This window comes from Rhodococcus sp. NPDC057135, from assembly GCF_042670865.1.
Classification (GTDB): domain Bacteria; phylum Actinomycetota; class Actinomycetes; order Mycobacteriales; family Mycobacteriaceae; genus Rhodococcus_F.
In genome coordinates this window covers 1-57407 of record NZ_JBHUUU010000007.1, presented here as the reverse complement: position 1 = coordinate 57407, position 57407 = coordinate 1, and the positions used below count along the sequence as shown (strand labels likewise).

The following is a 57407-nucleotide window of genomic DNA, read 5'->3' as shown; positions in this document are numbered from 1 at the left end:
GTGCTTGGAGCCCATGACGTCGTACGCTCCGCCGTACGCCTTGCGGGTGATGACCGTGATCTTGCCGACCGTTGCTTCGCCGTACGCGTAGAGGAGCTTCGCGCCGCGGCGGATGATGCCGTTGTATTCCTGCTCGGTTCCGGGGAGGAAGCCGGGAACGTCGACGAGGGTGATGATCGGGACGTTGAACGCGTCGCAGGTGCGCACGAAGCGAGCGGCCTTCTCGGACGCATCGATGTCCAGGCAGCCGGCGAACTGGGTGGGCTGGTTGGCGACAATGCCGACCGAGCGTCCGTCGACGCGACCGAAACCGACGATGATGTTCATCGCGCGCTCGGCCTGGACCTCGAGGAACTCGTCGTCGTCGAGAATGCGACGGATGACCTCGTGCATGTCGTACGGCTGGTTGGCCGAATCCGGGATGAGGGTGTCGAGTTCGATGTCCTCGGCGGTCAGGCTGTCTTCGATCGAACCGACGATGGGGTCGGTGATCTCGCCGCGGGGAGCTGCTGCCTGGTTGTTGGACGGCAGGTAGCTGAGCAGGTCCTTGACGTAGTCGAGTGCGTCCTGCTCGCCGGAAGCGACGTAGTGGGCGACACCGGACTTGACCATGTGGGTGCGAGCACCGCCGAGGTCTTCCATCGTGACGTCTTCACCGGTGACCGTCTTGATGACGTCGGGGCCGGTGACGAACATCTGGGAGGTCTCGTCGACCATGACGACGAAGTCGGTCAGCGCGGGGGAGTAGACGTGGCCGCCGGCGGCGGGTCCCATGATCAGTGAGATCTGGGGGATGACACCCGAGGCCTGGACGTTGCGGTGGAAGATCTCGCCGTAGAGGCCGAGCGAGACGACGCCTTCCTGGATGCGCGCGCCTGCACCTTCGTTGATGCCGACGAGGGGGCGACCGGTGCGGATCGCGAGGTCCATGACCTTGACGATCTTCTCACCGTAGATTTCGCCGAGCGATCCGCCGAAGACGGTGGCGTCCTGTGAGAAGACACAGACGTCGCGGCCGTCGATGGTGCCGTAACCGGTGACGACGCCGTCGCCGACCGGGCGGTTGTCAGCGAGGCCGAAGTTCACACTTCGGTGCCGTGCCAGTGCGTCGAGTTCGACGAAGGAGCCCTCGTCGAGGAGGGCGGTGATGCGCTCGCGGGCGGTCAGCTTGCCTTTGGCGTGCACCTTGTCGATGGCGGCTTCGCCGCTCGGTGCCTGCGCCTGGGCTTGGCGATTCCGCAGGTCCGCGAGCTTTCCCGCGGTCGTGTGGATATCGGGTGCGGCCGCCGCCTCCGGCGCGTTCGGCTCTTGGACAGTGGTCATGGACGTGAGCTTAACGAGAGTGTGTGGGGGGCTTCGAAGGCAGGTCCGATTGTCGCGGTTTCGCGGGCTCAAGCTACTGACCAGTACATTCTCGCCGTCGTCATAGGCTGGGGCTATGTGGACCGACTTGAACCGACCGCCCCTCGACGGCAATGCCCTACGCCGCGCACTCGTGCGCAGCGACAACGACGACGCGCGCGTTTTCTGGAACCGCCTCGACGTGGTCGCGGAGACCGGTTCGACGAACGCGGATCTCCTTGCGCGAGCGGCAGATCCGGATGCCGACCGCCATGTTCTGATCGCCGAATATCAAGCGAGTGCGCGCGGCCGGCATTCGCGCACTTGGGTGAGTCCGCCGCAAGCGCAGATCTCGATGTCGGTTCTGTTGTCGATGCCCGGAATGAATCTCGCAGACATGGGCTGGCTCCCGCTGCTGTCGGGAATCGCGGTCGTCGACGCACTGCGCAACGTGGCCGAAGTGCCCGCAGAACTCAAGTGGCCGAACGACGTTCTCATCGGTGACAAGAAGGTGGCTGGAATTCTGGCCGAGGTGGCAAGGACGGCGCCCGATCCCGCGGTAGTGGTGGGCATCGGACTGAACGTGAGCTTGGGTGTCGAGGAGCTGCCCGTCCCGACCGCCACATCGCTCCTGATCGAAGAAGCATCGACCGTCGACCGTGACACCCTCGTTCGAGCAATCGCCCGCGAGTTGGCGACTCAATTCCGTGCTTGGGAATCATCGAAATGGGATACATCTGTGTTGGCTGCCGAGTACCGGCAGCGCTGCGGGACGCTGGGTAAACGAGTCCGCGCGGTTTTGCCGGGTGACAAGGAGGTGTTCGGTATCGCGACCGACGTCGACACTTCCGGCCGCGTCGTCATCGAAATCGAGGGAGCAGAAGGAGAGACCTTTGCGGTCGCCGCGGGTGACATCACACACCTTCGGGCCGCCCCGGTAACCGAATCGTGAGCCTTGCCGGATTTTCTGGCACCAAAGTGCTAATTTTTGGCCCGGACCTGTTTCGAACCAACCGTCCGTCCTTCATTTCACTCGACTGCGGGATCTACTTAGCTGCCTAGGGGCGTCATGACCACACCGATCGTTGTTCCGACCGAAGCCGAGACGGCCGAGAGCGCCCGCCGCGTACTCACCGGCGTGACGGTGCTGCTCGGTGTCCTCACCTTGGGCCTGGGTATCGCGGTACTCGCGTGGCCGGATGCCACCCTGTTCGTGGTGGCGGTTGTCATCGCGATTCAGCTGTTCGGATTCGGACTCGTCCAGATCATCCGTTCGTTCGCAGACGTGACGGCTACGGGTGGAACCCGGACGTTGGTCGCGATCTCCGGAGCGTTGGCAGTGCTCCTCGGATTCCTCGTTCTCCGAAGCCCTTTGCAGACCGTGGTCCTGATCGCATTGGTGATCGGCGCGTGGTGGGTGTTCCGAGGCGTGCTCGACCTGGTCGATGCAGCATCCGGCCACACGGTCGATCGCGGGCTCTCGATAGTGCTCGGAGTCATCAGCATCGTTGCCGGCGCGATCGTCCTGTTGCAGCCGGAACTTTCACTCGACGTCTTCCGCATCGTGGTCGGTGTGTGGATGGTGCTCTACGGCATCATCATCGTCGTGACCCCGCTGGTGCTGCGAAAGATCGCGCAGCCCTGAGCATCAGCCCGAAAGTCGGTGTGCCTGAAAGTCGGTGTGCCTGAAAGTCGGTGCGGGATGGCAGACTTCCCGTCATGGGATATCCCGAAGACGCCCTCGCTCAGGACGAGGAACTGATACTGCATCGCCATCCTCATTGGAAGATGTTGGTGCTTCCGGCGCTGACGTTCGTGCTAGCCACGGCCGTCGCCGGGTTCTTGTTGGGCCTCGCTCAGACGAGATTGGACGGCACGGCTCGGGCCGTGTCGTCCATCGCCGTCGGAATCGTCTGGCTCGCCGTCGTGGCGTGGAGATCGATTGCGCCGTTCACGGTCTGGAAGTTCACGCATTTCATCGTCACCGATCGACGTGTACTCATCCGCCACGGAGTGCTCACGCACACCGGTATCGACATTCCCATGGGGCGGATCAGCAATGTTCAGTTCCGCCACGGCCTGATCGATCGAATGCTCAAGACCGGAACTCTGGTCATCGCTTCTGCCAGTGACGATCCGCTCGAGTTCGACGACATTCCGGATGTCGAGCACGTTCACGCCCTGCTGTATCACCAGGTTTTCGATTCCACGCGGCAGCCACCACCGCCTCCGCCACAGCGGCCGTCAGGTGAAAACGACGACCCGAACGATCGAAATGGCTGGTAATCAACGTGCAAAGGCGTGTTGTCCGTAGTCTGTTCGTGTGACTGCCGTATTGCTAGCCGAAGACGACGAGGCCATTGCTGCACCCCTCTCCCGCGCATTGGGGCGTGAAGGGTATTCGGTGACGGTCGAACCGACCGGACCCGCTGCGTTGCAGCAGGCGCTCGAAGGTGATTTCGATCTGTTGATTCTCGATCTCGGCCTTCCGGGCATGGACGGCCTCGAGGTCTGTCGACAGATTCGTGCGCATCGCACCTCGCTCGCCGTTCTGATGCTGACCGCCAGAACCGACGAAGTCGATTTCGTGGTCGGCCTGGACGCCGGCGCCGACGACTACGTCAGTAAGCCGTTTCGTCTCGCCGAGTTGATGGCACGTGTTCGAGCACTCTTGCGTCGCCACGGTGGCCGCGAGGACACGATCGTCGAGGTCGGTGGCATCAGGCTCGAGCCGGCGGCGCGTCGCGTACTCGTCAACGGCTCCGAAATCGCCTTGGCCAACAAGGAATACGAACTTCTGCGAGTCCTCCTCGAGCATGCCGGGGAAGTAGTCTCGCGCGATACGATCCTTCGCGAGGTGTGGGGTGACGTCGAGCTACGTGGATCGAAGACGCTCGACATGCACATGTCGTGGTTGCGCCGAAAGATCGGTGACGAAGGCCCGGCCGTGGAACGCAGAATCGCCACCGTCCGCGGTGTCGGTTTCCGAATCAACACCGATTAGCTTCTCGAGAATCAGGAACTGCCGGCATGCGGCGTCGCATATTGCAGTCGATTCTCGCTGTCGTGATCATGACGGCGTTGCTGCTGGGGGTTCCGCTGATCTACACGGCGTGGCTCTGGGTGGAGGACGTCACGCGGAGTGATCTCCGGGTGCGACTCGACCGGATGGCCGCCGAGGTCATTGCGCAAGAGGGGACGAACGGACTCGTCGAAGGTGCGTTGAACACCGATTCGCTCAAGGTCCTCACTCCCAACGACGGGCGCCTGGTCGTCGTGTATCCGACTGCCGTCGACGGCGCCGCGCGTGTCGACGTCGGCGAGGCGACGGTCAAGAACGCACTCGTCGAATCGCTCGCGATGGGCACCTCCGGCTCGTTGCGCCTCGAGGTGCCGTCGGAGAACCTGCGCACCCAGCAGAAGCAGGCGGTGATGGCGGTCGGCGTACTGGTGCTTCTGTCCATCACGGCAGGCACCGTGGTCGCCGTGGTCACTGCGCGGCGGCTTGCCGATCCGCTGCAGGACGTGGCCGACCGGGCGGCGCGCCTCGCCGAAGGTGACTTCCGGCCAGATCCTCGTCGGCACGACATCCCCGAACTCGACCGCGTTTCCGACGTCCTCGACGCGGCAACCGTGGAGATCTCCGTGCGGCTGCAACGAGAGCGCGCGCTGGTCGCGGACGTCTCGCATCAACTGCGCAGTCGACTGACCGCGGTGCGGTTGCGTCTGGACGAGTTGTCGGTTCACGAAGATCCTGACGTCGTGAACGAGGCAGAGGAAGCCATGGCTCAAGTCGACAGGCTCACCGACGGAATCGACGATCTGATTCGCTCGTCGCGTACCAGTGGGTCATCGGCGAGTTTGGTGTCGGTAGTCGGCGAGCTGGAACAGGTGACCCGCGACTGGCAGGCTCAGTTCGACGGAGAGGGGCGCAGGCTCCGCCTACGAGGCGATCGCACGGTGATGGCCGCGACCACCGGATCGCGTCTGCGTGAAGCTGTTTCCGTTCTGGTCGACAACTCGTTCGAACACGGTGAAGGCACATGCACGGTGTCTGTCCGATTGATCGACGGTGCCGGGCGCAGTTCGTCTCGTCGTGAATCGATGGTGTGCGTCGAGGTCACCGACGAAGGCGCCGGCGTGGAGAACGATCTTGCGCCCCATATCTTCGACAGAGGATTCTCGGGCGCCGGGTCCACCGGCGTCGGGTTGGCGCTCGCACGCGCTCTGATCGAAGCCGACGGGGGTCGATTGGAACTGCAGCGGCGTAAGCCTGCCTTGTTCGCGGTCTTCCTGCCGGTGGCCAACACTGCTCCGCCCGCGGACGTCGTTCCGCACCGCGAACCGCGTTGACCGAAAACTCAGGAGTGCCCGAGCTCCTCTTCGGCGTCAGGAATAATCGGGTCAGGCGCGGTGGGTTCCGATAGCGCTGTGGTTTCGGACAATCCTGTGGTGTCTGACAGTTCGAGCGGTTCGGGATTCTCGTCGGGAAACACGAACTTGCGGAAGGCCCAGAATCGGAACGCCATCTGCAGCAAGTTTCCGATGACGTACGCACTGATGAAGTCGGCAATGTTCTCCGTCGCCAAGCTCACTTCGGGTACGCGCAGGTTGAAGACGTAGCTGGAGATGTACAGCGGGATGAAGCTGATGACGACACCGATGGCGCTGATGATGAAGAACAGCGCAGCTTCGTGCGCTGGTTCACGGCCACCACGGTTCTTGAACGACCACTCGCGGTTGAGAATGTACGACGCGATCACCGCGACGACGCCGGCGATGATCTTGGCCGTGATCGGCTTGGATTCGAGGATCGAGAGCTTGAGTGTGTAGAAGATGCCGGAGTCGATCAGGAAGGTCGTGCCGCCGACGATCGCGAATTTGATCAGCTCGCTGTGACGCAGAGCGATGTCACGAAACGGTTGGGGTATGCGGGCAATGACCCCGTCGACAAATGGCACAACAGATGAGTTTACGAAACGAAACCGCGTTACCACCAATTTGCCGCGGAATCATCAGCAGAATCACAGATTGGGAACGCTGAATGAACGGGCGAACGCGGCACATGACAACATAGAGAGCCGTGACCGGCAACAACGATCCCGCGCAGATCCCCGCCCGCCCGACCACCCCTCGACCGGCAAAAGCATCCATGCCCGTCGTCACCATGATCGGTGGCGGACAGTTGGCCAGGATGACGCACCAGGCGGCGGTGGCCCTGGGCCAGACGCTCCGAGTGCTCTCCGGGACCGCGGACGAACCGGCAGCTCAGGTCAGCCCCGACGTCGTACTGGGCAGCCACACCGACCTCGATGCTCTCCGCCGTGCAGCGGTCGGTTCCAATGCACTCACCTTCGACCACGAGCACGTGCCGACCGAGCACCTCGAGGTTCTTGTTGCCGAAGGCGTGAACGTTCAGCCGCCGCCGCAGGCTCTGATCTTCGCTCAGGACAAACTGCTCATGCGTCGCAAACTTGCCGAACTGGGCGCACCCGTACCCGCGTACGCCGAAGTGACGTGGGCGGAAGACGTCGTGCGTTTCGGCTCCGAACACGGTTGGCCGCTCGTCATCAAGGCGACACGCGGAGGCTACGACGGCCGCGGCGTCTGGATCACCGACGATCAGGACGAAGCGGAAGCCATCGTCACCGAGCAGCTGAACAAGGGTGTTCCGCTGATCGTCGAGGAAATGGTCTCGATGCGTCGGGAGCTGTCCGCCATGGTGGCGCGGTCGCCGTTCGGACAGGGCGCTACGTGGCCGGTCGTGGAAACGGTTCAGCGCAACGGCCAGTGTGCCGTCGTGATCGCACCTGCCCCCGAGCTTTCGAGTGCCGTTGCCGAGGAAGCCGAACAGTTGGCGCTGCGCATCGCGTCGGAGCTCGGTGTGGTCGGCTCCATGGCCGTTGAACTATTCGAGACGACTGACGGCACTCTCGTGGTCAACGAGTTGGCGATGCGCCCGCACAACTCCGGTCACTGGACGATGGACGGCGCCCGCACCTCTCAGTTCGAACAGCACCTGCGCGCGGTTCTCGACTACCCGCTCGGCGATACGTCGCCGATCGCGCCGGTCACCGTGATGGCCAACGTTCTCGGTGCGCCGGAAGCTCCCGAGATGACGATGGACGAGCGCGTCCATCACCTGTTCGCGCGGATGCCTGACGCAAAGATCCACCTGTACGGCAAGGGTGAGCGCAAGGATCGCAAGATCGGACACGTCAACATCGTGGGCGGCGCCGGATCCATCGACGATCCGAATTACGTTGCCGCAGTTCGGGAACGCGCCGAGCGCGCAGCACATTGGCTTTCGTACGCAGTTTGGACCGACGGATGGGATGTACACGGTGAGTGAGAGCGCGCAGGTCGGCCTGATCATGGGCAGCGATTCGGATTGGCCGACCATGGAAGCTGCAGCCGAAGCTCTTGCGGAGTTCGGTATCCGCTTCGAGGTCGGTGTCGTCTCGGCGCACCGCACGCCTCAGCGGATGCTCGACTACGCCAAGGAAGCTTCCGGCCGCGGAATCAAGGTCATCATCGCCGGTGCCGGCGGCGCCGCGCATCTTCCGGGCATGGTTGCCTCGGCTACGCCGTTGCCCGTCATCGGTGTTCCGGTGCCGCTCAAGTACCTCGACGGTATGGATTCTCTGCTCTCGATCGTCCAGATGCCGGCCGGCGTCCCGGTGGCGACAGTGTCGATCGGTGGCGCTCGCAACGCCGGTCTGCTGGCTGCTCGGATTCTCGGTGCTTCGGATCCCGCACTGCAGCAGCGGATGGTGGCGTTCCAGGAGAGCCTCGAGTCCATGGTGCTCGACAAGGACAAGGCGCTCCGCGAAAAACTGCTGGGCTGATCTTCTCGTGTGTGCACGACGCGGGCTGCCGCTGATCCGAGCGAGTCGGGGCAGCGCGCAGTCCGCGTTCGTCACCCGCGTCGCCCTGCTGTACGCCGGGATTCTCGGCGCGGACATCAGCTTCGACGACGAGTCCGGAATCTTTGTCGCCTCCGGACTGCGCCGCGGGTTCGCCAGAGGCGGAACAACTCTCGGTGGTGTATATCTCACCCAGCGGAACACGACTCGATCCGTCCTTCGGCACGAGGCCGTTCACGCAGACCAATGGGCCAGGTACGGAATCGCATTCGGGTTGTTGTACCTCCGTGAGGAACTGCGTCACAGGGGGCCGCGGAACCGATTCGAAATCGAGGCCGGAATCGAAGACGGCGGTTACCGCACCTGAGTTGAAGTTGCCGAAGCTGAGTAAAAGCTACTGTTGGCGGCATGGCTCGTTTTCCGACTAGTGAGCGCTTCGTCCGTTGGAGCGCGGATCATGCTCGCGGTGTGGACATCTGCATTGCGACGGTTGCCGCACTGTTCAGCGTTGTCGTTGCGGTCGAGGCGAGTCCGCTTGCGGTGTTCATCTCGCTGGGCATGACCGTTCCGCTGGCATGGCGACGCTCACGGCCGGAACTCTCCGGCATGGTCATCGCGGCGTTCGCGGTTCTGCACGTGATCGTCATCGGCAATACGCTGCTCGCGTCCGCCGTCGTAGTTCCCATCTCTCTGTACGCACTTGCTGCTTACGGCGCACGGTGGAGTTCTCTCACAGGCCTGGTGCTTGCGTTGCTCGGCTCGATTGCCGGGACCGTTCGATACTTCGGCTACGACGGAATCCCCGTGTCCTCGCAGGTCATGCAGTCCGTTGCCGTCATGATCTTCATGCTCGCGGTCTGGGCGTTCGGTGATCTGCGCCGAGTGCGCACCAAGCAACTGGAAGGTCTGACCGAGCGTGCTCGGCTTCTCGAACTCGAGCGTGCGCAGGAAGCGGAGATCGCGACGATCAGCGAACGGTCGAGGATTGCGCGCGAGATGCACGACATCGTCGCCCACTCGTTGACGGTCGTCATCGCCCAAGCCGACGGCGGACGCTACAGTGCGGCCAAAGATCCTCAGGCTGCAATTCAGGCACTCGAAACCATCGCCTCCACCGGGCGCCAGGCGTTGACCGACATGCGATCGCTTCTGTCAGTCCTGCGTGAGGACACACCACGCGATTTCTCGGTGATCCCGGGTGCCGGCGACATCGACAGTCTCTTCCACGAGTTGCGCAGCAGCGGACTCGATATCACCGTCAGTGTCAGCGGGGAACCGCGTGAACTCTCCGCCGGCGCGGGGTTGACGGCGTACCGCATCGTTCAGGAATCGCTGACGAACGTTCTCAAGCACGCCGGGCCGGGAGCTCAGGCGAGCGTCGAGATGACGTGGAGTGACACCGAACTCGTTCTCGGCATCACAGACGACGGACGAGGTGGCAGCGCCGCGTTGGTCGAATCGTCACCAGGCGGACAGGGACTGATCGGGATGGCCGAGCGCGCCAAACTGCACGGAGGCAAGGTCACCGCCGGACCGAAATCAGGCGGCGGATACAGCGTCCGGGCCGTCCTGCCGTACGAACGAACGTCTGGGTAATCTTGAAACGTCTGCGTAGGTCTTAAGGTGGGTGGCATGGACGAACACGTGGCTCCGATCGCAGTGGCACTGGTCGACGATCAACAGCTGGTCCGCGCAGGTTTCCGAATGGTCATCGACTCGCAGCCGGATCTGTCGGTGGTGGTCGAGGCTTCGGACGGTCAGCAGGCGTTGACCGAGTTGGCCGCCCGTCATGTCGACGTTGTCCTGATGGATGTCCAGATGCCCAAGATGGACGGCATCGAGGCGACACGTCGGCTGCTGACCGACCCGAATGCGCCGAAGGTCGTGGTGCTCACCACCTTCGACAACGACGAGTACGTGATGTCGGCCATCAGGGCGGGCGCCAGCGGATTCCTGCTCAAGGACGTCCCACCGGAGCAGTTGCTCGACGCCATCCGCACTGTGCACCGCGGGGACGCTGTGATCGAAGCCCGGGCCACTCGGCGACTGCTACAGCACGTCGGACCGCTCCTGGAAGGCTCGGCGCCCGAAGCGCAGTTGCCCGAAGAGTTGACACCGCGCGAGGTCGAGGTGCTCGAGGCCATGGCGTACGGGCTGTCCAATTCGGAGATCGCCGCGAAATTTCACGTCTCCGAGACGACAGTGAAAACCCATGTCGGACGGGTTCTTTCGAAGACCCATTCACGCGATCGTGTGCAGGCAGTCGTCTTCGCTTTCCAGGTCGGACTTGTCCGGCGCGCGGATCTCCTCGGTACCGAGGGCTGACGAGCAGCTCTGTTCAGTCCTACCCCGGGATGACACCGGGCTTTCCAAGATCGCCCCGCGCTCCGACGCGGAGACCACTTGCGCTGCAATAACGTCGATTCCGTCATAGCGAGAAGCTTTACGGAGGGCAAAAGAATGCATGCGCACACCACGACGGAACCAGCCGAAGTGCCGGCGATCACTGCCCGCGGTGTCACCAAGGTGTACGGCACCGGTGAGACCACGGTGCACGCGCTCGGCGGAGTCGACGTGGACTTCGGGCGCGAGCGGTTCACCGCGATCATGGGCCCGTCCGGGTCCGGAAAGTCGACGCTCATGCACTGCCTTGCCGGACTCGACACGGTCTCGGGTGGGCAGGTTTTCCTGGGTGACACCGAGGTCACGAAACTCGGCGACACCGAACTCACCGAACTGCGGCGTGAGCGAATCGGGTTCGTCTTCCAGGCGTTCAACCTGCTACCGGTGCTCACTGCTCGGGAGAACATGCTGCTGCCGATGAAGTTGGCGGGCAGTGAACCCTCGCCCGAGTGGATGGACGAGGTGATCGGCAAGCTGGGCCTGTCGCAGCGTCTCGATCACCTGCCGCACGAGTTGTCGGGCGGTCAGCAGCAACGCGTAGCCGTCGCCCGCGCACTACTGCCGCAGCCCGACGTGATCTTTGCCGACGAGCCCACCGGCAACCTGGATTCCCGTTCCGGGACAGAGGTTCTGGGGCTCTTGCGGACCAGTGTCCGGGAGACCGGTCAGACCGTCGTCATGGTGACGCACGATCCGGTGGCGGCGTCGTACGCGGACCGCGTCGTGTTGATCGCAGACGGGCGCATTGCCGGCGAGATCGACGCTCCTACGGTCGACTCGGTGATCGGTGCCATGCGAGCCCTCGGTGCCGACGACCTGGCTGATGTTCCCGCAGCTTCGGGCGCACTGCGATGAAGGGTCTGGCTTTTGCCCAGGCACGGGCGCATGCCGGGCGCTACGTGGCGTCGATACTTGCCGTGGTGATCGCGGTCGGATACATCGTCGCGACTTTGACATTGAGCTCGACGGTGGACGCGAGTGTGAGTAAATCACTTGCGTCGCAATACGAAACCACGGACGTTGTCGCCTCCGGACCAGGCGTGACGGAAGCCCTGCTGAGCGCAGTGCCGGGTGTCTCGGCGGTGGCCGAGGACGTGTCGACGTACGTTCGTGTCGATTCCGAGGCGAAGGGTGCGTCCTACGGGGATGCGCTCTCGATCGCCGACAATCCCGAATTGCGTTGGGAGAAGGTGTCGGAGGGATCGATTCCTGCCGGTCTCGGTCAGGTGTTGGTGAGCGCGGACTCCGGGATACCGATCGGTGCCCGAATCACAGTCACGGCACGGGATTCGACGGTCGGTGCCGCTGCACCCACCGCGCAGGTTGTCGGACTGGTCGATCTCTCCGGTTCGGCCCAGCGCCTGGGCGGGATGAAAGTGTTCACCACTGCCGAGCAAGTGAGCGCGTGGGCCGGAGACAGTGCCGAACGTGAATTCCGCGTAGCCGGTGACGGTTCGCGCTCGCAGCAACAGCTGGTGGATTCGGTTGAGAGCGCGTTGCCTGCGGACTCCACCGTGCTGACCGGAGAAGAAGCCACCGACAATGCGGCAGCGGAGTACATGGGCGGCACCAAGATCCTCAGCACGGTGCTGCTCGCCTTCGGCGCTATCGCCGTAGTTGTTGCCGCGCTGGTGATCGCCAATACGTTTGCCGTGCTCCTCGCGGCGCGAACTCAGGAACTCGCGTTACTCCGATGCGTCGGCGCCACGGCCAAGCAGGTTCGCCGGAGCATTCGCAGCGAAGCCGCGGCGGTCGGTGTGATCGCCTCGGTGATCGGCGTCGGGCTGGGTATCGGACTCGCCTGGGCGATCGGTCGCGTGGCCACGGCCGCGGATGTGCCGGTTCCACTTTCGTCACTCAGCGTCACCCCGGTGACCGTGCTGGTCGGCCTTGCAGTCGGCATCGTGATGACGATGCTCGCTGCATCTGCGCCCGGTCGCGCGGCAACGAGGCTGTCCCCGTTGGCAGCACTGCAGCCGATGGAGTCCAAGCCCGAGAGCGTTCAGGTATCGGTGGTGCGCCGCGTTCTCGGCATAGTGATCCTGCTCGCGGGCATCGCGATGACCGTCCTGGGAGTGACGAATCAGCAGGTTCTGGCGGCGACCGCCGGTGGACTGTTCTCGTTCCTCGGGATTGCAGCCCTGTCCGGTCGAATCGTGCCTGCCCTGATCAATGCGGCCGGCGGAGTGTTGGCGAGGGTGATCGGTCCCGTTGGCAGCCTGGCAGCGGGCAACGCCGGCCGGAATCCACGCCGGACCTCGGCAACAGCCACGGCACTGCTGATCGGCGTCGCCTTGACGAGCACGCTCGTCGTAGGAATCGCGACTGTCAAGGAAGCTGCACCCGCGGCGATGGACAGCCAATTCCCCGTCGACGTGATGGTGAGCAGTTCCGGTTCGGCGCCCCTTCCGGCCGGTTTGGGGACCGACATCGCCGCAGTCAACGGGGTCGGCGCAGTGAGCGGTCTGGAAAAAGCCGAGCTGACGATCGACGGGCGCGGCTCGTTGGCCGGATTCGGTGTCGACGCTGCCCAGGTGAAAGATGTTCTGCGTACCGAGATCTCGGTACCTGCTGCCGGTCAACTGGTGCTCTCTCCGGACGATCTGAGCGGATACAACCTCTCGGCGGGCGATACGGCAACGGTGCGCGGGGATCGCGGCGCCGTGAACGTCAGCGTGATCGAAGGGGTGAAAGGTCAACCAGCACTGCTGGATCGAGGAGATCTCGGTGCAGCGGCCTCCGCGCCGACCACCGATTCGTACTGGGTCAGGTTGGGCACGGACACTGACGAACAGGCTTTGGCCACCACCGACCGCATCACCGAACTCGCACGCCAGGAAGCTCCGGGCAGCGGTGTTCAGGGAATGACCGAAATGCGTTCGGCCCTCGATTCGATCCTCGACACCATGCTCATGGTGGTTGCCGGGCTGCTGTCGGTAGCGGTGTTGATCGCCTTGATCGGCGTCGGAAACACCATGGCGCTGTCCGTTCTCGAACGGCGCCGCGAATCCGGACTGCTTCGTGCACTCGGACTGACCAGGAAGGGAATTCGAGCCATGTTGATCTGGGAAGCACTGCTGGTGGCAGGAGTTGCATCGGTGATCGGAGTGCTGTTCGGGATGGTGTTCGGTGTAGCCGGTACCGCTTCGGTGTTCGGGATCGAGGACGTCGCCCTCAGCGCAGTCCCGTGGGTGCAGTTGGTGGCCATCGTGTTGATCGGCGGAATCTGCGGGGTGATCGCGTCACTGCTCCCCGCTCGGCGGGCGGGATTGGCCTCGCCGGTGACAGCTCTCGCGAGCTGACGCTCAGAACTGCTTCGTGACCTTTTCGGTGCCCACTCGGCGCGCGGTAGCTTCCGCGTCCGGGTGGGCCACCTGCACGAGTGAGGCGCCTGCAGCGAGAACTGCCAGAAGTCCGTCGATCAACTCGTCGGCCGTCTCCCACGTGCGGCTCGAGAGGACACGATCTGTCGATGCCAGTGCGGAGTTCTTCGCCGATTCCCGTGCCGCGTCGATCGTGTCCGCGACAGACCGGCCTTCCAGTGCCGAACCGGCTCCGGCGCTACGGAATTGGTCGCCGTGTACTCGAATGGAGGTCGCGTAGTCGGCAACACCGAGCGGAAGATCGCTCAGGCCCTTGCCGAACGCGTCGAGTGAGAGCGCGGCGACTTCGGGTACGTCCGCAACGTCTTCCAGGCGGTCGGCAGTGACAAAAGCGAGTTCGGCGTCAGCGTCGGGGGAGAGGACCACCTCGCCGCCTGCCCACCACACACCCAACAGCACAGCGACGCTCTGCCAGTGGGCGGGAAGCAGTACGGCAACCTTGCCGCCGGGCTCGAGAGCGAACTCGTCCCGAACCATGTTCGCTGTCTTTGCCGCCCAGTTGGCCAGCGTGCTCGCAGACAATTCGATGCGCTCGCCGGTGGCGTCGTCGTAGTAGGTCACGCGAGGCCCGGCCGGGTCGGCAGTCAAGATCGGTCCGAGGAGGGCGTCGGTCAGGTTGTCTACAGGCGAAGGCACCTGATCAGCTTACGCAGCGGGTCAGTTAACGCAGCGCGGGCCGTTGGAGGCTGCGTCGATCGGCGGACCAGGAGGGGCGGGGGTGGGGCTGGTCTCGGTCGTGCTCGCCGATTCAGTGGTGGTTGTCGCCCCGTCGGACGGGGAAACCGCGTCCGCGGACTGCGGTCCGCTGTAGTCCTCGGCGATGACAACACGAACCTTGCCGGAGGACAGCGACGAATCGGCCTTGACCGTCAGGCCGCCGAGTGCCTCGGCGACTGCGAGTGCAGCGTCGTCGTCCGCGGACTTTGCGAACACCGTGGATTCGGTGACGTCCGCTCCGGTGTTGTTACCGACCTGACCCTGCTTGTATCCGAGGGCGCTCAAGGCCTCGGAGACCCCACTGGCCAATCCTGCGATGTCACTGGCGTTTGCGACGTCGACCGTGATCGAGGACGCATTCACGGTGGTCGGTGCCTCGGAGGTCTCGTCCGAGTCCTCGCTGTCGGCGCCGACCAATCCGGCGATGTACTTCTTGACGGCCTTGGGATCGACCTTGACGATGGACTCGCCGTAGTCCGTCATGCCGTTGATGTCGAGGACGGGAATCGTCTCGAACTGCACCTTGCCGCCGGCCAGATTCTGCAACTGCTTGGCGAATTCGATGATGTCCCAGTCGTCGTCGATCACGACGGAGCGCTGAACGGCCGAGGTCAACTGACTGAGCTTGCCGGGGTCACTGAGTGTTTTTGCGCTGAGTACCTTGCTGACGAGGGACGCCATGAACACCTGCTGGCGCACGATCCGGTCGAGGTCGCCGCGGGGGAGGTCGTGTCGTTGACGGACGAAGCTCAGCGCGTCGGCGCCGTCGAGGGTCTGTTTCCCGGCTGCGAAATTGGCGCCGGACATCGGTTCGTCGACCGGCGCGTTGAGGCAGACGTCGACTCCGCCCACTGCGTTGGTCAGCAGGACGAATCCGAGTAGACCGACTTCGGCGTAGTGATCGACGGTGATTCCGGTCAGATTCGCCACGGCTCCGATGAGCGCGGTCCGGCCGGCTTCCGTCGACTTCTTGTCGGCGTCGCTGTCGGACGACCCGTTGTTGACCAACTTCAGTCGCTCGGTTTCCTTGGTGGCACCGAACGCGGCGTTGATCTTCGACATACCGATACCGGGGACGTTGACGTACGCATCGCGGGGAATCGAGATCGCGGTAGCGGAACTTCCGTCGTTGGGAACGCGGATCAAGATGATGGTGTCGGTGTTGGACGCAACTTCCTCACCAGCGCGCAACGAGTCGAGCTCGCTTTGTGAGAGCGGGTTGCCGTGAGCGTCGGTGCGACTGTCGGTTCCCACCATCAGGATGTCGATGGCTCCGTCCTTGCCGCCACCGAGGCCGAGGCCGCTGGCAGTGGCAAGGCTGCTCCTCAACGAGTCCACACCCCGCCATGCGAACCCGGTGACCAGCAGTACGAGCACGGAGAGTACCGCGACCGCTATGCGAGCCGGGCTCGTCTTGGTCCGAATCGGCGCAGGTCGTGGACGCGCGCGGCGCTGCGGTTGCTGGTGGGACACTCCTTCAGGTTACTGGTCCGATGCTCGGCCGCGGGTACCTCGACGCGGCGTGCCAGACTGAACCGTGTGACGAATATCCTGCTCACCGGCGCCCGAGGGCAGCTCGGGACCCGTGTCGAAACCCTCGCTACCTCGGCGGGTCTTCCCGTCACGGCCGTCGGATCCGACGAGCTGGACATCACCGACATCCATGCCGTCGACGAATTCGTCTCGCCCGGCTCGGTGCTGATCAACTGCGCCGCGTACACGGCCGTCGACGCCGGCGAGACCGACCAGGAGGCGGCGAAGGCCGTCAACGAGATCGGACCGCGGAATCTCGCGCAAGCCTGTGCGCGGGTGGGTTCGCGCTTGATCCACGTCTCGACCGACTACGTGTTTCCCGGCGACGCGAGCACACCGTACGACGTCGACGCAGCGACCGGTCCGGCGACGGTATACGGACGAACGAAACTGGCCGGCGAGGTAGCTGTCCGGAAGTCCGGGGCAGACGTGGCGGTTGTCCGTACCGCGTGGGTGTATTCCGGTGTCGGCTCGGATTTTGTCGCCACGATGCGAAGGCTCGAAGCCGAACGTGAATTCGTGAACGTCGTGGACGATCAGGTCGGGTCACCTACTTACAGCCTCGACCTGGCGGGCGGGATCGTCGAACTCGCGCTGCGGGACTTCACGGGTTCGTCGACATTCCACGTGACCAATGGTGGGCAGGCAAGTTGGTACGAGTTGGCACGCGCTGTGTTCGAGGAGATCGGCGCAGACCCGGCTCGGGTGCGGCCGTGCAGCAGCGCGGACTTCGTGCGCCCTGCTCCCCGCCCGGCGTATTCGGTCTTGTCCGAGCGCGCGTGGGTTACCGCGGGAATGACGCCGCTGCGTCCGTGGCGAGAGGCTCTGCACGCCGCTCTGGCGTGAGCATTGTTCGGGGCAGTGCCCGCGGACGGCTAGGCTGACCGGCGTGAGTCCCAAGCTGGCCGTGGTAACGGTGACCTACTCGCCAGGCGAGCATCTCGAGAATTTCTTGAGCACGCTCGCCGTGGCGACGACAGAAAAACCCCAGGTCATCATGGCCGACAACGGGTCGACCGATGGCGCCCCCGAGGCCGCTGATGCCAAGTACGAGCATGTTCGTCTGCTTCGAACCGGTGGAAACATCGGCTACGGCGGAGCGATAAATCGGGCTGTGGCGGAGATCGATTCGTCTATCGAATTTGTCGTGATTTCCAATCCAGACGTCCAATGGGCACCCGGTTCACTCGACGAATTGGTCGCCGCGGCAAATCGGTGGCCAAGGGCCGGTGCACTGGGGCCGAAGGTCCTCGAACCGGACGGCAGCGTCTATCCGTCGGCGCGAACCGTGCCCGACATCACCTCGGGCGTCGGGCACGCATTGCTCGGCACGGTGTGGCCGAAAAACCCGTGGACTGCTCGGTACCGTCAAGAGAACGAGGCCGTCACCGAGCGCGCAGTGGGCTGGCTTTCCGGCTCGTGCCTGCTGGTACGGCGCGACGCCTTCGATGCCATCTCCGGTTTCGACTCGCGATACTTCATGTACATGGAGGACGTCGATTTCGGTGACCGCCTCGGAAAAGCCGGGTGGCTCAACGTCTTCGTACCCTCTGCCACTGTCACCCACGCCAAAGGCCATGCGGCAGGCCGTCATCCGGAACTGATGTTGCCGGCCCATCATCGCAGCGCTTACCAGTTCCAGGCCGATCGCCATCCGCACTGGTGGCAGGCTCCGCTGCGACTTGCCTTGCGCGGTGGCTTGGCCGTGCGGTCCAAGATCGCCGTAGCTTCTGCTGTCCGCGAGCGCGCTCGCACCGACAACTCGACCGACAACCCATCAGTTTCGAACCACGGGGGAAAATGATGTCCGATCCGAATCCGACCGACGCCGTAATCCTGGTAGGTGGCAAGGGCACTCGGCTGCGTCCGTTGACGTTGTCTGCGCCCAAGCCGATGCTTCCGACCGCCGGCCTGCCGTTCCTGACACACCTGCTCGCCCGTATCGAGGCGGCCGGTATCAAGCACGTGGTGCTCGGAACGTCTTTCAAGGCAGAGGTATTCGAGGACTACTTCGGCGACGGCTCCAAGATGGGCCTCGAGATCGACTACGTCTTCGAGACCGAACCGCTGGGCACCGGCGGCGGAATTCGCAACGTGCTCCCGAAGTTGCGCGGCGACAACGTCATGGTGTTCAACGGTGACGTGCTCGGTGGCACAGACCTGAACGCCATTCTCGAGACCCACGAGAAGACGGACGCCGACGTCACCCTGCATCTGGTTCGCGTGGGCGACCCACGTGCATTCGGTTGTGTTCCGACCGACGAGGACGGACGAGTCTCGGCATTTCTGGAGAAGACCCAGGATCCGCCGACGGATCAGATCAACGCCGGCTGCTACGTCTTCAAGCGCGAGATCATCGAGCAGATCCCCGAGGGACGACCGGTGTCGGTCGAGCGCGAGGTGTTCCCGAATCTGCTTGCCGAGGGCAAGCGGGTGTTCGGCCACGTCGACTCGTCGTACTGGCGTGACATGGGAACCCCCGAGGACTTCGTCCGCGGTTCCGCCGACCTGGTGCGAGGTATCGCGCCCTCACCCGCTCTCGAAGGTCCGCGCGGCGAGTCGTTGGTGCACCCCGGAGCCGGAATCGCACCCGGCGCCGTCCTGATCGGCGGCACGGTTGTCGGTCGAGGCGCAGAAGTCGGCGCAGGTGCGCGCCTCGACGGTGCGATTCTCTTCGACGGCGCCGTAGTGGAAGCCGGTGCGGTGGTCGAGCGATCGATCCTCGGATTCGGCGTCCGTATCGGACCCCGAGCGCTGGTCCGCGACGCCGTCATCGGTGACGGAGCGGACATCGGTGCGCGGTGCGAATTGTTGCGCGGCGCGCGCGTGTGGCCGGGCGTGACGCTGCCGGACGGTGGCGTGCGCTTCAGCACAGATGTGTGATCGTTAGCTGACCTACTGGAATACTGGCGGGTATGACTTCTCTTCCGAGCCGTTACGTTGCCCTCGGTGACTCGTTCACCGAGGGCGTCGGCGACGCCGACGAACGATTCCCCAACGGTCTGCGCGGGTGGGCAGACCGAGTGGCCGAACAGTTGGCGGTGAACAATCCCGAGTTCCGCTACGCCAACCTGGCGATTCGTGGTCGCCTACTCGGACCGATCATCGACGAGCAGGCGGAACCCGCTCTGGCGTTGAAGCCCGATCTGGTGACCATCTACGCCGGCGGAAACGACATGATGCGTCCCAAGCTCGACATCGACGCGGTTGTCGCCCGCTACGATTCGGCAATCGGCCAGCTCACGGCTTCCGGCGCGCGGGTTCTCATCTTCACCGCGTACGACACCGGATGGTCCGCCTTCTTCGGCAAGCTTCGCGGACGCCTGGCGATCTACAACGAGCTTGTTCGCGAGGTGGCGGACCGCCACGGCGCGACCCTCGTCGACTTCTGGCGATTCTCCGAATATCAGGACCTGCGGATGTGGGACTGGGATCGATTGCACATGTCGCCTGCCGGGCACGAGAACATGGCGACGCGGGTGCTCGACGTACTGGGCGTCGAACACGGATTGATCCCACCCGATCTGGGCCCGGCGCCGGTTCTCACCAAAGCCGAAACTCGTCGCGAGGATCGTCAATGGGCGCGAGAATTCTTGGTGCCGTGGGTAGCTCGGCGAGTGAAGGGAACGTCTTCGGGCGACGGCGTCAGCGCCAAGCAGCCCGAGCTTTCTCCGATTCAGTTCTGATTCTTGCGCTGATGTGCGAGCGCGACCAGGTGATCGATTGTCTCGCGTTCGGCAGTCGGCGGCAGCGCGTCCACCGGCCACCATCGGAGGTCGGTGGACTCCGCGCTCCGGACGATATGCGAATTGTCCGGTGCCACAACAAGAAACCGTAGATCGAGATGACGAGTCGGAACCCCGAGCGAGCACGTGATCGGATGTGTGTGGGCGGAGAGCAGGTCCGGGTCTATCCGAACGTCGTGGATACCCGACTCTTCGCGAGCTTCACGCAAGGCCGCATCGACCACCGTCTCGTCGTCGGGCTCACAATGACCGCCGAGCTGAATCCACCTGCCCACCTTGGGATGCAGGGTCAACAGGACGTGGCAACCACTCTCGTCGAGAACCAGAGACGACGCGGTGATGTGTCCCGGTGCATGGCGACGAAGGCATCCGTCCGGAGCCGAATCGAGGAACGCGAGCATCGTGTGCCGCAGTGACTCGTCCGCTTCGGAGGATGTCGCCCAGTCCTCCAGAACGCCCTTGGCCGAGGCGTGCAGCGATTCGGCTGACATGGACTTACAACTCCACCAACGCGTCCCCGGGGGCGGAGACGGTGCGCGGAGTCAGGGGCTCGAGTGGGTGCCCGATTGCGACCGCGCCGAGTGGCTGCCAGTCCGCCGGGAGATCGAGCTGTTCACGTACGAGGTCGGCGGCGAATATGGTCGAGCCGATCCAGCAGCTTCCCACGCCGCGTGTGGCCAGCGAGACCAGCAGGCCCTGCACTGCCGCGCCGGCGGCAACCGTGAACATCGTGGACTCCGCTGCGGTACGTCGGGCATCCGGGTAACTGTGTGCGCCGTCGGGCACGCAGAAGGGAATGACGACCTCGGGGGCATCGAACAGGATGTTTCCGCGTGCAACTCGGGCCTCGACGGATTCGTCACTGCGACCGTCGGCGCGAAGATCGGCGGCCCACTGCTCCCGCATCTTCTCGAGGAGAGCCGAGCGGACGGACTCGGTACGCAGCCACACGAATCGAACCGGTCTCGTGTGGTGTGGTGCGGGAGCGGTCAGTGCCTCGGCGATCGAGCTGCGAATGATCTCCGCGTCGACGGGGTCAGCTGCGAACTGCCGAACCGACCGGCGCAGCAGCAGGGCCTGGCCGCGGCCCATCACCGTGGCCTCCTCGGTGCCCAGCCAGAACAGATCGTCCGGGCCGCGGCGGATCAGATCCTGGCCGCTCGAACCGTCGTCCTCGAACCGAAGCCCGCGAACAACGGCGACGGGAACGCCGCCCAGCTTGCCCTTGACCAGATCGCCGGCGGCGGCGATCTCGTCCGCGATCGCGATCTCGGTGACGATCAGATCGTTGCCCTGACTGTCCTGTGCTCCGAGGTAGCCGTGCAGGACCGGAATGCCGGACGAACCGATTGCGGCGTCGGTCTGCCCGTTGCGCCACGCACGACCCATCGTGTCGGTGACGACGACGGCGACGGACTTGCCCGTGCTCTCGAGGATCCGGGCGCGCAGACCCGCAGCGCTTGCATCAGGATCCACGGGGAGCAGAGCCAGCTCGGCACCGTCGACGTTGGAGCCGTCGATGCCCGATGCGGCCTGCACGATCCCGAGTTTGTTCTCGGTGATCAAAGTGCGGCCCTTGCGCGCCACGACGCGGACGGCTTCCTGATCCACCAGGAGGCGCCGCGCTGCGTCGCGCTCTTCCGGATCGGTCGGCGAGGAAACGATGCGACCCTCGACTTTGGAGAACACCTTGCTCGTGACGACAACGACGTCGCCGTTCTCGATCCACGGCGTTGCGTCGACGACAGCGGCGGCCAAGTCGTCTCCGGGCCGGAACTCGGGAAGGCCGAGCACGGGAATGATTTCGATTGCGGCGCCGGGGGAGTGATCGCCGGGGGAGTGATTTCTGTCGCGGCTTGCTTCGGTTCGGGGTTCGGTCACAGTTCGACTCCGGCGATCTCGAAAGCCGTTCGAACCATTTTTGCGGTCTCTTCGGGGGAGGTCATCAAAAGTGGGATGCTTCGCACGTCCACCCCGTCGATGTCGGCCGTGTCACCTTCGTCGACGAGCCAGCCGTCGAGAATGCCGTTGATCGAACGAGCTCCGTAGTGGCGACCGATCGCCTCGGAAGTCGTGTCGACTCCGATTACGTCGAGGCACTCGTCAGCCATGCCGCGCAACGGTTTTCCGCCGATGACGGGGGAGAGTCCGACAACCTTCGCTGCAGTGGTTCGCAGGGCTCCGCGAATTCCGGGCACCGCGAGGATCGCGCCGACGCTCACGACGGGATTGGACGGTGCGATCAGCACGATGTCGGCACCGTCGATCGCCTCGACCACCCCTGGCGCGGGCTTGGCCTGCTCGGCGCCGACGTGAGCGAAGCTGTGAGTTTCCACCTGTGCTCGATGGCGTACCCACCACTCCTGGAAATGAATCGCCTTCTGCTCACCGTCTTCCGGATCGGTGATCACAACGTGTGTTTCGCTGCGGTCGTCGCTCACGGGAAGCAGTGCGACACCTGGATTCCAGCGATTGCACAACGCTTCGGTGATCGCGGACAACGGATATCCCGTGCGGAGCATCTGGCTGCGAATCAAATGTGTTGCGATATCGCGATCTCCGAGGCCGAACCAATCCGGCTTCGCTCCGTATGCCGCGAGTTCTTCTTTCGCATTCCAGGTTTCGCCGGCGTGCCCCCACCCGCGTTCGGTGTCGATACCGCCGCCGAGTGTGTACATACAAGTGTCCAGATCGGGGCAGATACGCAGACCGTGCATCCAGACGTCGTCCCCGACGTTGACGACGGCCGTGATGCGATGTGGGCCTTCGTATTTCTCGAGGGACTCACCACCGACGATTCCGAGCGCATTTTGCACACCTTGAAGGAAACGGGCCCCGCCGACGCCGCCAACCAATACAGTCACGTTCACGACAACAGAGCCTAGGCGGTCGGCGCGTCGTCGTGTCTGGCGGGCAGAAGGTCCCGTCAATTGGGGGCCGGAATACTAATGGATTCATCTCGTTTAGCTTGACCGCGACACGCTGGACGTGTGTAATCTCAAATGTGTCATTCCAACCGCTACTTGTGAGTTCACTTGCAGCGGGGCCGGTTTCGAACACAGTTTCGAACGGTCGGCGGGGTGGGGTTGAAGATGGAGTGAAAATTCTGCGCTATTACAGGTGAGGAGGCGGAACGATGCCCAATGAAAATGTCGAGATCAGTTCTCTCGCAATGACAGTAAGCGACGAACCGCAGACCGATTCCCGAGCAGGCGCAGCAGAAGGTGCCTGCAGCAGTGAGTTCGACGGTGTGAGTACTCGGCCAGTGCTGAGTCTCGTCACCGGCTTCGAAGAATTGTTCGACACCATCGAGGATCAGTGGCAGGAGCGTGCTCTCTGCGCGCAGACCGATCCCGAAGCGTTCTTTCCTGAAAAGGGCGGATCGACGAGGGAAGCAAAACGGATCTGCCTCGGTTGTGAAGTTCGTGACGAGTGCCTCGAGTACGCGCTCGCGAACGACGAACGGTTCGGAATCTGGGGAGGGTTGTCCGAGCGCGAGCGTCGGCGGCTCAAGCGGGGGATCATCTGATCTGCTGCTGAATCGGTTCTGTCAGCGTCGGGGCTGACGGGCGGTCTTCGAAAGTCTGACCTGCAACGGGGAATTGCAGGTCAAGCAACGACTGTTTTGTTCTTCGTGTGGATTTACATCTTCGTGTGACATCAGTTTTTTTCGTCTGACAGTGCGTCAGTCCTCGTCGGGCAGTATCAGTCCTTGTCGGGCAGTATCAGTCCTCGTCGGGCAGTGTGGGGTCGATGACCTGTGGGTCGACGCCCAGATACGTGCCGACTTGATGGACCAACACGTCGTGCACCAGATCCGTGAGTTCTTCCGGATCCTTCGCACGCTGCTCCAGTGGGCGGCGAAACAGCACAATTCTTGCGCGAGTGGTATTTCCGTGACGGTCGATTCCGGCCGGAATCAGTCGTGACAGTGGAACCGGGCCGTCTGCGATGACCTCCGGTGGCCACGTCACGGAGTCCGGATCGTGCGCGTGAATCTTCGGGACTTCGTCGACTGCGATGTCGAGTTTCGTCAACCGGTCGTGCCAAGCGAGGTCGACTGGCGAGAAGGCGTCGAGCACCAGGAGATCGAACTTCTCGGCCCGGGTACGCCGTGCGGGCACCTCCGGGGGAAGTAGCGGTCCGCGCAGGCCACGGCCGTGTCGCTCGATGGAACGAGTGGTGACCGAGCGTCGGCGGCGAGCGTGTGGCATGCCGTGAAGATTACGACAGAAGAAACTGCTCGGTGTGTCCGAGTAGGTTCCGGACGTGGGGAGGGCTAGGCTCCGTACCTGTGAGATCTCTGCGTCGCTGCTGCCGCCCCGGGTGCAAGAACCCCGCCGTCGCGACGCTTACGTATGTCTACTCGGACTCCACTGCGGTTGTCGGGCCGCTGGCAACCGTCGCCGAGCCCCATTCGTGGGATTTGTGTGACACGCACGGTTCGCGAATCACTGCCCCGAAGGGCTGGGAACTCGTCCGCCACGAAGGCGGATTCGCGTCGAGCACTCCCGACGAAGACGATCTGACCGCTTTGGCCGAAGCTGTACGTGAAGCCGGTCTCGGAGATCGCAGCAAGTCCAACGTCGACGCAGATGAGGACATACGTCCCACAGCTCCGAGTACTGCCCGTACAGGGCGTCGTGGACACCTCCGCGTTCTGCCCGACCCGTCCAACTGACGCGAGATTCGTCGCCGCAGACGCTAGGCTCGACCGAGTACTTCCACACCCGAGTACTGCGAATCTCCGGACGCTACGCGCCCGGACGTTCCCGTCTGTGAGGGTGCATGCACAAGGAGATTTTCAGTGGGGCGAACAGCCGAGTCGGTTGCTGCAATCATCAAGGCGTACGACGTGCGCGGCGTGGTCGGTGAGCAGATCGACGAAGATTTTGTCCGCGACGTCGGTGCATCGTTCGCCCGTCTGGTCCGCGACGAGGCCGGCGCCGCCACGACGGTTGTGATCGGCTACGACATGCGTGCATCGTCGCCCACACTGTCTTCGGCTTTCGGTGACGGCGTGCTCGCTCAAGGGCTCGACGTCGTCTACATCGGATTGGCGTCGACGGACGAGCTCTACTTTGCATCCGGTTTGCTGAACTGCCCGGGCGCGATGTTCACAGCGAGCCACAATCCGGCCAAGTACAACGGCATCAAGATGTGCCGGGCCGGCGCCAAGCCGGTCGGTCAGGACACCGGTCTCGCAATCATCTCCGCCGAGGTCGTTTCGGGTGTGCCCGCGTACGACGGGCCGGCGGGCACCGCCAGCACCAAGGACGTCCTCGAGGACTACGCGAGCTACCTGCGCGGATTGGTCGACCTGGCTGCGTTGCGTCCGCTGAAGGTCGCAGTCGACGCAGGCAACGGCATGGGTGGACACACCTCTCCGGCCGTATTCGGGCCGATGCCTCTCGAGGTTCTCCCGCTGTACTTCGAGCTCGACGGCACATTCCCCAACCACGAAGCCAATCCGCTCGATCCGGCCAACCTCGTCGACCTGCAGGCCTACGTGCGTGAAACCGGTGCAGACATCGGTTTGGCGTTCGACGGTGACGCAGACCGTTGCTTCGTGGTCGACGAGAAGGGTGACCCGGTCTCGCCGTCCGCGGTGACGGCACTCGTCGCCAAGCGTGAACTCGCGAAGGAACCGGGCGCGTCGATCATCCACAACTTGATCACGTCACGGGCAGTGCCCGAACTGGTCGAAGAACTCGGCGGCGTCGCAATTCGTACCCGAGTCGGCCACTCGTTCATCAAGCAGGAGATGGCCGAGACCGGTGCCGTCTTCGGCGGCGAGCACTCCGCTCACTACTATTTCCGCGACTTCTGGGGCGCCGACTCCGGCATGCTCGCGGCGTTGCACGTACTCGCTGCGCTGGGCGAGCAGGACCGCCCGCTGTCGGAGTTGATGGCGGAGTACACGCGCTACGCGGCCTCGGGCGAGATCAACTCCACGGTGGCGGACGCAGCCGATCGCACGGCCGCCGTACTGGCAGCATTCGCGGACCGCACCGAGTCGGTGGATCGCCTCGACGGAGTCACGGTCAGCCTCGAGGGAAATGCCTGGTTCAACCTGCGCGCGTCCAACACCGAACCATTGCTGCGACTCAACGTCGAAGCACCCACGTCCGCCGATGTCGACGCATTGGTGAACGAAATTCTGGCGATCGTCCGGGCTTGAATCCGAGTCTGATCGGTTTGTCGGTGAGCCGAAGCCCTGGGATAGTTGGGGGACTGTTTCGGGAACGACGGCGTCGGGAACGAAGGCTTTGCCACCACGAACCGCGTAGAGCTGGAATGCTGGATGGTGCGGGAACTGCTAACGGAGAAGGGGGTGCGGTGAGATGACAGCGCCGATGCCGCTTCTCGACCTCGACGACAGCGAGGGTTTGTCGGCTGCCGATTCGGAGGGGCTACTGCGGTCTGTAGCGATGGGGGGCGCACAGATTCGAGCCACCGCGTCGGCCGTCGGCGAGGGTGTGATCTCTCGGCTGGCCGGTCTGCGTCCGCGCAGCGTCGTGCTGATCGCCGGCGCCGGTGGCGCTCGACACGGAGCCAGGATCGCGCTCGCCCTCGTCGGAGATTCGATCGGGTGTCCGCTCATCGTGCTCGACCGGACGCCGTCGTGGGCCGGACCGTTGGACGTGATCGTCGTCGCCGGTGACGATGCCGGTGATCCACGCCTGGTCGAATCGGTCGACAGTGCCGTTCGCCGTGGCGCCGAAGTTGTTGTCGCCGTTCCGGACGAGGGGCCCATGCGAGCTGTGGCGGCCGGGCGCACCATGCCGTTGCCGCCGCGGCTCTACGCCTCGCCGAGGCACACGATGACGCGGTTCCTCGCCGTTTTCCTCGCGGTTGCCGCCGAAATCGAGGGCAAGGGATCGATCGAGGACCGTTCGGCGGTGCTCGGTCGAATCGCCGACGCGGTTGACACGGAAGCGTTGCGGGACGGGCCGGCCAACGAGGTATTCCACAACCCGGCCAAGTCGTTGGCCACCAGAATGAGCGGTCGACGCGTCGTTCTGTGTGGAAGTGGTTCCGTGACAACAGCACTCGCAGAGTTTTCGAGTGTTTCGCTGATGAGCTCGGGCCTGAACGCCGCTGCCGCCGAGATGTCGGAGGTGATCCGTTCGGCACGAGCGTTGTTCGCGCCCGACGCAGCTTCGCGTGATTCGGTTTTCCACGACCCGTTCTTTCACGATCCGCAACTGGACGGCGCACTGCCGACCGCGCCGGCGCGGGCGTTCGTTTTCGCGACCGAATCCACGCGCGGGGAGGCGAAACGGCGGATGGACGCACTGGCCGACGCGGATCTGGTCGTGGCGGCAGACGAAGACCAGACCAACGTGGTGATATCGGAGATGGAGCAGGTGTTCGTGTTGGCGTCTCGAGTAGACATGGCTGCGGCGTACGTGCAGTTGACGGGTGGTGCGAAGTAAGTGCGTGAACTCGAAGGTGCACTTCGTTCCTATGCCTGGGGTTCGCGAACGGCAATTGCCGAACTGCGCGGCCTCGCGACCCCGTCGAATCATCCCGAAGCGGAGTTGTGGTTGGGCGCGCATCCGGGTGACCCGGCGCGCGTGATCACCGAATCCGGAAGCGAGTCGTTGCTCGAGGTCCTGCACCGCGAACCCGAGCGTGAACTCGGGCGTGAGAACCTCGAGGCTTTCGGTGAGCGACTCCCGTTCCTGCTCAAGTTGCTTGCGGCGGAAGAACCGCTGTCGCTTCAGGCTCATCCCAGTGCGGTTCAAGCCGACGAGGGCTTTCGTCGTGAGAACGCTCTCGGCGTTCCCATGGAATCGCCGATTCGCAACTACAAGGACGGCAGTCACAAGCCCGAACTCGTTGTCGCGCTGAGCAGATTCGAAGCTCTTGCCGGATTCCGTGAGCCGACGCGCACCGTCAAACTGCTGCGCGCTCTGGCCGTCGACGAGTTGGAGCCGTACATCGGTCTGCTCGAAGGCCAACCCGATTCCGACGGGCTCCGGGCGTTGTTCACGACGTGGATCACGCTACCGTCCACGGTGCTCGGGACATTGCTCCCTGCCGTACTTGCCGGGTGCATCACCTACGTCGCGCATCACGACGCCGAATTCGTGACCGAGATCCGCACCGCGTTGGAATTGAGCGAGGCATACCCCGGCGACGCAGGCGTACTGGCTGCCCTGCTGCTCAACCGCGTCACACTCGAGCCCGGACAGGGACTGTTCCTCGCTGCCGGCAATCTCCATGCGTATCTCCATGGACTCGCGGTGGAGATCATGGCCAACTCCGACAACGTGCTACGCGGCGGACTGACGCCCAAACACGTCGACGTGCCCGAACTGCTGAGGGTTCTGGACTTCGTCGGGGCGGACATCGAAGTGCTCGATCCAGCTCCGGCACCAGGTTCGGGTCAGGCAGGATCAGGACGGTACGAGTACGTCACGCCGGCGCCCGAATTTCGTCTGACGCGTCTGGAGTTCGACTCGAATTCCACCGACCTCGTGGTCGATTCTTCCGGCCCGCGGATTCTGATCTGCACCGACGGCGCGGTCACTGCGACGTGCGGCGCCGACACTCTCGATCTCGATCGGGGCCGAGCGGCGTGGATCGCGGCCGACGAGCCCGCGATACACCTGAGCGCACGGACTCCGACTGCGCAGGTATTCAGTGCAGTAGTCGGGAACTAGGAGAGCGTGTGTCGGCTCACGGTGGCAAGAAGGCAATTCTGGCGGCTCTCGCAGCCAACGCCGGAATTGCCGTAGCGAAGTTCGCCGGATTCTTGATCACCGGATCGTCGTCGATGCTCGCCGAATCGGTGCACTCGGTGGCCGACACGTCCAATCAAGGGTTGCTGCTCCTGGGACAGAAGAAGGCAGAACGTGAGGCAGATCAACTGCACCCGTTCGGCTACGGGCGCAACCGGTACTTCTATTCGTTTGTCGTGGCACTGGTGCTCTTCACCCTCGGCTCGCTGTTCGCGATCTACGAAGGTATTCACAAGATTCAGCATCCGGAAGAACTCAATTCGGCCTTCGTGGCAATTGCGATTCTTGTCATCGCGATTTGTCTGGAGGGCTACAGCTTCCGGACCGCAGCGAAGGAATCACGACCGCTCAAGGGAAACGCGTCGTGGTGGAACTTCATCCGAACCTCTCGTAGCCCGGAACTTCCGGTTGTGCTGCTCGAGGACACCGGCGCATTGATCGGTCTGGTCCTTGCACTCGGCGGCGTCGGCCTCACGATGGTGACTGGAAATCCGGTCTTCGACGGCATCGGAACTCTGTGCATCGGTGTCCTGCTCGGCATCATCGCGATCATTCTGATCATCGAAATGCAGTCGCTGCTGATCGGTGAGGGCGCAACGGCGGTGGAGACCGAACTGATCCTGAACGCCCTGGTCGACGGAACTCGTATCGAACGCGTCATTCATTGCAAGACGCAGTACCTCGGTCCCGAGGAGATTCTTGTTGCTGCCAAGGTTGCGGTGCCGATCGGATCGACGATCTCGGATGTGGCGACGGCGATCGACGAGGCCGAGTCTCGCGTGCGCGCTGCCGTACCTGCGGCGCGGGTGATCTACCTCGAGCCGGACCTGGATCGTCTCAGGACAGATCGACCTGGGACAGATCTACAGGCTCCCGACAAACCCTGAACAAAGCCGCGCCCGCGGGCTTAGGCTGATGCCATCTCTCTACTTGCCCATAGTGGGACCTGCTGGTCCCCAGCAAGGAGGCGGCAATGGCTGTCAAGGACGAGCAGGCCGGATCTGGACGGTCGAAGCTGTTTCGAACGAAATCGATCGAGCAGTCCATCAAGGACACGGATGAACCGGAAACCAAACTCCGGAAAGAACTGAACTCGTGGGATCTCACCGTGTTCGGTGTCGCGGTGGTCATCGGCGCGGGCATCTTCACACTCACGGCTCGGACGGCGGGAAATGTCGCCGGGCCGTCGGTCTCCCTGGCGTTTGTCATTGCCGCCATCGCCTGCGGACTTGCAGCGCTGTGCTACGCCGAGTTCGCATCGACGGTGCCGGTCGCCGGGAGCGCCTACACATTCTCGTACGCGACGTTCGGCGAATTCGTCGCCTGGATCATCGGCTGGGATCTCATCCTCGAATTCGCCTTGGCGTCTTCGGTGGTCGCAAAAGGCTGGTCGCTGTACCTCGGCGAAGTGATGGGCTCGCGGAGTCCGATCGTCGAGTTGGGGCCGATCTCCTTCGACTGGGGAGCGGTGCTGGTGATCGTGGTCATCACGGTGCTGCTCGCGACCGGAACCAAACTCTCGTCGAGGGTTTCGCTGGTGATCACGGCGATCAAGGTCGCGGTGGTGTTGCTGGTGATCATCGTCGGTCTCTTCTACATCGACACCGACAACTACTCGCCGTACATTCCTCCGTCTGAACCGGGATCGACGGGGGAGGGCATCCACCAGTCCTTGTTCTCGTACGTGACGGGGGCCGGTGGCAGCACGTTCGGGTGGTACGGATTGCTCGCGGCAGCCAGTCTGGTGTTCTTCGCGTTCATCGGCTTCGACGTCGTCGCCACGACGGCGGAGGAGGCGAAGGAACCGCAGAAGGCGTTGCCACGCGGCATCCTGGGCTCTCTCCTGATCGTCACGGTTCTGTACGTGGCGGTGACACTCGTGCTGACGGGGATGGTGAAATACACCGAACTCGAGGGCGATACTTCCAACCTGGCAACGGCATTCGCCTTCCATGACATCACGTGGGCGAAAAACGTCATCTCGTTCGGTGCGTTGGCCGGCCTGACGACAGTGGTGATGGTGCTGATGCTCGGTCAGACCAGGGTGCTCTTCGCGATGGCACGCGACGGTCTGATGCCGCGACGCCTGGCGCCGACCGGCAAGCACGGAACACCGGTGCGGATCACCGTGTTGGTCGGTGTTGTGGTCGCGGTGCTCGCCGGAGTGTTTCCGATCGGCACTCTCGAGGAAATGGTCAACATCGGCACGCTGTTCGCGTTTGTTCTCGTGTCGTTGGGGGTTCTCGTGCTTCGTCGGACGCGGCCGGACCTACCCCGCGGTTTCAGGGTGCCGCTGGTCCCGCTGGTCCCGATCCTGGCCGTACTCGCGTGTCTGTGGTTGATGTTCAACCTGTCGGTGGAGACCTGGATGAGGTTCGTGGTCTGGATGGCCCTCGGTGTGGTCATCTACTTCGCCTACAGCAGACAGCATTCGTTGATCGGAAAGCGTGAACGCGGCGAAATAGAGTAATTGTACAAAGTTTGCCATTTGTCTATCACATGTACAAATCAAGTAGTACTGTCTATCTCATAGTGAACTGACTCACAGTTGCCGAGTCGGTCCGAATCGAGGAGGTAGACCGTGTCGACGCACGTGAACTCGCACTCCGGGCAGACGCTCCCGCCGGAGCAGTGGCGGGACAAGAAGAGGTATCTCTGGCTGCTCGGCCTGGTGCCGCCGACGGCGGTTTTCATCGCCGTCGGATTGGTCGCGTTGTTCAACAGCCTCGGCTGGAATGCGGTCTCGCCGGTGTGGTGGTGGATCGGGCCACTGCTCGTCTACATCCTGCTCCCGATCCTCGACATCTTCTTCGGCCCCGACGGCGAGAATCCGCCCGACGAGGTGATGGAGCGTCTCGAGAACGACAGGTACTACCGGTACTGCACGTACATCTACATACCGTTCCAGTTGGCCAGCCTGGTCCTGGCCTGCTATCTCTGGTCGGCGACGGACCTGTCCTGGCTCGGAATCGACGGGGGACTGGGGCTGATCTCCAAGATCGGTCTGGCGATCAGTATCGGTTGTGTCGCGGGAATCGGGATCAACACCGCACACGAACTCGGTCACAAGAAGGACGATCTCGAGCGCTGGTTGTCGAAGATCACTCTGGCGCAGTCGTTTTACGGCCACTTCTACATCGAGCACAATCGCGGACACCATGTACGTGTCGCCACTCCCGAGGATCCGGCGTCGTCTCGCTTCGGTGAGAGCTTCTGGACCTTCCTCCCGCGCAGTGTGTGGGGATCTCTGCGCTCGTCGTGGTCACTGGAAAAAGCCAGACTGGATCGACTGGGTAAGAAGCCGTGGACAATTCGCAACGACGTCCTGCATTCGTGGTTGATGTCCGTTGTGCTCTTCGGTGTCCTCGTCGCCGTCTTCGGGCTCTCGGTGCTGCCGTTCCTGGTGCTGCAGGCCGTGTTCGGGTTCTGCTTGCTCGAAACGGTCAACTACCTCGAGCATTACGGACTGAAGCGTCGCCGTTTGGACAGTGGGCGGTACGAGCGCGCTGCACCGGAGCACAGTTGGAACAGCGATCACATCTGCACCAACATTTTCCTGTATCACCTCCAACGTCACAGTGACCATCACGCGAACCCGACGCGTCGATATCAGACGCTACGAAGCATGGACGGTGCACCGAACCTGCCCAGCGGGTACGCGAGCATGATCATGCTCGCGTACGTTCCGCCGTTGTGGCGAAAAGTCATGGACCCCAAAGTGCTTGCCCATTACGACGGTGACATCACCCGAGTCAACGTTCAGCCGTCCAAGCGCGATCGTATCCTTGCCCGATACGGGGCAGCGTGATGAGCAGCTACAAATGCCCGGTGTGTGAATACGTCTACAACGAGTCCAAGGGTGCACCACGAGAAGGGTTTCCGGCGGGAACGCCGTGGGATGCCGTTCCGGACGACTGGTGCTGCCCGGACTGCGGCGTGAGGGAAAAGCTGGACTTCGATCCGATTCCGGAAACGGCGGGGAGTGAATCATGAACGACTACAAGCTGTATCAGTGTGCGCAATGCGGATTCGAGTACGACGAGGCGGTCGGCTGGCCGGAGGACGGTATCGAACCGGGGACTCGCTGGGACGACATTCCCGAAGACTGGAGTTGCCCCGACTGTGGGGCGGCGAAGAGCGACTTCTTCATGGTGGAGGTCGAGCGGCAGTGATTTGCGTCGGCGTCGAACGGACCTAGGTGCGGCGGTAATGTCGTCACCATGACTTCGACGCCCACCCGCCTGCCGCAGAAAGAAGCGTCGCGACTGCTGCTGCGTACCTCGGTGCTCGATTCGATGCGAGAATTGTTGACCGAACGCGACTGGTCCGAGGTAACCCTGACGGTTCTGGCCAAGCACGCAGGTGTGAGCCGTCAGACGCTCTACAACGAGTTCGGTTCGAGGCAAGGGCTCGCCGAGGCGTACGCGCTCAGGCTCGCGGACGGCTTCGTCGACGCGGTGGACGAGGCCATGGTGGCGCACGAGGGGCGTGCAGTCGAGGCATTGATGGCAGGCTTCGGGTCGTTTTTCGCCTCCAGTGCCACCGACCCGCTGGTGATCTCGTTGCTCACCGGTGAGGCCAAGCCGGACCTGCTTCGCCTGATCACCACCGACAGTGCGGTCATCATCGAGCGGGCGTCGTCGCGGCTTGCGGAGAGTTTTCAGCGAGGGTGGATTCAAGCGTCACCTGCTGATGCCGGGATTCTGGCGAGGGCGATTGCGCGCCTCGGGCTGAGCTACATTTCGATGCCGCCCGAGTCCGGAGCTTCGGTCGCGGAGGATCTGGGTACTTTGCTCGGACCGTTCATCGATGTGGCGCGCGAGGGCCGCGCAGTAGAGGGGCGGGCGGGAGAGGGCGTCTAACCGATAGCCTTGTGCACCGATAGGCTTGTGCAGAGTATGCACGTCAACCAGGAGAGGCAGATGACGACCTCAGTTTCAACAACGCCCGTGGCCGAGAGCCGTAACGGCATCGACTTCAAAGTTGCAGATCTTTCGCTCGCGGAGTTCGGTCGCAAGGAAATCCGTCTGGCAGAGCACGAGATGCCCGGCCTCATGGCGCTTCGTCGCGAATACGCAGAGGTGTTGCCGCTCAAGGGCGCTCGCGTTTCCGGCTCGCTGCACATGACCATTCAGACCGCAGTTCTGATCGAGACGCTGACCGCGCTCGGTGCCGAGGTGCGCTGGGCTTCGTGCAACATCTTCTCCACACAGGATCACGCTGCCGCCGCTATCGTCGTCGGTCCGCACGGCACCCCGGAAGAGCCCAAGGGCGTTCCGGTTTTCGCTTGGAAGGGTGAAACCCTCGAGGAGTACTGGTGGGCAGCGGAGCAGATGCTGACCTGGCCGGGTGAGCCTGCCAACATGATTCTCGACGACGGTGGCGACGCCACCATGCTGGTGCTCAAGGGCGCACAGTTCGAGAAGGCCGGCGTCGTGCCGCCGACGGACGACGACCAGGATTCCGACGAGTACAAGGTCTTCCTTGCACTTCTGCGTCAGTCCCTCGAGTCCGACAAGGGCAAGTGGACCGCGATCGCCGAGTCCGTCCAGGGCGTCACCGAGGAGACCACCACGGGCGTTCTGCGTCTGTACCAGGTTGCCGCTGCCGGTGAACTCACGTTCCCCGCGATCAACGTCAACGACTCGGTCACCAAGAGCAAGTTCGACAACAAGTACGGCACGCGCCACTCGCTGCTCGACGGCATCAACCGCGGCACCGACGTTCTGATCGGTGGCAAGGCTGCGCTGGTCTGCGGTTACGGAGACGTCGGCAAGGGTTGCGCCGAGGCACTTCGTGGCCAGGGCGCTCGCGTCGCCGTCACCGAGGTCGACCCCATCAACGCCCTCCAGGCGCTGATGGACGGCTTCGAGGTCAAGACGGTCGAGCAGGCCATCGGCTGGGCCGACATCGTGATCACGTCCACCGGTAACAAGGACATCATCACGTTCGAGCACATGAAGGCCATGAAGCACCAGGCCATCCTGGGCAACATCGGACACTTCGACAACGAGATCGACATGGCCGGCCTCGAGAAGTCCGGCGACGTCACGCGGATCAACATCAAGCCGCAGGTCGACGAGTTCACGTTCGCCGACGGCCACTCGATCATCGTGCTGTCCGAAGGCCGCCTGCTCAACCTCGGCAACGCGACGGGCCACCCGTCGTTCGTGATGAGCAACAGCTTCTCCAACCAGGTCATCGCGCAGATCGAACTGTGGACGAAGCCGGACGAGTACGACAACGAGGTCTACCGCCTCCCCAAGCACCTCGACGAGAAGGTCGCCAAGATCCACGTCGAGGCACTCGGTGGCACGCTGACCAAGCTCACCAAGGATCAGGCAGAGTACATCGGCGTCGACGTCGAAGGCCCGTACAAGCCGGAGCACTACCGCTACTGACCCGGTGATTCATCGCTGAGGATGTAGTGCCCGCCGTCCCCCGGTCTGCGCAAGCAGGCCGGGGGATAGGCTTGTCCGCCGTGGGAACACTGGTGGCATTGGAAGGCCTCGACGGAGCTGGAAAGCGGACGTTGATCGGCAAAGTGGAGGGCGAACTCCGCCGCGGCGGCACGTCGATCGCGACGCTGGATTTTCCGCGGTACGGAAAGTCGATCCACGCGGATCTCGCTGCTGAGGCGCTCAAAGGTTCACACGGAGACCTGGCCGAGTCCGTGAACGCGATGGCAGTTCTGTTCGCCTTGGACCGCGCCGGTGCTGCGGGTCAGATCTCGGAACTGTTGTCCACCAACGACATTGTTCTCCTCGATCGCTACGTGGCGTCCAACGCTGCCTACAACGCGGCGCGGGTGCATCAGGGCGTGGACGGCGAGATGGTCGCCTGGGTCCGTGAATTGGAGCTGGGCCGACTCGCTCTCCCTTCTCCCGATCTACAGTTGTACCTCGACGTACCGGTAGCCCTCGCCGAGCAGCGCGCCCGCTCCCGTGAGGCCGAGGACGCGTCGCGTCAGCTCGACGCGTACGAGCGTGACGGCGGCCTGCAGGCCCGAACCGGTGAGCTGTACGCCCAGTTGGCAGCGACGGACTGGGTCTCACCCTGGTGGATCGTGGGGCCGGAGACGGACCCGGCCGACCTGGCGCGCAGGCTCGCGGATTTCGCGTGATCGGTCACCCTTGCAGCCGGGATTCGAACTTTCCGGCACAGTAGAGGGAAAGACGCGGCACGCCGCACGGCCTCGTAACGGTCTGATTCATCGCTCCGAGATGCAACGATAGGGATATGAAACCAAGGATTCTGGTTGTCGACGACGACACGGCACTCGCCGAGATGCTCACGATCGTGCTGCGTGGTGAGGGTTTCGATCCCTACGTGGTAGGCGACGGAACCCTGGCGCTCGCGGCAGTGCGTGAGACTCGCCCCGATCTCGTTCTGCTCGATCTCATGCTTCCCGGAATGAACGGGATCGACGTATGCCGGGTTCTGCGTGCAGATTCCGGTGTGCCCATCGTGATGTTGACGGCCAAGACCGATACCGTCGACGTCGTGCTCGGCCTCGAATCCGGTGCGGACGACTACATCATGAAGCCGTTCAAGCCGAAAGAATTGGTGGCGCGGGTGCGCGCTCGTCTGCGCCGCACCGAAGAGGAGCCCGCGGAGCTGCTGAGCATCGCCGACATCGTGATCGACGTTCCGGCTCACAAGGTCAGCCGCGGCAGCGAGCAGATCTCGCTCACACCACTCGAATTCGACCTGCTGGTCGCATTGGCGCGCAAGCCGCGCCAGGTGTTCACCCGTGAAGTCCTTCTCGAGCAGGTGTGGGGATACCGCCACGCCGCCGACACCCGTCTGGTGAACGTGCACGTTCAGCGTTTGCGCGCCAAGGTCGAAACTGATCCCGAGAATCCCGAAGTGGTTCTGACGGTCAGGGGGGTCGGCTACAAGGCCGGACCGCCGTGAGCGGAGTTTCCAGGTGGCGTCGTCGTCTCAACCGACGGCTGACGCCATTTCTGCGGTGGTGTCACTCGATGAGCAACACCCTCGCGCACACGTGGCGACGCTCGCTCCAGTTGCGAGTGGTCGTCTCGACTTTGACGTTGTCTCTGATCGTCATCGTCATTCTCGGTGTCGTGCTCACCAGCCAGATCACCGATCGGCTGTTGGAAACGAAGATCACCGCAGCCACCGAGGAAATGGACCGTGCCCGCGGCATCGTCGAAGACCAACTCGCGGGTGTCGACGATTCGACGGCGCTCAACGTCCAGTTGGAAAGCGCTGCGTCCGGACTGACGAGCCGTCGAAACCAGACCTCGGGCCAAGCCTCCGGGTCGGCCGGCACCTTCGACCCGGTGCTGATCGTGCCCGGTGACGGGCCGCGACAGCCGACAAGTTCGGGTCCGGTCGAGCAGATCCCGGACAACCTTCGCGAGTTCGTCAAGCGAGGCCAGATCAGCTACCAATTCGCGACGGTGTCCAACCCGAACGGTTACTCCGGTCCCGCGCTGATCATCGGCAGCCCCACCGCGTCGTCGATCTCGGGTCTCGAGCTGTACCTGATCTTCCCGCTCGCCAGCGAAGACCGGAGTCTGTCGCTCGTTCGAAGCACCCTGCTGATCGGTGGAGCAGTCCTGCTTGTGCTCCTCGCGGCGATTTCGCTGTTGGTCGCCAGGCAGGTCGTGCTTCCCATTCGATCGGCCTCACGAATCGCGGTGCGTTTCGCCGACGGCCGACTCAAGGAGCGAATGCCGGTCCGCGGCGAAGACGACATGGCGCGCCTGGCCATGTCCTTCAACGAGATGGCCGAGAGTCTGTCCAAACAGATCACGCAGCTCGAGGAGTTCGGAAGTCTCCAGAAACGCTTCACGTCCGATGTCAGCCATGAACTCCGCACACCGCTGACCACGGTCCGAATGGCTGCTGACTTGATTTACGACGGCAGCGAGAACCTCGACCCGATGCTGCGCCGGTCGTCGGAACTGCTTGTCGCCGAACTGGACAGGTTCGAAGGGCTCCTGGCGGACCTCCTCGAGATCTCCCGACACGATGCCGGTGTCGCGGAACTGGCGTCCGAACAACTCGACGTTCGGATGTGTGCGCGAGCGGCGGTCTCCACCGTTCGCCATCTCGCCCGCGAATCCGGCACCGAACTGATCGTGGACATGCCCGACGAGCCGGTCATGGCAGATGTGGATCCGCGCCGCGTCGAACGCATCCTGCGAAATCTCCTGGCCAACGCCATCGATCACGGTGAGGGGAAGCCGATTCTGCTTCGCCTACGCGCCGACGAGAATGCCCTCGCCTTCATCGTCCGCGACAGCGGCGTGGGGTTGCGGCCGGGCGAGGAGAAGTTGGTCTTCAACCGGTTCTGGCGCTCGGACCCGTCTCGCGTCCGGCGTAGTGGTGGCACGGGACTCGGCCTCGCGATCAGCGTCGAAGACGCGAATCTGCACGACGGCAAGCTCGAGGCCTGGGGCGAACCGGGAGTTGGCGCCTGCTTCCGGCTGACGCTCTCGCGTACCCGCGGCAAGAAGGTCGTGTCGAGTCCGCTGCCGCTCAAGCCGACGACCACCAAATTCGTGCGCACGCCGAGCGAAGCCGACATCGTCGCCGATACCGTTGGCGAGGTCACGTCGTCACTGCCGACTCCGCGCGAACCGGACTCACGGAACGAGTCCAACGGTGGTGATCGATCATGATCGGAACCCGCCGTCGTCTGGGACTTCTTGCAACAACGCTCAGCGTGCTGTTGCTGACCGGTGCGTGCGCCAGTTTGCCGGAGTCCTCGTCGCCGCAGGCAATCGGGACTCTGGCAACTGCCGTGCCCGGAACGTCGGTCGAATCACCGGCCTCGGGGCGAGAGCCGGACCTACTGGTACGCGACTTCGTCAAGGCGAGTACCGACCCGTCCAACAGGCACGCCGCAGCACGTCAGTACCTCACCAAGGACGCGTCGGCGCGCTGGGACGATGCTGCCAGTGCAGTCATCGTCGACAAGATCGACACCCTGTCAGCGTCGCGAACCAGTTCCGAAGCGGTGTACACGATTCGTGTGAACAAGGTCGGTCGTCTCGACCCGGGCGGCCTGTACGTCCCCGAAGAGGGCAGCTTCGAAGCGAAGATGACGCTGACGTTGACCGACGGCGAATGGCGGATCAGTGATCTTCCTCCCGGTGTGATCATGGAGCGCCCTCAGTTCCTCGGCGCCTATCAGCGGAAATCATTGTTCTTCCTCGACCCGACGAGTCAGACGGTTGTCCCCGATCTCCGCTGGATCTCCGGTGGGCAGGACCAGGTGGCGGCTCAGTTGATCGGTCTGATGATCGACGGACCGAAGGCAGCGCTTGCGCCGGCCGTACGAAACGAACTCGGCAATGGTGTGTCGGTGATCGGTCCGATCACCAAGGCCGACGGCAAGCCGGGACAGGTCGGTGTCGGTCTCGGTGGCGTGCGCATCAACTTCCGCCTGGACAACCCGATGGATGCTGCGACGCGCGGTTTGTTTGCAGCGCAGGTTATTTGGACGCTCGCCAATGCAGATGTCGCGGGACCGTACGTTCTGCAGATCGACGGCGAACCGCTGGACGCCGCTCATTCGGACGGCTGGACCACCGCTGACGTTGCTTCCACCAATCCGCTGGCCACCACGAGTGCGACCGTCGGCCTGCACGCCTTGCGCAACGGCTCACTGGTGAGCGTCACCGAGCAGGAGGCAGCTCCGGTGCCCGGCTTCGCGGGCAATGCGGGCAACCTCACGGCGGCAGCGCTCTCCCGCGACGGCAAGCTTGTTGCCGCCGTCTCGGACACCGCTCGTCCCGATCCAGGCACAAGGTTTGCACTCTCGCTCGGCACATACGGCGAAGGTGCCGTTCCGGTACTCGAAGGCAGCGCCATCACCCGACCTTCGTGGGAGCTGGACAACAACGCGGTCTGGGCGGCGGTGAACGGCAATACCGTCGTTCGGGTCGTCCGTGAACCAGGGACGGGCCGCGTGTCGGTCACCAATGTCGACGTCGGGGCCCTCACGTCGGTCGGTTCCACGATCTCGGAACTGCGTCTCTCTCGCGACGGCGTGCGAGCCGCGATGATCATCGACGGCAAGGTCTACCTGGCCGTGGTCGTACGCACAGCCAGCGGGGTCTACGCCCTGACGAGTCCGCGCGCGGTGGCCTCGGGCTTGGGCAGTACCGCTCTCTCGCTCGACTGGAGCAACAGCGACACCATCGTGATCGCGCGTAGTGGCGCCGAAATACCGGTCGTCCAGGTCGCGATCGACGGTTCCCGAATGGACGCGCTGCCGAGTGGAAACCTGACCGCCCCCGTCACCTCCGTGGATGCGTCGCCGACCACCGAGTACGTCGCCGACGCGCGTGCGGTGTTCCAACTGAACAACAACGACCCTGCAGGCGATCGTCGTTGGCGTGAAGTGACTGTGCTGACCGGACAGAAAGCAATTCCGGTTCTACCTGGCTGACTTGTCGGTGCTCTCATTCATGTCGGTGGACTCATTCATGATTCGGCCATGGGGGACAAGAAATTCGGTGCCGGCCTGCTCGATCTGTTGTTGCCACGCGAGTGTGGTGGGTGCGCCCGCACAGGGACTCTGTGGTGTCGTGAGTGCGCGGAACTGCTGAGCGACCATCCGGTTCAACTGAGTCCGCGCGTCGATCCGGGCGTGCCGGTGTGGGCACTCGGCCGCTACGACGGCCCCAGGCGTCGCAGTGTGATCGAGATGAAGGAACGCGGTCGCCGGGACCTCACGATGCCTCTGGGGATCGCTGTGGCCGGCGCATTGGCCATGCTGGAACGGTGGGGCGAGCTCGGTGGCGGGAATCGTGCACCGATCGTCCTGGTTCCGGCTCCCACGCGCGCCCGGGCGGCGCGATCTCGAGGGGGTGATCCGGTTCGCCGGATAGCCGAGAGTGTGCGCGAGAAACAGAGAGTCGAAGAGCGGGAAGCCGGTTCTGCTCTGGGTCGTCCGATACAAGTCTGTCCGATTCTCCGGATGACGCGGGGCGTACGTGACTCGGTCGGACTGTCCGCGGCCGACCGGGTGACCAATGTGAACGGTCATGTGTCTCTCGACACCACTGCGATCTCTTCCCGCATGGGGGACAGCGACATCGTCCTGCTCGACGACGTCCTGACGACGGGAGCGACTGCGGCAGAGTCGGTTCGGGCCCTCTCGCTCCGTGGGATTCGGACAACTATCGTGCTCGTAGTTGCAGGGGCTTAGATGAATTTCGTTGGAACAGTGGCACTCGCGCGCGTTACGTACTAGCGTCGGCGGCACACCCGAAAATACTGGTAGGAGGTGGTACTTCGATACTGGTGCCGGGCGGATCCCCTCTCGGTACTTGCAGAATTTGCCGCCGCCCACCGTGGGGCGGGGCCGTAATTGGGAGGTACGAGTGACGACCCCTTCGCAAGCCTCGTTTTTCATCGAGGACGCCACCATCGAGCGTTCCGAGAATGCCGCAGCTCCGAGATCCGACGTCGTAGTCAAGGGACGAAATGTCGAGATCCCCGATCACTTCCGAATCTACGTTTCGGAAAAGCTGGCGCGACTCGAACACTTCGACCCCTCCATATTCCACTTCGACGTGGAACTCCAACATGAACGCAACCGACGACAGGCCAAGAGTTGCCAGCGCGTCGAGATCACCGCTCGAGGTAAAGGCCCGGTGGCCCGAGCCGAAGCGTCCGCAGACAGCTTCTACGCCGCCTTCGAATCGGTGATCGACAAGCTCGAGAGTCGCCTCCGTCGAACCAAGGACCGCAAGAAGGTCCATTACGGTGACAAGCGACCGGTGTCCGTCGCGGAGGCAACCGCCTCTCTCGTCGACGCAGACTCACTCGGAGTCACACCGGACATTTCGCTGAACGGTCAAGAACCGGACGAGTACGACGGCCCGGGACGCGTGGTCCGCACGAAGGATCACCCAGCCGAGCCGATGACCATCGACGACGCTCTCTACGAGATGGAACTGGTCGGACACGACTTCTTTCTCTTCCATGACAAGGAGTCGGACAAGCCGTCCGTCGTCTACCGTCGTCACGCTTTCGACTACGGATTGATCCGCCTGACATGACCCAATCGGTGGTGGGTTTGCTCGCTCGCCGCCGGTAGCGCCTACCATGGAATCCGGCCGGAGTTTTCGGACCCCGGCCGGATTTTCAGTGTGTGACCCCCTGTCGCCGAAGATTGAGGACGAAGAAGACTGTGCCGTCGCTGTCGCTATCGAAGCTGCTCCGTGTTGGTGAAGGTCGCATGGTCAAGCGGCTCAAGCACATCGCCGAGCATGTCGAATCTCTGTCGCCCGATGTCGAAGGCCTGACAGACGAGCAACTCAAAGCCAAGACCGCCGAGTTCCGTGAGCGCTACGCCGCCGGGGAAACTCTCGACGAGTTGCTGCCCGAGGCATTCTCCGTGGCCCGTGAGACATCATGGCGCGTGATCAATCAGAAGCACTTCCACGTGCAGATCATGGGTGGGGCGGCCCTGCACTTCGGCAACGTCGCCGAGATGAAAACCGGTGAGGGCAAGACCCTGACGTCGGTTCTTCCGGCTTACCTCAACGCGATCGCCGGCGACGGCGTTCACGTCGTCACGACCAACGACTACCTCGCCAAGCGCGACTCCGAGTGGATGGGCCGCGTTCACCGCGCCCTCGGCCTCGAGACCAGCGTGATCCTCTCGGGCATGACGCCGGCCGAGCGCCGCGTCGCTTACGCAGCGGACATCACCTACGGCACCAACAACGAGTTCGGCTTCGATTACCTGCGTGACAACATGACGCATTCGTTGGACGACCTGGTCCAGCGTGGCCACGCGTTTGCCATCGTGGACGAGGTCGACTCGATCCTCATCGACGAAGCCCGAACCCCACTCATCATCTCGGGCCCGGCTGACGGCTCGAGCAAGTGGTACAGCGAGTTCGCCCGCATCGCGCCGCTGCTGAAGAAGGACGTTCACTACGAGGTCGACATCCGCAAGCGCACCATCGGTGTGCACGAGGCGGGCGTCGAACTGGTCGAGGACCAGCTCGGTATCGACAACCTGTACGAAGCCGCGAATTCGCCGTTGGTGAGTTACCTCAACAACGCGATCAAGGCCAAAGAGCTCTACACCAAGGACAAGGACTACATCGTCCGCGACGGCGAGGTCATCATCGTCGACGAGTTCACCGGCCGCGTGCTGGTCGGCCGCCGCTACAACGAGGGCATGCACCAGGCGATCGAGGCCAAGGAGAAGGTGGAGATCAAGGCGGAGAATCAGACCCTCGCCACCATCACCCTGCAGAACTACTTCCGTCTGTACGACAAGTTGTCGGGCATGACTGGTACCGCCGAGACGGAAGCTGCCGAGCTTCACCAGACCTACACCCTCGGCGTGATCCCGATCCCGACCAACCGTCCGATGGTCCGAGTCGACAACGGCGACCTCATCTACAAGACCGAGGAAGCCAAGTTCGATGCCGTGGTCGACGACGTCGTCGAGCGCCACGAGAACGGCCAGCCCGTTCTGATCGGTACCACCAGCGTCGAGCGCTCGGAGTACCTGTCCAAGCAGTTCACCAAGCGTGGCGTTGCCCACAACGTCCTCAACGCGAAGTTCCACGAGAAGGAAGCGACCATCATCGCCGAGGCCGGTCGCTCCGGTGCGGTCACCGTCGCGACCAACATGGCCGGCCGCGGTACCGACGTCGTGCTCGGTGGTAACCCGGACATAATCGCGGACATCGCGCTGCGCAAGAAGGGCCTCGACCCGGTGACGACGCCGGACGAGTACGAGGCAGCCTGGGACGCCGTCCTCGACGAGGTCAAGGCTGAAGTGAAGGAAGACGCGGAGAAGGTCCGCGATGCCGGTGGCCTGTACGTGCTGGGTACCGAGCGTCACGAATCGCGTCGTATCGACAACCAGTTGCGTGGTCGTTCCGGACGTCAGGGTGATCCCGGCGAATCGCGGTTCTACCTTTCGCTCGGTGACGAGCTGATGCGCCGCTTCAACGGTTCGGCACTGGAGTCGATCATGACGCGCCTCAACTTGCCTGACGACGTCCCGATCGAAGCCAAGATGGTCTCGAAGGCCATCAAGAGCGCTCAGACCCAGGTCGAGCAGCAGAACTTCGAAATTCGCAAAAATGTCCTCAAGTACGACGAGGTCATGAACCAGCAGCGAACGGTCATCTACAAGGAGCGCCGCCAGATCCTCGAGGGTGAGGACATGGAGGGCCAGGTCGAGCAGATGATCACCGACGTGGTCACCGCCTACGTGGACGGCGCCACCGCGGAGGGCTACGTCGAGGACTGGGATCTCGAGCAGCTGTGGACGGCGCTGAAGACGCTGTACCCGGTCGGCATCGATCACAAGGCGTTGGCGGGGGAGGACGGTGCAGGTATCAACAGCGACCTGAGCCGTGACGACCTGCGCACCGCGCTGCTCGAAGACGCCCACGCGGCGTACAAGAAGCGCGAAGCCGAGATCGACGCGATCGCCGGCGAAAACGGTATGCGTGAACTCGAGCGTCGTGTCTTCCTCTCGGTCCTGGACCGCAAGTGGCGTGAGCATCTCTACGAGATGGATTACCTCAAGGAGGGAATCGGCCTGCGTGCGATGGCACAGCGTGACCCACTGGTCGAGTACCAGCGCGAGGGCTACGACATGTTCATCGGCATGCTCGACGGACTGAAGGAAGAGTCCGTCGGATTCCTCTTCAACCTGCAGGTCGAGGCAGCTCCGGCACAGCCCGCGAGCGGAATTTCTGTCACGGCGGGCTCGGCTGCTGCGGCTTCCGCCACAGCGCCCAAGCCGCTCCCGACGCAGGAAGCCGCGGCCAGGACAACTGGGACGGCTGCCCCGACGGCGTTGCGCGCCAAGGGACTTGACGACGAAGGTCCGTCACGATTGACGTACACCGGCCCGGACGAGGACGGCAAGGCGAAGGCAACCCGCGACTCGTCGGCCGACTCCGGTGACGGGGCAGCCTCACGTCGCGAACGTCGTGAAGCAGCACGGACACAGTCGAAGAGCAACCGAGCTCCGAAGTCCAAGCGCAAGCGCTGAGTTTTTCAGTACGGATAGTGCTCGACAGGCTGGACGGTCACACCACGTGTAGTGCGGTGACCGTCCAGCCCGTTCCGTCTGCGTGGTCGATCCGACCTGCGACGGCAAATGTCTGCTTGCCTCGTGTGTACGTCGCACAGACTTCGGCGGTGCGCTCCGAAACCGCTTGAACGTGGGTGCGGTGAACGGCCGCGCCGCCCATCTTTCGGGCCGAATAGTCTGAAGTGTAAAGTCGCGCAACAACTTCCAGGACGCCTGGCGTCAGTACGCCGCTGAGCTGACGTGGATTTCGGCGTCGGTCGACGGTTTCCAGAACAAGGCGAAGTGCCCGGTTCCAGAAGATGTCGGCACCCACTGGGCTTGGGACAGGAGAACTCGGGTCAGGAGAACCCGTGACAGGAGTGGCGTGCGACGACGTTCCGTTGTGTGGTGTCTTTCGCGGGCGACGCAGCGTTCGGTCTGTTCGGCATTGCGTCAGGTCTGGTCGGCACTGCGGCCGCGACAGTACGACGGTGTGCGCGTGAGGCTCGAATTGTGGTGCCGGCTCGAGAACAATTTTGCAGTCCTGCTCCATGACATCCCCCCGGATGATCGTGCGTCCGAGTTGGCCGACTCGGACTTTCGCTCCCCCGAGCGATGGTGAGAAGCATGACACGAAATGCTCGAGATGTCGCCGTGATCACCATCGCGACTTAGGGTGATGGCGTGCGGGGACTTCTGTTGGATGTCGGTGGTGTGCTGTTCGGTCCGGGATCGGATCTCGAGGGCTTGAGCGCGCTCGTGCGCGCTGTGAGGGCCCGCGGAATCGTGACGGGAATCGTCAGTAACGATCCCGGCGGCGACAGTGCTCAGTGGTTGCGGGATCTCGGCGACGGGGTCTTGGTCGACGACGTGATCCTGTCCGGTGACGTGGAGATGGCAAAGCCGGATGCCGAGATCTATCTGCTCGCGGCGAGTCGGTTGGGCGTCGACCCGGGGGAGTTCGTTTTCGTGGACGATCTCGAGGTCAACGTGCGCGCGGCGGTCGCCGTCGGGATGGTCGGCGTCCATCACGTCGGCTCGGAATCGACGATCGAGGAGTTGTCGATTCTGTTCGATCTGGGCGAAGGAGGGGACACGAAGCCATGGTGAACAGACTGACCACTCAGGACGCGGCTTTCTACTTCCTCGAAGCCGGGACGACGCCGATGCATGTCGGCTCGTTGGGGATCTTCAGGCAACTGCGAAACGGGATCGATCACGAGGAATTGCTTCGTCTGGTCGAAGATCGGCTCGGATCGGTTCCGCGGTACCGCCAGCGGGTTCGAGAGGTGGCGTTCGGCCTGGCCCGCCCGGTGTGGGTGGACGACTCGGATTTCGACATCACCTATCACGTACGCCGATCGGCTCTGCCGAAGCCCGGTTCCGACGAACAGTTGATGGATCTGATCGCCCGGCTGACGTCCAGACCGCTCGACAGCACGAGGCCGTTGTGGGAGATGTACCTGGTCGAGGGGCTGACCAGAAACAGATTTGCCATCTTCACGAAGTCTCATTCGTCGTTGGTCGACGGCGAAGCGGCTCCCGAGATCAGCCAGGTGATCTTCGATCCGGAGAAGAATCGAGCGCCCGGCCCCGAGGAACTGTGGATGCCGGCCAGGCCGCCGAGCGACACCAGCTTGTTGGTCAGTGCACTGGCAGATCTCGTGACGAGCCCGGGGGAGGGGATCGCACGGGCGCGCGCAACGTTCAACGACGTGACGACGTCTGTGACCGAGGCGGTCAGTGCACTCGGAAAACTTGCAGAAGTGGTCCGAACGGCGACGCAGGTGGCCCCGTCGAGCCCGCTCAACGCCACCATCTCGCGCAATCGACGCCTTGCGGTGGCCAAGACGTCTCTCGAAGACTATCGACGCATTCGTGCGCGGTACGGGTGCGAGATCAACGACGTGATCCTGACCGTCATCGCAGGTGCGATGCGGAACTGGCTGCTCTCGCGCGGCGAACCGGTGACCGAGGCGACCATCGTGCGGGCGATGGTTCCCATGTCGGTCTACACCGACGGCCCCGAGAGCCCCGACGTCGACGATCCGCAGGCGCCGGGACATGTTTCCTCGTTCCTGATCGACCTGCCTGTCGGCGAACCCAACGCGGTGGTTCGGCTCTCGCACGTTGCGCATGCGACGGAGGCGTTTGCACGCCAGGGCCGGCGGGTGACCGCACAGACGATGGTGCGGATGTCCGGGTTTGCGCCGGCGACGCTGCATGCGATGAGTTCACGCGCGGCCAGCAGTCTCTCGCAGCGAATGTTCAATCTGATGATCACCAACGCACCGGGTCCGCAGTTCCCGCTCTACCTCGGCGGGGCTCGGATGCTGGAGATGTATCCGGTGTCGCCACTGCTCAAGAATCAGACACTCAGCATCGCCCTGACGTCGTACGACGGAAATGTCTACTACGGTTTGAATGCCGACCGTGACGCGATGTCGGACGTCGACGTCGTTCGTTCGCTGATCTTCGAGTCACTCGAGGAATTGACGGATGCGAGTCGGTGACGGACGAGCATGAAGGTGGTCTCATGAGGGTGTACGTGCCGGCGACGGTCGAGATTTTGCAGAAGTTGGTCGCAGATCAGGAGTTCGACCCGATGAGCCGGACGGCTTTTGCGGTCACCCCGACTCTGCGTGAGTCGTATGCGGCGGGGGACGACGACGAGTTGGCCGAGGTCGCGATGGGTGAGGCGGCGCGTGCGTCGCTGCGATTGATCGCCGGAACCGAGGGTGACGTCACCTTCCGGCGCGCCGTCGTCGCTGCCGACGTCGACGATGCCGACGTGAAACTGCGGCCCGATCTCGACGATTCGGTGGTTCGACTGGCAGGTCCTGTCACGATGGCTCAGGTTGCATCTGTGCATGTCGACCTCGAACAGGCAGAATCGGACATCGAGCGCGCTGCTGGCATAGTCGACGCGGCGGATCTCGGTGATGCCGATGCCGAGTTCACGCTCGGCGACGCGGAGGACCACGAGTTGGCGTGGTACGCCGCGCAGGAGTTGCCGTTCTTGCTCGACCTGCTGTGAATGTGCTTACCGTGAAGTAACCTACGGTACCGTAACCTGATAACCTACGGTACCGTAGGCAGTGGGTTCGGAAGGTGAGAGGTGGAGGTCTGATGGGTCTGAAGGACTGGATCGAGGCACCGGCAGCGTCGGTCGTTCCGGCAGCGCGGTCGAAGCTCAATCTGCTTCGCGGTGCGGCGGCTCGGCTGACCACACCATTGCTTCCCGACGACTATCTCCACCTCGCAAATCCGTTGTGGTCGGCCCGCGAACTGCGTGGTCAGATCGTCGAAGTACGGCCCGAGACCACGGATTCGGCGACCATCGTCATCAAGCCGGGTTGGGGATTCGACTTCAACTACCAGCCGGGGCAGTACATCGGTATCGGCCTCCACATCGACGGTCGTTGGCATTGGCGCTCGTACTCCCTGACTTCTCCGCCCAACTGGGAGAACAAGCGCATCTCCATCGCGGTCAAGGCCATGCCCGAGGGCTTCCTGTCGAGCCACCTCGTCAGTGGCGCGGTCCCGTCGGGAACCATCGTTCGACTGGCCACGCCGTCCGGCAACTTCGCCTTGCCGGATCCGCCGCCGGAGAAGATCCTGTTCATCACTGCGGGCAGTGGCATCACTCCGGTCATGGGCATGTTGCGGACGATGAACCGGCGCGGTCAATTGCCCGACGTCATGCACATCCACTCGGCTCCGACGGAATCCGACGTCATGTTCGCCGACGAACTCACGGCGCTGCATGTCGAGCACGAGGACTTCGTCAGCCACGTCCAACTCACGCGACGTGACGGAAAGTTCAAACTCAGCTCTCTCGACACGGTCTGCCCCGATTGGCGCGAGCGCCACACCTGGGCGTGCGGACCGCTTCCTTTGCTCGACGAACTCGAAGACGTCTGGAAGGCGGAAGGTATCGAGGATCGCCTCCACATGGAGCGATTCGCGGTATCGCGCATCGACGCTTCGGCGGACGGCGGCACGGTCACGTTCGAGAAGTCAGGTAAGACCATCACCGTCGACGGCGCGACGACGCTTCTGGAGGCCGGCGAGCAGTCCGGTGCCTTGATGCCGTTCGGTTGCCGCATGGGCATCTGCCAGACGTGTGTCGTACCTCTCGTTGCCGGTCACGCGATCGATCTACGCTCGGGGAAACAGCACGCGGAGGGTGAGCGCATCCAGACGTGCATCTCCGCCGCCGCGGGCGACTGTACGCTGGACGCATAGCTTCTAGGCACACGGAGGACCACGGTGGCCATCACCGATATCAAAGAGTTTTCGCACCTCACCGAGGCCGATGTCGAAGCTCTCGGACGTGAACTCGATCAGATTCGACTCGACATCGAAGACTCTCGCGGAATCCGGGACGCCCGCTACATTCGTCGCGTCATTCGCGTGCAACGCGCGTTGGAGCTCGGCGGGCGCATCGCACTGTTCGGCAGCCGGTATCGACCGGCGTGGCTGGTCGGTACAACCCTGCTGAGCCTGTCGAAGATCATCGAGAACATGGAACTCGGGCATAACGTGATGCACGGGCAATGGGACTGGATGAACGATCCCGAGATTCACTCGGTCTCGTGGGAGTGGGATCAGACCGGTCCTTCCGAGCATTGGAAGCGCGCACACAACTACCAACACCACACGTACACCAACGTCGTAGGGATGGACGAGGATCTCGGTTTCGGGATTCTGCGTATGACGCGTGACGAGCCGTGGAAGCCGATCAACCTCTTCCAGCCGATCGCCAACGTGATCTTGGCGGCCACGTTCGAGTGGGGTATCGCGCTGCACGACCTCACAGCGGCAGCCGAGTTGGAGGGCGCGGAAAAGGGCCAACTGAACTCGCAGGCGAACAAAGACTTCGCGCGCAAGATCTTTCGTCAGGTCGGCAAGGACTTCATCTTGTTCCCGGCGCTGACGGGGCCGGCGTGGAAGTCGACCATGACGGCCAATGCCACTGCGAATCTCGTGCGCAACCTGTGGGCGTACGTCGTCATCTTCTGTGGCCACTTCCCGGACGGCGCCGAGAAGTTCACAGTTGCCGAATTCGAGCAGGAGACTCGTCACGAGTGGTACCTGCGCCAGATGCTCGGAAGTGCGAACTTCAATTCCGGCAAGCTCATGGGACTCATGAGTGGCAACCTGAGCTACCAGATCGAGCACCACGTGTTCCCTGATCTTCCGAGCAACCGCTACCCCGAGATTGCCGTGAAGATGCGTGCGCTGTGCGAGAAGTTCGATCTCCCGTACACCACCGGTTCGCTCTTCAAGCAGTACCTTCTGGCACTGCGCACGATCCACAAGCTGGCATTGCCGGACAAGTGGCTCACTGCGACCTCGGACAATGCTCCGGAAACGTCCTCGGAACTGCGGTTCCGTGACTCAGGGTTCCGGGATGCAGCCATGGCGATGGTCGAGGACCTGCGTACCGATCCGGTCACCGGTAAGCGTCTGGGATTGTTGACTGCACTCAAGTCGCAGGCCCGTTCCCGCATGCCGAAGCGCCGGAAGTGATATAGGTTACATCGGGAAAAACCTAACCTACGGTGCCGTAAGTTACGCTACAGTAGGTGCAGTTGATCTGAACGATTCGAAATCATGATCGTTCTGCACTTACTACTTTGCGCCTAACTCACTGCTAGGAGGCTTTCCATGGCGATTGCAGATGTCAAGGAATACGCACATCTCACGGACGCTGACATCGAGGCGCTCGGCCGCGAACTCGACGCGATTCGTCGCGATATCGAGGAGTCGCGCGGCGAGAAGGACGCGCGCTACGTGCGCAACGTCATTCGCCTGCAGCGTTCGCTCGAAATCAGCGGCCGCGCAGTGCTTTTCGCCAGCCGTCGCCGTCCGGCGTGGCTCGCCGGAGTGGGCCTGCTGACGCTCTCGAAGATCATCGAGAACATGGAACTCGGGCACAACGTGATGCACGGGCAGTGGGACTGGATGAACGACCCGGAGATCCACTCCACCTCGTGGGAGTGGGACGTCACCGGCCCGTCTGCGCACTGGAAGCAGACCCACAACTACCTGCATCACAAGTACACCAACGTCCTCGGAATGGACGACGACGTCGGATACGGGCTCCTCCGCGTCACTCGCGATCAGCGGTGGAAGCCCTTCAACGCCGGCAACCTGGTCTACAACACCCTGCTCGCCCTGTTCTTCGAGTACGGCATCGCTGCTCAGCACCTCGAGCTGGGCAAGGTGGCCAAGGGCCGCGCCGACAAGGAAGAGACGCAGCGCAAGCTCCGTGAGGTCGGCGAGAAGATCGGCAAGCAGGTCCTGCGCGACTACGTCATCTACCCGGCCATCACCGGCCCGGCGTGGAAGAGCACGTTGTCGGCCAACTTCACCGCCAACACTCTGCGGAACGTGTGGACCAACGCGGTCATCTTCTGCGGCCACTTCCCGGATGGTGCCGAGAAGTTCACCAAGGAAGACATCGACAAGGAAACGCAGGCTCAGTGGTACCTGCGCCAGATGCTCGGCAGCGCCAACATCGAGGGCAGCGCGCTCATGGACTTCATGACGGGCAACCTGAGCTATCAGATCGAGCATCACCTGTTCCCCGATCTGCCCAGTAACCGCTACAAGGACATCGCGGTCACGGTGCGTCAGCTCGCGGACAAGTACGACCTGCCGTACACGACGGGCCCGCTTGCCGTGCAGTACGCCAAGTCGTGGCGCACCATCGCCAAGCTGTCGCTGCCCAACAAGTACCTCAAGGACACCGTCGACAATGCGCCCGAGACGGCGTCGGAGCGGATGTTCGACGGCGATCCGACGTCGACTGTCGATCCAGTGACCGGGCGTCGTAGTGGTCTCAAGAGCGCCATCGCACGTAAGCGTAAGAGTGGAAAGCTGCGCAGCCTCCTCGGCCTGCGCTGATTCCTGACTTCGCGGACAAGAGGCAACAAGCGGCCCGACACCATTCGATGGTGTCGGGCCGCTTCTCTTGCGCAGGGGTATTGCTCAGTACTGATCGTTGGACTTGATCGCTTCCAGCAGTTGTCGCACAGCGACGACGCGCCGTGCGGATTTGCCCTCCAGTAGGTCGAGCTTGCATTCGGGATCCGCCGGCGGACCCAGGTGCGTGCATCCGCGCGGGCAATCCTCGATGGCCGCAGCCAGGTCCGAGAAGGCCGCCACCACGTTCTCGGGTGAGATGTGCGCCAGACCGAATGAACGGATGCCGGGGGTGTCGATCACCCAGCCGCCACCGGCTAGGGGGAGCGCCACCGATTGTGTCGACGTGTGCCGCCCCTTGCCGACGCCGGACACGATGCCGACAGCTCTATTGGCATCGGGGACAAGGCGATTGACCAACGTCGACTTTCCGACGCCGGAATGCCCGATCAGGGCGGTCAACTTGTGCTCGAGGATCTGCGTCAGTTCGTCGAGAGGATCGTCACGGCCGGCGACCACCACTTGGATGTCGAGGTCGGCGAAAGTGCTCGCGAATTCCTCGGGTGGTTCGAGGTCGCTCTTGGTCAGGCAGACGATCGGCGTCAGGCCACCCACGTAGGCGGCGACCAGTGCGCGCTCGACAAAGCCCGTGCGCGGTGGGGGATCCGCGAGTGCCACGACGATGAGCAACTGCTCGGCGTTCGCGACGACGATGCGTTCGAAGGGATCGGTGTCGTCGGCTGTTCGGCGCAGAACCGTCGAGCGCTCGGAGACCCGGATAATGCGAGCGAGGGTGTCGGTTTTGCCCGACAGGTCGCCGACGATGTCCACCTGATCGCCGACGACGATGGGGGTGCGGCCCAGCTCGCGGGCGCGCATCGTCACGATCAGCCGGTCGGGATCGCCGCCCAGGACGCAGCCCCAACGGCCACGATCCTTCGACACCACCATCCCCGATTCAGCCGACAGATGTTCGGGCCGTGTCTTCGTACGGGGGCGTGACCCGCGTCCGGGGCGTACCCGGACGTCGGACTCGTCGTACTGCCGCGGAGTCAGAAGCTTGCCTTCGGCGTCGCGGTCGAACTTTCGAGCATGTCGACCCACATGTTCTCGAAGCCGGGCAACGTCTTGGCAGTGGTTCCGACGTCGTCGACCTCGACGCCGTCGACGACCAGGCCGATGATGGCACCGGCGGTTGCCATGCGGTGGTCGGCGTACGAGAGCCATTGGCCGCCATGAAGTTCCGCGGGGACGATGGTCAGTCCGTCGTCGGTTTCGGTGACGGAGCCGCCGAGCTTGTTGATCTCGTCGGCGAGGGCGGCCAGACGGTCGGTCTCGTGCCCGCGCAGGTGCGCGATACCTCGTAGGTGCGAGGTGCCCTCGGCGAGAGCGGCCAGCGCCGCGACGGTGGGGGTGAGTTCTCCCTCGTCGTGGAGGTCGATGTCGATGCCGCGTAATTTCTCCGGGCCGCGAACAGTCAGCACGCCGTCGGCAAGAGTGACGTCGGCGCCCATCGACGCGAGGATCCCGCGGATCGCGTCACCAGGCTGTGTCGTCGACGACGGCCACATCGGGACACTGACGGTTCCTCCGGTGACTGCGGCAGCGGCCAGGAACGGTGTGGCGTTGGAGAGATCGGGTTCGATCGCCCAGTCCACGGCGCGTACGGGCCCAGGTGCCACCCGCCAGGTGTCCGCGTCGCCACCCGTGGCGGGCGTCGTCACGGAAATGCCGGCCTGCCTGAGCATTTCGACGGTCATGTCGATGTGCGGCATGGAGGGGACCGGCTTGCCGTCGTGATGGACGGTGACACCCTCCTCGAAGGCAGCGGCCGAGAGGAGGAGACCGGAGACGAACTGCGACGAACCGGATGCGTCGATGGTGACCGTCCCGCCGCGTAGGGATCCGGTTCCGGAAACGGTGAACGGGAGTGCGTCACCCTCGATGTGTGCGCCGAGTCCGCGCAGTGCCTCCAGGATGGTGCCGAGAGGTCGTGTGCGTGCCTGCTCGTCGCCGTCGAAGCGGACGATTCCGTCGGCCATCGCGGCGAGCGGCGGCAGGAAGCGCATGACGGTGCCCGCGAGACCGCAGTCGACGTCTCCGCCGCGGAGGGGACCGGGAACTATGCGAAGTGTGGTCGGATCGCCGGCTTCCTCGACGCCGATACCGAGGTCGCGCAAAGCGGCGATCATCAGGTCCGCGTCACGGCTGCGGAGTGCACCCGTGATCGTGGAGGGGCCATCCGCAAGCGCGGCCAGAATCAGAGCTCGATTGGTGATGGACTTGGATCCGGGCAGCGTCACCACTGCATCGACGGGTGCTTGGGCCCTCGGGGCGCTCCACAGACTCAGACTCACATGGTCCATCTTCTCTCATCGGTGGGGGAATGGTCGAAACCGTGCCACCCTGGGTGTCATGTGCGGAAGGTATGCGACCACAGCGGACCCGGCCACCCTGGCGGTGGAACTCGATGCGCTCGACGAGACCGACCACTCGGCGCCCGTCGAAGCCGACTACAACGTGGCTCCGACGACCGAGGTGCTGACCGTCGTGGAACGCCACGATCGGGAAAACCCCGACAGCGATCCGACCAAGAGGATTCGGCGGATGCGCTGGGGCTTGGTGCCCTCGTGGACCAAGGAACTGGGTAAGGGCCCGGTCCTGTTCAACGCGCGTGCCGACTCGTTGGCGGACAAGCCCGCGTTTCGGACCGCGTTCAAGTTCAAGCGTTGCCTGGTCCCGATGGACGGGTGGTACGAGTGGCAGACCGAGGCCACCGGCGGGAAAAAGGCAGCGAAGATTCCTTACTACATGCACCCCGACGACGGAACACGGCTGTTCATGGCTGGTGTGTGGTCTGCCTGGCGAGACCCGAAGGTCGAGAATGCGAGCCCCGTCCTGAGCTGCTCGATCGTCACAGTCGACTCACTCGGCCATCTGGAGCAGGTTCACGACCGGATGCCCCTCGCCCTGCCTCGAGACCGCTGGGAGGCGTGGCTCGATCCCGACAACACCGTCGATTCGGCTCTGCTCGAACCGACCCCGGACCTTTTCGAGCGGATCGACATCGATCGAGTCCGGCCGCTGGTCAACAGTGTCAAGAACAACGGACACGAGTTGATCGAGCCGGACGTCGACCGTGCCGGAGAGCAGATCAGCCTGCTCTAGCAGTCAGGCGAGAGACCAGGTGACGGTCACTTCGAACGAAACCTGCTGGGTTCCCGGGGCGAGAACCATGTCGGACATCGAGGCGTCGGGAGCGCGCATGGTCTGACCGCCACTAGTGTCGTGTGCCTCGGTGATGGTCACGACGTTCTCGAGCGACGTGCCAGAGAGATCCGCGTACTGCTCGGCACGGTTCTTCGCGTCCTCGAAGGCCCGGGTGCGAGCGTCGGCCAGAAGCTGAGAGTCGTCGTCGATGGCGAAGGCGACGTTGCCGAGTCGCGCTGCGTTTCCACCCGCCGCGATACCGGCGTCCAGCACACCCGAAGCTTTGTCGAGATCGCGGACGACGATTCGTACCGAGTTGGTCGCCCGGTAACCCGTCACGTTACCGCCGACGAACGGTCCACCACTGGCGTCGTACTGCGGCTGAACCGACAGATCGCTTGTCTGCACGTCCTCGGCGGCCACTCCGGCATTGACTATCGCGTCGATCATCTGGCGGGCCTTGTCATTCGACTCGGAAACCGCTCCCGATACATCCGCGGCGACAACCTCGATGCCGATGTCCGCATTGAGGATGTCCGGCGCCCCGCGGACCTGTCCTGATCCGACCACCGTGACTTCCTTGGCGGCGCTGTCGGAACTCCCGCAGGCCGTCAGTGAGACGGCGAGGGCAGCGGCTGCAGCGGTCAGTGCAAAAATTTTCAGGGGTGGACGCTTGGTTTGTGGACGCATGAACAGACCGTAGCGACCGGATCCTCAGCCCGCTGTGATTTGTGCGGTGACCGCGCCGCTCAGCTGAGCAAGGTCGGCCGGAGCCAGTTCGATTTCGAGGCCGCGTCGTCCGGCACTACAGAGAACCCGATCCCAGTCGAGAGCCGAGGCGTCGATCACGGTCGGCAGTTTCTTGCGTTGGCCGAGCGGTGAGATGCCACCGAAGACGTAGCCGCTCGAGCGCTCGGCTTCGGCGCGATCGGCCATGACGGCTTTGCTTGCACCGAGTGCAGCGGCCGCAGCTTTGAGTGAGAGTTTGTCCGGTACCGGCAGAACCGCGACGGCGAGCTTGCCCGTGTCGAGTTTGACGACCAAGGTCTTGAAGATCTGGGCGGCCTCGACGCCTACCAACTCGGCCAGCGCCGTGACCGCCTCGTCGCCGAACGATTCGGCGCGGGGGTCGTGGTCGTAGCTGTGAACGCGGTGCGGTGTCTTCGACTTGCCGAGCAGTGCGGTTGCAGGGGTCGCTGTTCCAGCCATGACGAAGACCTTAGGTGGACCCCTCTATTCGGACTCCGACCAGGCCGGGAACAGAGTCGCAGACTCCCGTGTTGGTAACAGTTGATGAAACTTGTCCCGAGAAGCGAAGGAGCGACCGTGCTGGCTGTGTGTGAGCCACCACCGGCCCGTGGGTCGGATCTTCAGTTGGCGGTAACCTTGATCCCTACGGCTAGTGAAGGGATCAGAGTGCTGGAACACGACCGGCCCAAGGACGAACCGTCGGAGGTTTCCGAACCTGTCGATGGTGCGGTGTCCGAAACGCCCGAAACTGCGGATGAGTTGATTGCCCGGTTCGAGCGTGACGCGCTCCCGTTGCTCGACCAGTTGTACGGCGCTGCACTGCGTATGACGAGGAACCCGGCCGATGCCGAAGACCTCGTGCAGGAGACGTACGTCAAGGCGTACACGGCTTTCCGCTCGTTCCGTGCCGGTACCAACCTGAAAGCCTGGCTGTACCGGATTCTCACCAACACTTACATCAACTCGTACCGCAAGAAGCAGCGCCAACCTGCGCAGTATCCGACGGACGAGATCACCGACTGGCAGCTGGCCGCCACCGCAGAGCACACGTCCACCGGGCTGCGTTCGGCCGAGGTGGAGGCGCTCGACGCGCTGCCGGACGACGACATCAAGGCGGCGCTGCAGTCGCTGCCCGAGGAATTCCGGATGGCGGTGTACTACGCCGACGTCGAGGGATTCCCGTACAAGGAGATCGCGGAGATCATGGGCACACCCATCGGAACGGTGATGTCACGGCTGCATCGTGGTCGTAAGCAATTGCGTGGTCTCTTGGCCGATGTCGCCAAAGATCGTGGATTCAATCGGGACGGCGCAGTCGACACGGCCACGGCCGGCGCAGCCACCGAGGCGGAAGGTGTCAAACGATGAGTGAGCAGGACGAATTCGAAAGGCTCGACTGCTCGGCAGTCATCGCCGACGTCTGGTTGATGCTCGACGGTGAATGCGACGATTCCAGTCGCGCTCGTCTGCAACGTCATATCGACGACTGCGGATCCTGCCTCGAGGCCTACGGGATCGAGGAGAAGGTCAAGAGCCTGATCAACCGTAAGTGCGGCGGGGATCACGCACCGGAAAGCCTGCGTCAGCGGCTCACCGTCGAATTGCGTCGGACCATCGTCATCACGACTACCGAAACCGACAGCTGACCCTTCAGTGAAGATCTGAGGGGCAGCAACCTCGAAGAGCAACAACGTTCGACAGCTAAACGTCCGAGGGGCGGGGAAGCAATGCTT

General features: G+C 63.4%; 57 protein-coding genes (1 of these 57 running past the window's edge). 44 read left to right on the top strand and 13 right to left on the bottom strand.

Annotated features, from left to right (window positions below):
- Nucleotides 1–1323, bottom strand: the 5' portion of a protein-coding gene (locus ACFT1A_RS14970) for an acyl-CoA carboxylase subunit beta (RefSeq protein WP_003940853.1). 318 nt of this gene lie to the left of the window's left edge; 1323 of the gene's 1641 nt are visible here — the first part of the coding sequence; its start codon is at nt 1321–1323; its stop codon lies off the left edge, out of view.
- A gap of 115 nt (nt 1324–1438) precedes the next feature.
- Here ACFT1A_RS14970 and ACFT1A_RS14965 point away from each other — a divergent pair, with 115 nt between their 5' ends.
- From ACFT1A_RS14965 to ACFT1A_RS14945, 5 genes are all read left to right on the top strand, one after another.
- Nucleotides 1439–2293, top strand: a complete 855-nt coding sequence (locus ACFT1A_RS14965; protein ID WP_378447640.1) for a biotin--[acetyl-CoA-carboxylase] ligase — start codon at nt 1439–1441, stop codon at nt 2291–2293.
- A 117-nt stretch (nt 2294–2410) separates the two neighbouring features.
- Nucleotides 2411–2986 carry an HdeD family acid-resistance protein gene (locus ACFT1A_RS14960; protein WP_230812521.1) on the top strand — a complete coding sequence of 192 codons (576 nt, stop codon included), beginning with the start codon at nt 2411–2413 and terminating at the stop codon, nt 2984–2986.
- A 74-nt stretch (nt 2987–3060) separates the two neighbouring features.
- Nucleotides 3061–3627, top strand: a complete 567-nt coding sequence (locus ACFT1A_RS14955) for a PH domain-containing protein (protein ID WP_378447639.1) — start codon at nt 3061–3063, stop codon at nt 3625–3627.
- Between the two features lie 37 nt (nt 3628–3664).
- Nucleotides 3665–4345 (top strand): response regulator transcription factor, encoded by a 681-nt coding sequence (locus tag ACFT1A_RS14950; RefSeq protein ID WP_003940916.1) that lies wholly within the window; start codon nt 3665–3667, stop codon nt 4343–4345.
- Nucleotides 4346–4371: 26 nt separating this feature from the next.
- Nucleotides 4372–5694 (top strand): sensor histidine kinase, encoded by a 1323-nt coding sequence (locus ACFT1A_RS14945; RefSeq protein WP_378447638.1) that lies wholly within the window; start codon nt 4372–4374, stop codon nt 5692–5694.
- Between the two features lie 8 nt (nt 5695–5702).
- Here the strand turns inward: ACFT1A_RS14945 and ACFT1A_RS14940 are convergent, their stop codons facing one another.
- On the bottom strand, nt 5703–6302 hold the full coding sequence (locus ACFT1A_RS14940) for a GtrA family protein (protein WP_378447637.1): 600 nt from the start codon (nt 6300–6302) through the stop codon (nt 5703–5705).
- A 191-nt stretch (nt 6303–6493) separates the two neighbouring features.
- On the opposite strand from ACFT1A_RS14940, the gene ACFT1A_RS14935 reads away from it, so the two are divergent.
- From ACFT1A_RS14935 to ACFT1A_RS14905, 7 genes are all read left to right on the top strand, one after another.
- Complete coding sequence (locus tag ACFT1A_RS14935) at nt 6494–7693, top strand: 5-(carboxyamino)imidazole ribonucleotide synthase (RefSeq protein WP_378447830.1); 1200 nt, start codon at nt 6494–6496, stop codon at nt 7691–7693.
- Nucleotides 7677–8189, top strand: coding sequence for a 5-(carboxyamino)imidazole ribonucleotide mutase (purE, locus tag ACFT1A_RS14930; RefSeq protein WP_039973205.1), 513 nt, complete (start codon nt 7677–7679; stop codon nt 8187–8189). Before ACFT1A_RS14935 ends, purE begins: the two co-directional genes overlap by 17 nt.
- Before the next feature lie 7 nt (nt 8190–8196).
- Nucleotides 8197–8574 carry a hypothetical protein gene (locus ACFT1A_RS14925; protein ID WP_378447636.1) on the top strand — a complete coding sequence of 126 codons (378 nt, stop codon included), beginning with the start codon at nt 8197–8199 and terminating at the stop codon, nt 8572–8574.
- 41 nt (nt 8575–8615) lie between these two features.
- A complete protein-coding gene (locus ACFT1A_RS14920; RefSeq protein ID WP_347872076.1) occupies nt 8616–9803 on the top strand; it encodes a sensor histidine kinase in 1188 nt (395 codons plus the stop codon).
- 36 nt (nt 9804–9839) lie between these two features.
- Entirely contained in the window at nt 9840–10532 is a 693-nt protein-coding gene (locus ACFT1A_RS14915) for a response regulator (RefSeq protein ID WP_378447635.1), read from the top strand.
- Nucleotides 10533–10667: 135 nt separating this feature from the next.
- Nucleotides 10668–11465: an ABC transporter ATP-binding protein gene (locus tag ACFT1A_RS14910; protein WP_230812548.1), complete on the top strand. Its 798-nt coding sequence runs from the start codon at nt 10668–10670 to the stop codon at nt 11463–11465.
- Entirely contained in the window at nt 11462–13912 is a 2451-nt protein-coding gene (locus ACFT1A_RS14905) for an ABC transporter permease (protein WP_378447634.1), read from the top strand. Before ACFT1A_RS14910 ends, ACFT1A_RS14905 begins: the two co-directional genes overlap by 4 nt.
- 3 nt (nt 13913–13915) lie before the next feature.
- Here the strand turns inward: ACFT1A_RS14905 and ACFT1A_RS14900 are convergent, their stop codons facing one another.
- Nucleotides 13916–14629, bottom strand: coding sequence for a TIGR03089 family protein (locus ACFT1A_RS14900; protein ID WP_378447633.1), 714 nt, complete (start codon nt 14627–14629; stop codon nt 13916–13918).
- Between the two features lie 21 nt (nt 14630–14650).
- On the bottom strand, nt 14651–16135 hold the full coding sequence (locus ACFT1A_RS14895; protein ID WP_378447829.1) for an LCP family protein: 1485 nt from the start codon (nt 16133–16135) through the stop codon (nt 14651–14653).
- A gap of 114 nt (nt 16136–16249) precedes the next feature.
- Here ACFT1A_RS14895 and rfbD point away from each other — a divergent pair, with 114 nt between their 5' ends.
- Genes rfbD through ACFT1A_RS14875 form a run of 4 tightly spaced genes read left to right on the top strand, consistent with a single transcriptional unit; the run spans nt 16250 to nt 19929 of the window.
- A complete protein-coding gene (gene rfbD, locus ACFT1A_RS14890) occupies nt 16250–17089 on the top strand; it encodes a dTDP-4-dehydrorhamnose reductase (RefSeq protein ID WP_378447632.1) in 840 nt (279 codons plus the stop codon).
- Between the two features lie 43 nt (nt 17090–17132).
- Nucleotides 17133–18047 (top strand): glycosyltransferase family 2 protein, encoded by a 915-nt coding sequence (locus ACFT1A_RS14885; RefSeq protein WP_378447631.1) that lies wholly within the window; start codon nt 17133–17135, stop codon nt 18045–18047.
- Nucleotides 18044–19126: a sugar phosphate nucleotidyltransferase gene (locus ACFT1A_RS14880; RefSeq protein ID WP_019747766.1), complete on the top strand. Its 1083-nt coding sequence runs from the start codon at nt 18044–18046 to the stop codon at nt 19124–19126. Before ACFT1A_RS14885 ends, ACFT1A_RS14880 begins: the two co-directional genes overlap by 4 nt.
- Before the next feature lie 32 nt (nt 19127–19158).
- Nucleotides 19159–19929 (top strand): SGNH/GDSL hydrolase family protein, encoded by a 771-nt coding sequence (locus tag ACFT1A_RS14875; protein ID WP_378447630.1) that lies wholly within the window; start codon nt 19159–19161, stop codon nt 19927–19929.
- Here the strand turns inward: ACFT1A_RS14875 and ACFT1A_RS14870 are convergent.
- The 3 genes from ACFT1A_RS14870 to cofD are packed head-to-tail and all read right to left on the bottom strand — an operon-like array spanning nt 19920 to nt 22859.
- Complete coding sequence (locus ACFT1A_RS14870) at nt 19920–20480, bottom strand: NUDIX hydrolase (protein WP_378447629.1); 561 nt, start codon at nt 20478–20480, stop codon at nt 19920–19922. The genes ACFT1A_RS14875 and ACFT1A_RS14870 overlap by 10 nt on opposite strands.
- Nucleotides 20481–20484: 4 nt before the next feature.
- Nucleotides 20485–21870, bottom strand: coding sequence for a coenzyme F420-0:L-glutamate ligase (locus ACFT1A_RS14865; RefSeq protein ID WP_378447628.1), 1386 nt, complete (start codon nt 21868–21870; stop codon nt 20485–20487).
- The gene (gene cofD, locus ACFT1A_RS14860) at nt 21867–22859 is read right to left on the bottom strand and encodes a 2-phospho-L-lactate transferase (RefSeq protein ID WP_378447627.1); all 993 of its coding nucleotides are present in this window, start codon (nt 22857–22859) and stop codon (nt 21867–21869) included. Before cofD ends, ACFT1A_RS14865 begins: the two co-directional genes overlap by 4 nt.
- Before the next feature lie 395 nt (nt 22860–23254).
- Between cofD and ACFT1A_RS14855 the strand changes: the two genes are divergently transcribed.
- Nucleotides 23255–23518: a WhiB family transcriptional regulator gene (locus tag ACFT1A_RS14855; protein WP_166502928.1), complete on the top strand. Its 264-nt coding sequence runs from the start codon at nt 23255–23257 to the stop codon at nt 23516–23518.
- 196 nt (nt 23519–23714) lie between these two features.
- Here the strand turns inward: ACFT1A_RS14855 and ACFT1A_RS14850 are convergent, their stop codons facing one another.
- A complete protein-coding gene (locus ACFT1A_RS14850; RefSeq protein ID WP_378447626.1) occupies nt 23715–24203 on the bottom strand; it encodes a metallopeptidase family protein in 489 nt (162 codons plus the stop codon).
- An 80-nt stretch (nt 24204–24283) separates the two neighbouring features.
- On the opposite strand from ACFT1A_RS14850, the gene ACFT1A_RS14845 reads away from it, so the two are divergent.
- The 18 genes from ACFT1A_RS14845 (at nt 24284) to secA (ending at nt 44760) form a co-directional block, all read left to right on the top strand.
- Nucleotides 24284–24670, top strand: a complete 387-nt coding sequence (locus ACFT1A_RS14845) for a DUF3499 domain-containing protein (protein WP_378447625.1) — start codon at nt 24284–24286, stop codon at nt 24668–24670.
- Nucleotides 24671–24796: 126 nt separating this feature from the next.
- On the top strand, nt 24797–26170 hold the full coding sequence (locus ACFT1A_RS14840; RefSeq protein ID WP_378447624.1) for a phosphomannomutase/phosphoglucomutase: 1374 nt from the start codon (nt 24797–24799) through the stop codon (nt 26168–26170).
- Between the two features lie 163 nt (nt 26171–26333).
- Nucleotides 26334–27428: a tobH protein gene (locus ACFT1A_RS14835; RefSeq protein ID WP_378447623.1), complete on the top strand. Its 1095-nt coding sequence runs from the start codon at nt 26334–26336 to the stop codon at nt 27426–27428.
- Nucleotides 27429–28661 carry a mannose-6-phosphate isomerase, class I gene (gene manA / locus ACFT1A_RS14830; protein ID WP_378447622.1) on the top strand — a complete coding sequence of 411 codons (1233 nt, stop codon included), beginning with the start codon at nt 27429–27431 and terminating at the stop codon, nt 28659–28661.
- A gap of 8 nt (nt 28662–28669) precedes the next feature.
- Nucleotides 28670–29626 (top strand): cation diffusion facilitator family transporter, encoded by a 957-nt coding sequence (locus ACFT1A_RS14825; protein WP_378447621.1) that lies wholly within the window; start codon nt 28670–28672, stop codon nt 29624–29626.
- A gap of 86 nt (nt 29627–29712) precedes the next feature.
- Nucleotides 29713–31209 (top strand): amino acid permease, encoded by a 1497-nt coding sequence (locus tag ACFT1A_RS14820; RefSeq protein ID WP_378447620.1) that lies wholly within the window; start codon nt 29713–29715, stop codon nt 31207–31209.
- A 111-nt stretch (nt 31210–31320) separates the two neighbouring features.
- Nucleotides 31321–32547 carry an alkane 1-monooxygenase gene (locus ACFT1A_RS14815; protein ID WP_378447619.1) on the top strand — a complete coding sequence of 409 codons (1227 nt, stop codon included), beginning with the start codon at nt 31321–31323 and terminating at the stop codon, nt 32545–32547.
- Nucleotides 32547–32732, top strand: coding sequence for a rubredoxin (locus ACFT1A_RS14810; RefSeq protein WP_378447618.1), 186 nt, complete (start codon nt 32547–32549; stop codon nt 32730–32732). Before ACFT1A_RS14815 ends, ACFT1A_RS14810 begins: the two co-directional genes overlap by 1 nt.
- Complete coding sequence (locus ACFT1A_RS14805; RefSeq protein ID WP_317825444.1) at nt 32729–32911, top strand: rubredoxin; 183 nt, start codon at nt 32729–32731, stop codon at nt 32909–32911. Before ACFT1A_RS14810 ends, ACFT1A_RS14805 begins: the two co-directional genes overlap by 4 nt.
- Nucleotides 32912–32959: 48 nt before the next feature.
- Nucleotides 32960–33601 carry a TetR family transcriptional regulator gene (locus tag ACFT1A_RS14800; protein WP_378447617.1) on the top strand — a complete coding sequence of 214 codons (642 nt, stop codon included), beginning with the start codon at nt 32960–32962 and terminating at the stop codon, nt 33599–33601.
- Between the two features lie 60 nt (nt 33602–33661).
- Nucleotides 33662–35140 (top strand): adenosylhomocysteinase, encoded by a 1479-nt coding sequence (ahcY, locus tag ACFT1A_RS14795; RefSeq protein ID WP_003940766.1) that lies wholly within the window; start codon nt 33662–33664, stop codon nt 35138–35140.
- 80 nt (nt 35141–35220) lie between these two features.
- Nucleotides 35221–35862, top strand: a complete 642-nt coding sequence (locus ACFT1A_RS14790) for a dTMP kinase (RefSeq protein ID WP_378447616.1) — start codon at nt 35221–35223, stop codon at nt 35860–35862.
- 116 nt (nt 35863–35978) lie between these two features.
- The gene (mtrA, locus tag ACFT1A_RS14785; protein ID WP_003941013.1) at nt 35979–36656 is read left to right on the top strand and encodes an MtrAB system response regulator MtrA; all 678 of its coding nucleotides are present in this window, start codon (nt 35979–35981) and stop codon (nt 36654–36656) included.
- On the top strand, nt 36653–38392 hold the full coding sequence (gene mtrB, locus ACFT1A_RS14780) for an MtrAB system histidine kinase MtrB (RefSeq protein WP_269590691.1): 1740 nt from the start codon (nt 36653–36655) through the stop codon (nt 38390–38392). The genes mtrA and mtrB overlap by 4 nt, the downstream gene beginning before the upstream one ends.
- Complete coding sequence (gene lpqB / locus ACFT1A_RS14775) at nt 38389–40167, top strand: MtrAB system accessory lipoprotein LpqB (RefSeq protein ID WP_378447615.1); 1779 nt, start codon at nt 38389–38391, stop codon at nt 40165–40167. Before mtrB ends, lpqB begins: the two co-directional genes overlap by 4 nt.
- A 48-nt stretch (nt 40168–40215) precedes the next feature.
- The gene (locus tag ACFT1A_RS14770; protein ID WP_378447614.1) at nt 40216–40929 is read left to right on the top strand and encodes a ComF family protein; all 714 of its coding nucleotides are present in this window, start codon (nt 40216–40218) and stop codon (nt 40927–40929) included.
- Between the two features lie 175 nt (nt 40930–41104).
- Nucleotides 41105–41785 (top strand): ribosome hibernation-promoting factor, HPF/YfiA family, encoded by a 681-nt coding sequence (gene hpf, locus ACFT1A_RS14765; RefSeq protein WP_003940893.1) that lies wholly within the window; start codon nt 41105–41107, stop codon nt 41783–41785.
- 131 nt (nt 41786–41916) lie between these two features.
- Nucleotides 41917–44760: a preprotein translocase subunit SecA gene (gene secA / locus ACFT1A_RS14760; protein ID WP_378447613.1), complete on the top strand. Its 2844-nt coding sequence runs from the start codon at nt 41917–41919 to the stop codon at nt 44758–44760.
- Between the two features lie 37 nt (nt 44761–44797).
- Here secA and ACFT1A_RS14755 read toward each other — a convergent pair whose 3' ends face one another.
- The gene (locus ACFT1A_RS14755) at nt 44798–45115 is read right to left on the bottom strand and encodes an Rv3235 family protein (protein WP_378447612.1); all 318 of its coding nucleotides are present in this window, start codon (nt 45113–45115) and stop codon (nt 44798–44800) included.
- A 350-nt stretch (nt 45116–45465) separates the two neighbouring features.
- On the opposite strand from ACFT1A_RS14755, the gene ACFT1A_RS14750 reads away from it, so the two are divergent.
- From ACFT1A_RS14750 to ACFT1A_RS14725, 6 genes are all read left to right on the top strand, one after another.
- On the top strand, nt 45466–45891 hold the full coding sequence (locus tag ACFT1A_RS14750) for an HAD-IA family hydrolase (RefSeq protein WP_378447611.1): 426 nt from the start codon (nt 45466–45468) through the stop codon (nt 45889–45891).
- Entirely contained in the window at nt 45885–47294 is a 1410-nt protein-coding gene (locus ACFT1A_RS14745; RefSeq protein ID WP_378447610.1) for a wax ester/triacylglycerol synthase family O-acyltransferase, read from the top strand. The genes ACFT1A_RS14750 and ACFT1A_RS14745 overlap by 7 nt, the downstream gene beginning before the upstream one ends.
- A 23-nt stretch (nt 47295–47317) precedes the next feature.
- On the top strand, nt 47318–47818 hold the full coding sequence (locus tag ACFT1A_RS14740) for a DUF6912 family protein (RefSeq protein ID WP_020969223.1): 501 nt from the start codon (nt 47318–47320) through the stop codon (nt 47816–47818).
- Between the two features lie 92 nt (nt 47819–47910).
- Entirely contained in the window at nt 47911–49029 is a 1119-nt protein-coding gene (locus ACFT1A_RS14735) for a ferredoxin reductase (protein ID WP_230812599.1), read from the top strand.
- Nucleotides 49030–49053: 24 nt separating this feature from the next.
- Complete coding sequence (locus tag ACFT1A_RS14730) at nt 49054–50316, top strand: acyl-CoA desaturase (RefSeq protein ID WP_020907111.1); 1263 nt, start codon at nt 49054–49056, stop codon at nt 50314–50316.
- A 138-nt stretch (nt 50317–50454) separates the two neighbouring features.
- Nucleotides 50455–51696: a fatty acid desaturase family protein gene (locus ACFT1A_RS14725; protein ID WP_378447609.1), complete on the top strand. Its 1242-nt coding sequence runs from the start codon at nt 50455–50457 to the stop codon at nt 51694–51696.
- Nucleotides 51697–51780: 84 nt separating this feature from the next.
- On the opposite strand, the gene rsgA is transcribed toward ACFT1A_RS14725, so the two are convergent.
- Together rsgA and aroA are read right to left on the bottom strand one after the other, a co-directional pair.
- Nucleotides 51781–52818, bottom strand: a complete 1038-nt coding sequence (gene rsgA / locus ACFT1A_RS14720) for a ribosome small subunit-dependent GTPase A (protein ID WP_378447608.1) — start codon at nt 52816–52818, stop codon at nt 51781–51783.
- Entirely contained in the window at nt 52767–54080 is a 1314-nt protein-coding gene (gene aroA / locus ACFT1A_RS14715) for a 3-phosphoshikimate 1-carboxyvinyltransferase (protein WP_378447607.1), read from the bottom strand. The genes rsgA and aroA overlap by 52 nt, the downstream gene beginning before the upstream one ends.
- Nucleotides 54081–54129: 49 nt before the next feature.
- Here aroA and ACFT1A_RS14710 point away from each other — a divergent pair, with 49 nt between their 5' ends.
- The gene (locus ACFT1A_RS14710; protein WP_378447606.1) at nt 54130–54882 is read left to right on the top strand and encodes an SOS response-associated peptidase; all 753 of its coding nucleotides are present in this window, start codon (nt 54130–54132) and stop codon (nt 54880–54882) included.
- 3 nt (nt 54883–54885) lie between these two features.
- Here the strand turns inward: ACFT1A_RS14710 and ACFT1A_RS14705 are convergent, their stop codons facing one another.
- Nucleotides 54886–55614 (bottom strand): SIMPL domain-containing protein, encoded by a 729-nt coding sequence (locus tag ACFT1A_RS14705; RefSeq protein WP_378447605.1) that lies wholly within the window; start codon nt 55612–55614, stop codon nt 54886–54888.
- Between the two features lie 24 nt (nt 55615–55638).
- A complete protein-coding gene (ybaK, locus tag ACFT1A_RS14700) occupies nt 55639–56133 on the bottom strand; it encodes a Cys-tRNA(Pro) deacylase (protein WP_378447604.1) in 495 nt (164 codons plus the stop codon).
- A gap of 207 nt (nt 56134–56340) precedes the next feature.
- On the opposite strand from ybaK, the gene ACFT1A_RS14695 reads away from it, so the two are divergent.
- Nucleotides 56341–57042, top strand: coding sequence for a sigma-70 family RNA polymerase sigma factor (locus tag ACFT1A_RS14695; protein ID WP_378447603.1), 702 nt, complete (start codon nt 56341–56343; stop codon nt 57040–57042).
- The gene (gene rsrA, locus ACFT1A_RS14690; protein ID WP_003940722.1) at nt 57039–57320 is read left to right on the top strand and encodes a mycothiol system anti-sigma-R factor; all 282 of its coding nucleotides are present in this window, start codon (nt 57039–57041) and stop codon (nt 57318–57320) included. The genes ACFT1A_RS14695 and rsrA overlap by 4 nt, the downstream gene beginning before the upstream one ends.
- Nucleotides 57321–57407 lie beyond the last annotated feature (87 nt).

What these genes read in the sequence shown, in the direction of transcription:
- ACFT1A_RS14965 (WP_378447640.1), top strand. Translation starts at nt 1,439, where the DNA reads ATGTGGACCGACTTGAACCGACCGCCCCTCGACGGCAATGCCCTACGC.
- ACFT1A_RS14960 (WP_230812521.1), top strand. Translation starts at nt 2,411, where the DNA reads ATGACCACACCGATCGTTGTTCCGACCGAAGCCGAGACGGCCGAGAGC.
- ACFT1A_RS14955 (WP_378447639.1), top strand. Translation starts at nt 3,061, where the DNA reads ATGGGATATCCCGAAGACGCCCTCGCTCAGGACGAGGAACTGATACTG.
- ACFT1A_RS14945 (WP_378447638.1), top strand. Translation starts at nt 4,372, where the DNA reads ATGCGGCGTCGCATATTGCAGTCGATTCTCGCTGTCGTGATCATGACG.
- ACFT1A_RS14935 (WP_378447830.1), top strand. Translation starts at nt 6,494, where the DNA reads ATGCCCGTCGTCACCATGATCGGTGGCGGACAGTTGGCCAGGATGACG.
- purE (WP_039973205.1), top strand. Translation starts at nt 7,677, where the DNA reads ATGTACACGGTGAGTGAGAGCGCGCAGGTCGGCCTGATCATGGGCAGC.
- ACFT1A_RS14920 (WP_347872076.1), top strand. Translation starts at nt 8,616, where the DNA reads ATGGCTCGTTTTCCGACTAGTGAGCGCTTCGTCCGTTGGAGCGCGGAT.
- ACFT1A_RS14915 (WP_378447635.1), top strand. Translation starts at nt 9,840, where the DNA reads ATGGACGAACACGTGGCTCCGATCGCAGTGGCACTGGTCGACGATCAA.
- ACFT1A_RS14910 (WP_230812548.1), top strand. Translation starts at nt 10,668, where the DNA reads ATGCATGCGCACACCACGACGGAACCAGCCGAAGTGCCGGCGATCACT.
- ACFT1A_RS14905 (WP_378447634.1), top strand. Translation starts at nt 11,462, where the DNA reads ATGAAGGGTCTGGCTTTTGCCCAGGCACGGGCGCATGCCGGGCGCTAC.
- ACFT1A_RS14880 (WP_019747766.1), top strand. Translation starts at nt 18,044, where the DNA reads ATGATGTCCGATCCGAATCCGACCGACGCCGTAATCCTGGTAGGTGGC.
- ACFT1A_RS14875 (WP_378447630.1), top strand. Translation starts at nt 19,159, where the DNA reads ATGACTTCTCTTCCGAGCCGTTACGTTGCCCTCGGTGACTCGTTCACC.
- ACFT1A_RS14870 (WP_378447629.1), bottom strand. Translation starts at nt 20,480, where the DNA reads ATGTCAGCCGAATCGCTGCACGCCTCGGCCAAGGGCGTTCTGGAGGAC.
- ACFT1A_RS14850 (WP_378447626.1), bottom strand. Translation starts at nt 24,203, where the DNA reads ATGCCACACGCTCGCCGCCGACGCTCGGTCACCACTCGTTCCATCGAG.
- ACFT1A_RS14835 (WP_378447623.1), top strand. Translation starts at nt 26,334, where the DNA reads ATGACAGCGCCGATGCCGCTTCTCGACCTCGACGACAGCGAGGGTTTG.
- ACFT1A_RS14820 (WP_378447620.1), top strand. Translation starts at nt 29,713, where the DNA reads ATGGCTGTCAAGGACGAGCAGGCCGGATCTGGACGGTCGAAGCTGTTT.
- ACFT1A_RS14810 (WP_378447618.1), top strand. Translation starts at nt 32,547, where the DNA reads ATGAGCAGCTACAAATGCCCGGTGTGTGAATACGTCTACAACGAGTCC.
- ACFT1A_RS14805 (WP_317825444.1), top strand. Translation starts at nt 32,729, where the DNA reads ATGAACGACTACAAGCTGTATCAGTGTGCGCAATGCGGATTCGAGTAC.
- ACFT1A_RS14800 (WP_378447617.1), top strand. Translation starts at nt 32,960, where the DNA reads ATGACTTCGACGCCCACCCGCCTGCCGCAGAAAGAAGCGTCGCGACTG.
- ahcY (WP_003940766.1), top strand. Translation starts at nt 33,662, where the DNA reads ATGACGACCTCAGTTTCAACAACGCCCGTGGCCGAGAGCCGTAACGGC.
- mtrA (WP_003941013.1), top strand. Translation starts at nt 35,979, where the DNA reads ATGAAACCAAGGATTCTGGTTGTCGACGACGACACGGCACTCGCCGAG.
- lpqB (WP_378447615.1), top strand. Translation starts at nt 38,389, where the DNA reads ATGATCGGAACCCGCCGTCGTCTGGGACTTCTTGCAACAACGCTCAGC.
- ACFT1A_RS14770 (WP_378447614.1), top strand. Translation starts at nt 40,216, where the DNA reads ATGGGGGACAAGAAATTCGGTGCCGGCCTGCTCGATCTGTTGTTGCCA.
- ACFT1A_RS14745 (WP_378447610.1), top strand. Translation starts at nt 45,885, where the DNA reads ATGGTGAACAGACTGACCACTCAGGACGCGGCTTTCTACTTCCTCGAA.
- ACFT1A_RS14740 (WP_020969223.1), top strand. Translation starts at nt 47,318, where the DNA reads ATGAGGGTGTACGTGCCGGCGACGGTCGAGATTTTGCAGAAGTTGGTC.
- ACFT1A_RS14735 (WP_230812599.1), top strand. Translation starts at nt 47,911, where the DNA reads ATGGGTCTGAAGGACTGGATCGAGGCACCGGCAGCGTCGGTCGTTCCG.
- ACFT1A_RS14725 (WP_378447609.1), top strand. Translation starts at nt 50,455, where the DNA reads ATGGCGATTGCAGATGTCAAGGAATACGCACATCTCACGGACGCTGAC.
- aroA (WP_378447607.1), bottom strand. Translation starts at nt 54,080, where the DNA reads ATGGACCATGTGAGTCTGAGTCTGTGGAGCGCCCCGAGGGCCCAAGCA.
- ACFT1A_RS14710 (WP_378447606.1), top strand. Translation starts at nt 54,130, where the DNA reads ATGTGCGGAAGGTATGCGACCACAGCGGACCCGGCCACCCTGGCGGTG.
- ACFT1A_RS14705 (WP_378447605.1), bottom strand. Translation starts at nt 55,614, where the DNA reads ATGCGTCCACAAACCAAGCGTCCACCCCTGAAAATTTTTGCACTGACC.
- ybaK (WP_378447604.1), bottom strand. Translation starts at nt 56,133, where the DNA reads ATGGCTGGAACAGCGACCCCTGCAACCGCACTGCTCGGCAAGTCGAAG.
- rsrA (WP_003940722.1), top strand. Translation starts at nt 57,039, where the DNA reads ATGAGTGAGCAGGACGAATTCGAAAGGCTCGACTGCTCGGCAGTCATC.